The sequence below is a fragment of the Tenacibaculum pelagium genome (assembly GCF_014062345.1).
In the GTDB taxonomy this organism is placed as follows: domain Bacteria; phylum Bacteroidota; class Bacteroidia; order Flavobacteriales; family Flavobacteriaceae; genus Polaribacter; species Polaribacter pelagius.
The window spans coordinates 57,672-115,342 of record NZ_JACGLS010000003.1 but is presented as its reverse complement, the minus strand read 5'-3'; the positions used below and the strand labels follow the sequence as shown (position 1 = coordinate 115,342).

Sequence of the window (57,671 nt, the reverse complement as noted above, 5' to 3'; positions counted from 1 at the left end):
GATAAGCTGTTTTCAAATATTGCTGTATTTGGTGATTTAGGATATGCTACTTCTTTATTTTTTGTTTTAGGCTTAATAGCTGCAGCTTATTCAAGTGCAGATAGCGCTTTAACTTCCTTAACTACTTCGTTTAGTATCGATATTTTAGAAATAGATAAAAAAGACAATGAGCAAGAAAAAGAAAAAACACGAAAAAAAATACACGTGTTATTTTCATTCGTTTTAATAGCAACAATATTATTTTTTAAATATGTTATTGCAGATGATAGTGTAATATCGAATATTTTTAGAGCTGCAAGTTATACTTACGGGCCATTATTAGGCCTCTATGCTTTTGGGTTATTCACCAAATTCAATGTAAAAGACAAATTGGTTCCAATTATCTGTTTGATTTCTCCATTTTTAGCATTTAGCATAAATTATTTAACGAATACTCTTTGGAGTTTTGATTTCGAATTCTTTGTCTTAATCTTAAACGGATTGATAACTTTCATAGGTTTATTAGCCATAAAAACATCTAAAAATGCCTAAAAAGGGAAAAGGAAAAGCAAAAAACACGGTGAATAAAGCGAAACATACTCGCTTGATGAAACAGAAAGAAAACAAACTCCGTTTAGAAAAGCTGCGTAACAAAGAGCGTTTAAAAGCACTCGTAAAAAAAATGAACGAACAAAAGGAAAATGACAGCGAAACAGATAATAGCTAAATTCAATTTAACTGAACACCCTGAAGGCGGTTACTACAAAGAAACTTATAGAAGTAACGGAATCATACAAAATGAACATTTATCTCCAGAATTTGTAGGAGATAGAAATTATGCTACTTGCATTTATTTTTTATTGACTTCTAATAAGTTTTCAGCATTTCATAAAATCAATCAAGATGAAATTTGGCATTTTTATAAAGGAAGCTCCTTAAAATTACATATGATTTCACCAGAAGGAGACTATTCTTTGGTTATAATTGGAAACAATTTAGAACAAGACGAACAACCACAATTTGTAGTGCCTGCTGGTTTTTGGTTTGCAGCAGAAATTTTAAAAGAAAACTCTTATACTTTTACAGGTTGTACCGTAGCTCCTGGGTTCGATTTTAAAGATTTTGTATTACCTAAAAGAAAAGAGTTAATTCAATTATTCCCACAGCATTCAAAAATTATTACGAAGCTTACGCATCATTAAATTCATGTAAATTTAGTTTGATTCTTAATCTAAAAACAAATATCTTTCGCTAACGTTGAATATAAATCATTAAAACGAATTCATATTCTTATCCATTGTAGGCAATATAACGCTCACATTAAAAATTTTAACTAACTTTAAAAAACGGTAAATTATGAAAAAGGAAACAATCAAAAAATTATTTAAAAGTGTATTCATTCTCCTCTTTATATTAGGCTGTCAAACTGACAATGGAAAAGAAATTGAACCTGATACTACTGGAATATGGAAAACAAACACCTACTCAGAAAGAGTTACTTTTAAACAACTCCAAAAAGATAATACTTATCTAACTTTAGCTAAAAACTTTAAAACAAACTTAAATAATCAATATTTTAAAAGTGCGAATAATCATGATTTTACAGTAAATAACGATTTTGCTCATAAAATTGAAAAAGAGAACTATACTTCCTATACTTTTAAAGTTAACAGAAGAACAAACGATATAAATACCCAAGAAAACCTCATACTTGAAACCAAAAACGGAATTGAAACTGCCTTTATCTTAAAATATCAATTTCTAGAAAATAGTCTTCAAAATATTGCTGATAAAAATAACGGTGAGGTAAAAGCCAAAGTTTGGATAGAATACTTAGAAAATTATTCTTTAAATAATAAAAGCTTACAGTCTAGAACACAAAATTGCAGATGGGAAACAATAAGTCTAGCTTATTATTGTCATTGTGAAGGACATTCTCCTTGGGAGTCTTGCCAATGTAATCCCCCAGCTGGTTATACGTTACAAAGTGTACAAGTTTGTCAAGATAACACAAGTGGTTCTGATGTAATTTTTTCTCAAAATGACGATGGTGGATTCAATGATGGAGGTGGTGGTAGTGGAGGAAATCCTAGTGGAGCTGGTCCAAATGACGGAGATTCTACCTTAATGACCGAAGATGCTAGTGAATTTCAAAACTATATGTTTAATGAACAAGTTTTTATTGACCAAGATTTTAAAGACAACCCTTGCTTAAAATCCGTATACGATAAAATGGGTAAAGCAACTACCTTCAATAATTATATTAAAAACTTTAATTCAGATATGTCCGTTGCTAATTTAAGATTCACAACAGATAATAATTTTAGTGGAAATGAAGATGCTGATTACCATAATGCAATGGCTATTACGAAACCTCCTTTAGCTAACAATGAAATAAAAATTAAATTTAATACAGACCCTAATACTTCTGGAAACGTCTTAAACAAACCAGATGTATTTAAAGCAGTATCTATGATACATGAATTGATTCATGCTGAAATGTATCGTAAAATGTTAGACACTATGATAACAGCACAAGGAGCTGGAACTACTTTAGATTGGACAGATTTAACCTATACTGAATTTAATCAATATTTAGAAACTTTACAAAACAAGTATTTTGGAATTTGGGATTATTATGTAAGATATGATAATAATGACGATACTCCTGACAACGGACAACATCAAGCGATGGCACAACACTATAGAGAAATCATCAAACAAGCATTAACAAGTTATGACTCAACATTAACAAATACACAAAAAGAAGCCCTTTCTTGGATTGGATTAAACGAAGCTAATATTAAAGCTTGGCAAAACTTAACACAACCACAAAGAGATGCTATCAATCAAACAATTACTCAAATTAAAAATACTTTCCCTAATGGATGCTAAAATTTTTATACTTATTCTTTTTTTCCCAATATTCTGTTTTGGACAAAAAACTAAATATCCCAAGGATACTATCTATATTAAATTTAAAGATACAGTTTTTAATAATCCAAAGATGAAATCAAAATCATCTCATAGTTTTCAAGGAAATAGTGGAATTAAATTTTGGTGGAATAGAAAATGGTTATTTCATAGCTCTCAAAAAAACTCTGACACTTTATGTTATAAACATTTAAAAGAGTATCAATTTTTAAATTTAAAGGAAATAGAGAGTAAAGAGAAAAAATATTATAAAAAGAGATTTGGAGGGAATCCTTGGATTAAAAATAAAAATGGGGTGTTTCATACTTTTTTAATTGAAGTTATTTCAAAGGAAAAATTTGTAATTTACCCTGTAATTTGGAGAAATGAAGGAGTAATCAATTAACATAAAATACTGCCTACAACACGGTATATAAAAAATAGCAGTTAAGAGCTAAACTTAAAGCTTTATTCTTTTCTACTATCTTTCATTTACAAACTGAAAGTAATAGTATTTTCACCCTGCAACTTTCCATATACAAACCCGTTAGCGAAAAAATTTAATTTTAAACATTAAAAAATCCTAATTGAAAACTTTGATTTTTTATCTTTATAAAGTAGCTAACACTGAGTTGATAATTTTTTGATTATAGTCATTTATTTTTCGATGTGTAGGCATCCAGCCCAGTAAAAAACGCATAAAATCGGTACAAGCTATAGGATATAATTTTCTCCACTCTTTTTCTAATTCTAGAAAATCTAAAGAGAATTGATTTGAATCAAATGCTTTATGTAATTCAGAAAAATAATAATCTAATAATTCGGTTTCATAGGTTTCCAGTTCATCGTTTGACAAACAGCTACCTAAGAAATAAGCCACATCTTTTATTCCACAGCCACCACCTACATATTGGAAATCTACCGCTGCTACTTTTCTTCCATCTTCAGAAAAACAAAAGTTTGCCAATTTTGCATCGCCATGTACAATGGTTTGGTATTTACAATTGTTCAATTTAGTATCTATTTCATGTGCTTTTTCTTTAAGTAGAGACGCTTGCATTTGTTGTAACTCATCAGGTCTGGTTTCTAAATTCCAATAAGTTCCAACTTCCCATAATCCGTTGGGCTCTATATTTAAAAATTGAATATGGAAATTTGCTAACCACTCCAAACAGACTTTTACCCCATCTAAAGTAATTTGTGTTTTACGTAGAGGATAATTTGTATTCAGATCTTCTAAGACAATCCATTGTCTATTTCCTTCCGTAAAAGCACCTATTAATTTCGGGACTTTACAAGCCTCCGTACATTGTTCACTCCACAGTTGGTACCAATTCGTCTCTACTTGGTAAGATTTCACTTTGCGTTGGTGTGAAAAATTGGTATTCCAACCTCTTGGGTGATTGGTCGCTTTATTCAAATCAATAAACTTTACCACGACTGTTTTTAATGAAGAATTTTCCAATTCAAACCGAGAAATTCTACCATAACCACTCCATAACAATTGAATTACCTCAATCTCTGTACATGCAGTAGCATTAGTAACTTTTAAAAGGTAATCGATAAAATTAGGATTCATAAATATCAAATAAATGCGTTACGGAAATAATTAAAAGGAATAGTTGAAAGCATCAAAATAAACATAAATAAAAAATCCCAAGCTTAAAAAGCTTAGGATTTCTTTTAAAAATTTTGAAAAACTATTGGTCTATAGAACCTAAAACACGTTTCATAAAATTATTTAACGCTTCTTTTTTAGGTGTACCTTCTTTTATCATTTTGTTTACTTCAATAGCTCCGTACATATTTGATATCAACTCACCTATCACATCTAATTCCTCATCTTTTAAAGAAGGAACCTCTGTTAAGGCTTCTAAAGTTTCTATCGTTTCTAATACGTAGTCTTGATCGTTTTCTTCAATAAAAGAAGTTAAGTGTTTAATAACTGGTAATTTCATATTTATACAACTTCGTTTACCAAGTCTTTCAATACATAAAACTTGTTGGTTTGTACCTGATTAACAAATTTACCATCAACAAAAGTTGCGAAAGTTGGTAAATTACTCACATCTGCTAACTGACGACTTTCTGGAAATTTTTCAGCATCTACTATAACAAAAACCATATTCTCATTTTCAGAAGATAACTTCTTAAACTTAGGTTTCATAATACGACAGTTACCACACCAAGTAGCAGAATATTGCACTACCACTTTTTGATTTCCATTAACTAATTCAGCTAAATTATCTTGACTTAATTCTTGTACCATAGTTTATATTCTTTTCGAAAGGAGCTCGTGCTCGACCCCTTCAATTGCCTCACACGAACTTATACCCTTTCTTAATTTTATTCTTAGTTTACCGCTAAATACTCAGCAGTAGCTTTTGCATTAGGTTGCATTGCAGTTTTACCTTCTTCCCAGTTTGCAGGACAAACTTCTCCGTTTGTTTGTACGTGAGCATAAGCATCAATTAAACGTAAAAATTCGTTTACGTTACGACCAACTGGCATATGGTTAATTCCTTCATGGAATACTGTACCTTCTTCATCAATTAAATAAGTAGCTCTATAAGTTACATTATCTCCTTCAACTTGAATAGTTTGAGTTGCTTCATCAAAAGTTTCGTTAGCAATATCTAAAATACCTAAGATTGAAGATAAATTACGGTTGCTATCTGCTAATAAAGGATAAGTTACTCCTTCAATTCCACCATTATCTTTAGATTGGTTTAACCAAGCAAAGTGCACTTCAGGAGTATCACATGAAGCTCCAATTACCATAGTGTTTCTTTTTTCAAACTCACCTAAAGCTGCTTGAAAAGCATGTAATTCAGTAGGACAAACGAAAGTAAAATCTTTTGGGTACCAAAACAATAATACTTTTTTGTTATTGTTTGCTGCTTCTTCTAATACATTTACTTTAAATGTATCTCCCATTTCGTTCATTGCGTCAACGCTTAAATTTGGAAATTTCTTACCAACTAATGTAGCCATCTTATATTTTTTATTAATTAATATTTTTTCAGCTGCAAATGTATCTTGTTTATTACTTCTAGAAATACAAAAACAAAAATATTTTCTTATCCTGTAATAGAAAATACCAATACTCCCAGATATTAATCATAACCACAGCAAACACATCAAAACAACACACTCATAATCAAATAAATAAACATAAATACGGAATCACACATAATAAAAAACTATATCAAAATAAAAAATATAGATAAAAATTATTGATTGATTTGTTGTAAATTTGAGGAGCAACAACCTAAAAAACAACAAATTATGGATAACACAAATGCACACGCATCAGGAGATGTTTCTAAGTGCCCTTTTATGGGAGGAACTCAAAAAGAAGCTGCTGGCGGAGGAACTAGAAATAGAGATTGGTGGCCAAACGAACTAAAACTAAATATTCTTAGACAAAATGCTATAAAATCAGACCCTATGGGAAGTGATTTTAATTATGCTGAAGCTTTTAACAGTATTAATTATAAAGAGCTAAAAAAAGACCTAGTTAATTTAATGACTGACTCACAAGATTGGTGGCCTGCAGACTATGGTCATTACGGCGGATTAATGATTCGTATGGCTTGGCATAGTGCAGGAACTTATCGTGTTGGTGATGGACGTGGAGGTGCAGGAACAGGAACGCATCGATTTGCTCCTTTAAATAGTTGGCCTGATAATGGTAATTTAGATAAAGCTCGTTTATTATTATGGCCGATTAAAAAGAAATATGGAAACAAAATTTCTTGGGCAGATTTAATGATTCTTGCTGGTAACTGTGCTTTAGAATCTATGGGATTCAAAACCTTTGGTTTTGCTGGAGGTCGTGAAGATGTGTGGGAACCAGAACAAGATATATATTGGGGAAGTGAATCAGAGTGGTTAGGAAATGAAGAGCGTTATGAAGATGGAAATTTAGAAAGTGATTTAGGTGCTGTACACATGGGACTTATTTATGTAAATCCAGAGGGTCCGAATGGTAATCCAGATCCATTGGCTTCTGGACATGATATTAGAGAAACCTTTGGTCGTATGGCAATGAATGATGAAGAGACTGTGGCTTTAGTTGCTGGTGGGCATACTTTTGGAAAAGCTCACGGAGCTGCTAATCCAGATACTTATGTGGGTATAGAACCTGCTGGGGCTTCAATTGAAGAAATGAGTACAGGGTGGAAGAACACTTATAAATCTGGAGTTTTAGATGATGCTATTACAAGTGGTATTGAAGGAGCTTGGACTCCAAACCCAACGCAATGGGATCACGATTATTTTGATGTATTATTGGATTACGACTGGGAATTAACTAAAAGTCCAGCCGGTGCACATCAATGGACTCCAACTGCTGCTTCCAATGCACGAATGGCTCCTAAAGCTGGAGATCCTAACGGAAAACAAGCGTTAATGATGACCACTGCAGATATGGCTTTAAAAATGGATCCAGCTTATTTAGAAATCTCAAAACGTTTTCACAAAGATCATAAAGCTTTTGAAGATGCTTTTGCAAGAGCATGGTATAAATTAACACATCGTGACATGGGACCTGTTGCTTTGTATTTAGGACCAGAAGTTCCTAATGAAGAGCAAATTTGGCAGGATCCTATTCCAAAAGGAAATACACTTTCTGATGCAGAAGTAGCAACCTTAAAAACGAACATTCAAAATTCAGGATTAAGCATTTCACAACTAGTAACAACTGCTTGGGCATCTGCTTCTACTTTTAGGGGTTCAGACAAGCGTGGTGGTGCTAATGGGGGACGTATTCGATTAGCTCCTCAAAAAAATTGGGAGGTAAACAATCCTAATGAATTAGCTAAAGTTTTAAACGTTTATAATGGTATTCAAAAAGATTTTAGCGGCAATGTTTCTATCGCCGACCTAATTGTATTAGGTGGTTCTGTTGGTATTGAAGAAGCTGCAAAAAATGCAGGGCATACCCTAATTGTTCCTTTTACCTCTGGTAGAGGCGATGCTTCTCAAGAACAAACTGATATTACATCTTTTAACTATTTAACACCTAGAGCAGATGGGTTTAGAAATTTCTTAAAAGAAGACTTAAATGTTGCTGCTGAAGAATTATTAGTAGACAAAGCAAACTTATTAACGCTTTCTATTCCAGAAATGACTGTTTTAGTTGGAGGACTTAGAGTTTTAGGAGCAAACTACGATGATTCAAACAATGGAGTTTTTACAGAAAGTGTAGGTACACTTTCAAATGATTTCTTCACGAATATTCTTGATTTTTCAATTACATGGAAAGTAGCTTCATCTAGCGATAAAGAATTTATTGGTAGAGACCGAAAAACAGGAGCCATGAAATTTTCTGCTACAAGAGCCGATCTTATTTTTGGCTCTAATACTGAATTAAGAGCGATTGCAGAAGTATACGGTGCAGATGACGCTAAAGAAAAATTTGTGAATGACTTTATTGCTGCATGGACAAAAGTAATGAACTTAGATAGGTTTGATTTAAAATAGAGTTTTATTTATTCTACATAAAAAAGGTGATCATATCTGATCACCTTTTCTTTTTATCAAGTCTTATATTTACTTACTTGCAAATAACTTTACATCATTTTCAGAAACTTCTTTTTCTCCTAAAATAATTAATCGTTCCACAACATTACGTAGTTCACGAATATTCCCTGTCCAATCATACTCTTGTAGTAATTTAATTGCCTTATCAGAAAATTCTTTTTTAGGCATTCCTTGCTCTTTCGAAATTTTATCAGCAAAGAAACTTACTAATAACGGAATGTCTTCTCGTCTATCATTCAACGCAGGAACTTTAATTAAAATAACTGCTAAACGATGGTATAAATCTTCACGGAAACGACCTTCAGCTATTTCCTTTTTTAAATCTTTATTTGTAGCCGCAACTACACGAACATTTACTTTAATATCTTTATCAGATCCTACTCGTTGAATACGATTTTCTTGTAATGCACGTAACACTTTTGCTTGAGCTGACAAACTCATATCTCCGATTTCATCCAAGAAAATAGTTCCACCATTAGCAGCCTCAAATTTACCAGCACGGTCTTTATTTGCCCCAGTAAACGAACCTTTAACATGACCAAACAATTCACTCTCAATCAATTCTGCAGGAATAGCCGCACAGTTAACTTCAATCATTTGTCCTTTAGAACGATCAGATTTTTCATGTAACCAATGTGCTACTAATTCTTTTCCTGTTCCGTTTGGTCCAGTTATTAAAACGCGAGCATCTGTTGCGGCAACTTTTTCGATGATTTCTTTAATGTGCGTAATCGCATCACTCTCACCAATCATCTCATAATTTTTGCTAACCTTCTTTTTTAAGCGCTTGTTTTCTACAACCAACTCTTTACGGTCTAACGCGTTACGAACTGTATTTAATAAACGATTTAAATCTGGTGGTTTTGATATATAATCAAACGCACCTAGGCGCATTGTATTCACAGCAGTATCTAGATCTCCGTGACCAGAAATCATGACCATTGGAGTTTCAGGCTTTATTTTCTTAGCTTTTTCTAATACCTCAACACCATCCATCTTTGGCATCTTAATATCACAAAGTACTAAATCGTAATCTTTATCTTTTATCATTTCAATTCCTGCCAATCCATCTTCTGCCTCTTCAACTTCGTAAGAACTGTTTTCTTCTGAAATAATTTTTTTTAAAACTCTACGGATAGCCGCTTCGTCTTCTATAATTAATATTTTTGACATTCTTTTCTAAATTTATTTTCTAAAGATAAACAATAACCGTTCCATCAAAACTTATTCTTTAATAATACGCATATCTCTTTGAGGAAATGGAATTGTTATATCATACTCTCTAAATAGTTCGTCTATTTTAAATCTAATTTCACTTTGTGGTATTAATGCTTGAAAACTGTCATTTAAAGTAAAAATTAACTTGAATTCTAAAGCACTATCTCCAAAGTTTTCAAAAATTACCAAAGGTGCAGGATGTTGAAAAACTTTTGGATGTTCATTCGCTGCTTTTAACAACAAACTCTTTACCAATTGCACATCGCTACCATAAGCAACACCAACACTCACACTTTCGCGAGTTGTAGTTCCATTCTGCGTCCAATTATATAAACTGTTAGATAAATATTTATGATTTGGTATTACCAGTACTTTATTATCTATCGTTACAGCACGAGTAGTTCGTAACTTTATTTCTTCTACCCTACCTACTTTTCCATCTAACTCTATAATATCACCAACATGAACACTCTGATCAACAATAATAAAAATACCCGATATTATATCTTGAAAAAAGGTTTGCAAAGCCAAACCAACACCAATTAACAAAGCTGCGGATGCTGCAAATATTGCAGTTACATTAACTCCTGAAGAATTTAATGTTGTTAAAAATATGATTATATAGATTAACCATCTAGAAAAAGAAAACACCGTATCAAACTTGTTTTTATCTTCTTTCTCTAATCGTTTTACCACTAATCTTTTAAAAAGATTCAATAAAACGGAAGCAAGAATCAATACAATGATTAAAACCAAAACAGCTTTAACACTTATACCAATATCTTTATTAAAATGAAATGTATAATTAAGTATTTTATTGAGTTTTTCCACAAAAATATATTTATGGTAAATATATAGTTTTACTAAAAAAAAGCAGCTATCTTTTTATGATAACTGCTTTTTAAAATTTTAATTTTTATCCGTTATAACGAATCCATTTCCATAAATCTTTATAAGTTGGTTTTTTACCATACATTAAAATACCTACTCTATAAATCTTCGCAGCCAACCAAACAATCACAACAAATGTAGCTACTAACAATAGCATAGAAATTGCAATTTCCCACCAAGCTACTCCAAAAGGAATACGCATTAGCATTACTATAGGCGACGTAAATGGTATATATGAAAAGATTACTGATACTGGTCCATGAGGGTCGTTAATTACTGTTGCAAAACCAACATATACTCCCAAAATTAATGGTAACATAACCGGAAGCATAAATTGCTGTGTATCGGTTTCATTGTCAACTGCAGCACCAACTGCGGCAAATAGTGAACTGTACAACATATAACCTCCTAAGAAGTAAAATATAAACAATAAGAACATTTTTAACAACGGTAATCTAAAGATTTCTTGTAAAATCATTTCACCTTTACTACCTGCTGCTTGTTGCATCGCTTCCATTTGCTCTGGAGATACTTTTGCTGATTGCATTTCCATCATATCAATTCCAAATATTGATGAAGCAATTAAACTAAACACAAAGAATAAAATTCCCCAAATAAAGAATTGTAATAATCCTGCAGATGCATTACCAATAATTTTACCTAACATTAACTGGAAAGGTTTTACTGACGATACAATTACTTCAATAATTCTACTGGTTTTCTCTTCAATAACACTTCTCATCACAGAATTCCCATAAATCATTACAAACATCATTAACAAATATCCTGCTAATAATCCTATTCCTATTTTTAAAGCATTAATTAATTTTGACGTTTTTTCTCCTGAGAAATTATACATTTTAATATCAGAAGATATTTTTGATGCTTTAATATGTGCTAAATCAATTCCGAATTTTGTTAGCTTTTCATTTCGTAATTTTTTCTCAATTTTGTTTTCTAAACTTCCCATAACTGATAAGCTTGGAGAATCTTTTGAGAAAAATTCAATTGAGTTTGCTAATACTTCTAAGCTATCTTGCTTTGGGATAAATAAAGCCCCGTAATAATCTCCTTCTTCTACTTTCTTTTTAGAGTCTTCAATCCCTAAAGCTGTAAAGTCTTCATATTTCACTGTTTTTGAATCTTTAAAAACATCTTTAGAAAACATTCCAGATTCATCAACATATACTATTTTCTTTACCTTTTCATCGTTCTTTTTCATTAAGAAAAAAACCAATGCTCCCATACCAATCATTAACAGCGGACTTAAAAAAGTCATTACTATAAACGATTTATTTCTAACCTTAGCAATAAACTCGCGCTCTATAATTAATTTTAATCTGCTCATCGCTTAACTGTTTTTATTTACTGCCTGAATAAAAATATCGTTGGCACTTGGTATTAATTCTACAAAATGTTGTACTTGCCCTTGACTGGTTAAAAATGATAATAAATCATTTGCTGTATTACCTTCTGTTAATTTTACGTTTAACTTCAAACCTTCATTTAACAATCTAAAATCTGCTGGTAATACCTTAAAATTCTCTTTTAACTTTGCTTCAACCTCTTTTCCATTAGAAGTATTTAAACCAACTTGAAAAGTATTTGTTCTAAATTCTTTTTTAATATCATCTAATTTTCCATCTAATATTTTATTAGATTTATCAATTAAAGCGATGTAGTCACACATTTCTTCTACAGACTCCATACGATGTGTAGAAAAAATAATCGTAGCTCCTTCGTCTCTTAATTGTAATATTTCTTTTGCAATTAATTGTGCGTTTATTGGATCAAAACCAGAAAAAGGCTCATCAAAAATTAATAATTTAGGCTGATGCAATACAGTAACAATAAATTGCACTTTTTGTGCCATTCCTTTAGAAAGCTCTTCAATTTTCTTTCCCCACCAAGCACCTATATCAAATTTATCAAACCAATATTTTAATCTTTTTTTAGCCTCAGACTTACTTAAACCTTTTAACTGCGCTAAGTATAAAGCTTGCTCACCTACCTTCATTGATTTATACAATCCTCGCTCTTCTGGTAAATACCCAATATGCTCTATATGGTGTGGTGCTAACTTTTCTCCATCTAAAATTATCTCACCTGCATCAGGCATTGTAATTTGATTGATTATTCTAATAAGCGAAGTTTTTCCTGCACCGTTAGGACCTAACAAACCAAAAACACTTCCTTTTGGTATATGCATCGAAACATTATTTAATGCAGTATAATCGCCATAACGCTTAACTACATTATTAATTTCTAATAAATTATTCATAGATTTTATAGTTGATTAATTGCCGTTTGTCAAAAATCAGCAATGACAAACTTACATATTTTTATATTTATTAGTACATAGTTCATACTAAACGTTACAGTTTAATTTTAAGTTAAATTTACTATGCACGCATAACTTTTTTGCAAAATACTATGCACGCATAATAAATTTTTATATCTTTGGCATCAGATGGATAAAAACAAATCAATAGATCATCAATTAAGAGCCACTTGGCAGGCTGTTGCTAAAATGTACAACGAACAAGCTGCAAAGCATGATAGTACTATGGCAACTGCATTTGTATTATTGAATATCGATTTTGAAAATGGAACTCCTTCAACTGCTTTAGGTCCTTTAATGGGAATGGAACCTACAAGTCTTTCTCGCTTATTAAAAACAATGGAAGACAAAGGTGTAATATGTAGAGAGAAGAACCCAAATGATGGTAGAAGTGTAATTATAAAATTGACTGACTATGGTAAAGAGATGCGTGAAGTATCGAAAGGTCATGTGTATCAATTCAATAATAAAGTAAGAAATTATATTACTGAAGAAGAATTAGAAACCTTCTTTAAAGTAACCACAACAATAAACAAACTTATTGCAGATAAGTTGGTATACGATGATGATATCAACAAAGAAGCTGTATAAAACAAATCAACAAACAAATGACAAGAAGAATTAAAAAAGTAGCAATTATTGGTTCTGGTATTATGGGATCTGGTATTGCATGTCATTTTGCTAACATTGGCGTTGAAGTTTTGCTTTTGGACATCGTTCCAAGAGAATTAAACGACAAAGAGAAAGCAAAAGGATTAACGTTAGAAGACAAAGCTGTTCGTAATCGTTTGGTTAATGATGCACTTACTGCTTCTTTAAAATCGAAACCATCACCTATCTACAAAAAAGAGTTCGCTAATAGAATTACTACTGGTAACTTAGAAGATGATATTGCTAAAGTAACCGATGTAGATTGGATTATGGAAGTTGTTGTAGAACGATTAGATATTAAAAAAATCGTTTTCGAAAAATTAGAGAAATACCGTACTCCTGGTACTATTATTTCTTCTAACACTTCTGGTATTCCTATCAAATTTATGAACGAAGGAAGAAGTGAAGATTTCCAAAAGCACTTTGCGGTAACTCACTTTTTTAACCCACCTCGTTACTTAAAATTATTTGAAGTTGTTCCTGGACCAAACTGTAAGCAAGAAGTAACTGACTTCTTAATGGATTACGGTTCTAAATTCTTAGGAAAAACTTCAGTATTAGCAAAAGATACTCCTGCTTTTATTGGGAATAGAATTGGAATCTTTGGAATTCAGTCATTATTCCACCAAGTAAAAGAATTAGGTTTAACTATTGAAGAAGTAGATAAATTAACAGGTCCAGTAATTGGCCGTCCTAAATCGGCAACTTTCCGTACGGTAGATGTTGTAGGATTAGATACTTTAGTACACGTTGCTAACGGTATTTACGAAAACTGTCCTAACGACGAAGCACACGATTTATTCAAATTACCAGATTTCATCAACACTATGATGGAAAACAAATGGTTAGGTAGTAAAACAAAGCAAGGATTCTACAAGAAATCAGTAAACACTGAAGGAAAGAAAGAAATCTTATCGTTAGATTTAGACACGATGGAATATCGTACTAAAAAACGTGCTAAGTTTGCTACATTAGAGTTAACAAAAACTATTGACAAACCAATTGATCGTTTTAAAGTATTAGTTGGTGGAAAAGATAAAGCGGGAGAATTCTACCGTAAAAACTTCGCAGCAATGTTTGCGTATGTTCAAAATAGAATTCCAGAAATTTCTGACGATTTATATAAAATTGATGATGCCATGAAAGCTGGTTTCGGATGGGAAAATGGACCTTTCGAAATTTGGGATGCTGTAGGTGTAGAAAAGGGTATCGAATTAATGAAAGCTGAAGGAAAAGAACCAGCTGCTTGGGTTACTGAAATGCTAGCAAAAGGATCTAAATCTTTCTATTCTGTTAAAGACGGAGCAACCTATTATTATGATGTTCCAGCAAAAGCACAAACAAAAAAACCAGGTCAAGATTCATTTATCATCTTAGATAATATTCGTAAAACTACTGAGGTATTTAAAAACTCTGGAGTTGTTATTGAAGATTTAGGTGATGGAATCTTAAACTGTGAATTCCAATCTAAAATGAACACTATTGGTGGCGATGTTTTAGCGGGATTAAATAAAGCAGTTGATTTAGCTGAAAAAGATTTCCAAGGATTAGTAATTGGTAACCAAGGAGCAAACTTCTCGGTTGGTGCTAATATCGGAATGATTTTTATGATGGCTGTAGAGCAAGAATATGACGAGTTAAACATGGCTATCAAGTATTTCCAAGATACAATGATGCGTATGCGTTACTCTGCAATTCCTACAGTTGCTGCTCCTCATGGAATGGCTTTAGGTGGTGGATGTGAATTATCATTACACTCAGATAAAGTTGTTGCTGCTGCTGAAACTTATATGGGATTAGTAGAATTTGGAGTTGGAGTTATCCCTGGTGGAGGTGGTTCTAAAGAAATGGCATTACGTGCTTCTGATACTTTCCGTAAAGGAGATGTTCAATTAAACGTATTGCAAGAATACTTCTTAACTATTGGTATGGCTAAAGTTGGTACTTCTGCTTACGAAGCTTTCGACTTAGGTTTATTAGAAAAAGGTAAAGATGTAGTTGTTGTAAACAGAGAACGTCAAATTGCTGAAGCTAAGAAACACGCATTGTTAATGGCAGAAGCTGGTTATACACAACCTGCTACTCGTAAAGACGATGTATTAGTTCTTGGTAAACAAGCTTTAGGTGCGTTTATGGTAGCAACCGATTCTATGCACGCGAGTAGATTTATTTCTGAACACGATCAGAAAATTGCAAACAAATTAGCCTATGTAATGGCTGGTGGAGATTTATCAGAACCAACAAAAGTTTCTGAACAGTATTTATTAAACCTTGAGCGTGAAGCATTCTTAAGCTTAGCTACAGAACGTAAAACGTTAGAGCGTATTCAGCACATGTTAAAAACTGGTAAACCATTAAGAAACTAAAAGATGAAAACAGCATATATAGTAAAAGGATATAGAACTGCCGTAGCAAAGTCTAAAAGAGGTGCGTTCAGATTTAAAAGAGCTGATGAGTTAGCTGCCGAAACTATCGCATACATGATGGAGCAGTTACCAGAGTTCGACAAAAGTCGTATTGACGATGTAATCGTTGGTAATGCAATGCCAGAAGGATCTCAAGGATTAAATATGGCACGTTTAATCTCTTTAATGGGATTAAAAACCGAAGATGTACCTGGTGTAACGGTTAACCGTTTTTGTTCTTCAGGAATAGAAACTTTAAGTATGGCAGTTGCTAAAATTCAATCAGGAATGGCTGAATGTATTATTGCAGGTGGAGCTGAGAGTATGAGTTCTGTACCAATGACAGGATTTAAACCAGAATTAAACTACGATACAGTTGCTGCTGGTCATGCAGATTATTACTGGGGAATGGGAAATACAGCTGAGGAAGTTGCTCAGAAATACAACATTTCTCGTGAAGATCAAGATGAGTTTGCATTACAATCGCATTTAAAAGCTTTAAAAGCTTTAGAAGAAAATCGTTTTCAAGATCAAATAGTACCTATTAAAGTTGAAGAAACTTATGTAGATGCTAAAGGAAAACGTGCAACAAGAGAATATACAGTTACAAAAGATGAAGGGCCTCGTAAAGGATCTAACATTGCAGGTTTACAACGTTTAAAACCAGTATTTGCTGCTGGTGGTAGTGTTACTGCTGGTAACTCATCGCAAACAAGTGATGGTGCTGCGTTTTTAATGGTAATGAGCGAAGATATGGTTAAGGAATTAAACATTAAACCAATTGCTCGTATGGTAAGTTATGCTGCTGCTGGTGTTCCGCCTAGAATTATGGGAATCGGACCTGTAGCTGCTATCCCAAAAGCATTAAAACAAGCAGGATTAAAACAAGAAGATATTAGCTTAATTGAATTGAATGAAGCATTTGCTTCTCAATCATTAGCTGTAATTAGAGAATTAGGATTAGATGCTGATATCATTAACGTAAATGGTGGAGCAATTGCATTAGGACACCCGCTAGGATGTACTGGAGCTAAATTATCAGTTCAGTTATTCGACGAAATGCGCAAGCGCAATATGCAAGGAAAATACGGTATGGTAACCATGTGTGTAGGTACAGGTCAAGGTGCTGCAGGTATTTTCGAATTCTTAAACTAACAAAAAAATAACAAAATGGCAGATTTATTAAGAGGAGGTCAATTCCTTGTAAAAGAAACAAAGTGTGAAGATGTTTTTACTCCAGAAGATTTTTCTGAAGAGCAAAATATGATGAAGGATGCGGTTATGGAATTTAACGACCGTGAAATCATTCCTCATAAAGAACGTTTTGAAAAGAAAGATTATGCTTTAACTGAAGAAACGATGCGTAAAGCTGGTGAATTAGGTTTCTTAGGTGTTTCAGTTCCTGAAGCTTATGGTGGATTAGGAATGGGATTCGTTTCTACCATGTTAACTTGTGATTATATTTCAAGCGGAACAGGTTCTTTTAGTACTGCTTTCGGTGCGCATACAGGTATTGGTACTATGCCAATTACTTTATACGGTACCGAAGAACAAAAACAAAAATTCGTTCCTGCTTTAGCCATGGGTGAACGTTTTGGAGCATACTGTTTAACAGAGCCAGGAGCTGGATCGGATGCAAATTCTGGTAAAACCACTGCTGAATTAACTGAAGACGGAAAGCATTATAAAATTAACGGACAAAAAATGTGGATTTCGAATGCAGGTTTTGCTGAAATCTTTATCGTTTTTGCTCGTATTGGTGATGATAAAAACATTACTGGATTCATTTTAGAATACGATAAAAACAACCCTAACGGAGTAACTTTAGGCGAAGAAGAACACAAATTAGGTATTCGTGCATCATCTACGCGTCAGGTATTCTTTAGCGATACTTTAGTACCAGTAGAAAATATGTTATCTGTTCGTGGTGGTGGATTTAAAATCGCTATGAATGCATTAAACGTAGGTCGTATTAAATTAGCTGCTGCTTGTTTAGATTCTCAAAGAAGAGTTATTTCTTACGCTACACAATACGCAACAGAGCGTAAGCAATTTAAAACTCCTATTGCTGAGTTTGGTGCTATTAAAATGAAATTAGCTGAAATGGCTACCAATGCGTATGTAGGTGAATCTGCATCGTATAGAGCGGCTAAAAATATTGAAGATCGTATTGCTATTCGTGAATCTGAAGGAAGTTCTCATCAAGATGCTGAATTAAAAGGTGTTGAAGAATATGCTATCGAATGTTCTATCTTAAAAGTTGCTGTTTCTGAAGACGTACAATCTTGTGCTGATGAAGGAATCCAAATTTTTGGAGGAATGGGATTCTCTGAAGAAACTCCAATGGAGTCTGCTTGGAGAGATGCTCGTATTGCTCGTATTTACGAAGGAACTAACGAAATTAACCGTTTATTATCGGTTGGTATGTTAGTTAAGAAAGCAATGAAAGGTCACGTTGATTTATTAAACCCTGCTATGGCAGTTGGTGAAGAATTAATGGGAATTCCTTCTTTCGACACTCCAGATTATTCTGAGTTATTTGCTGAAGAAAAAGAGATTATTGGAAAATTAAAGAAAGTATTCTTAATGGTAGCTGGTGCCGCTATTCAAAAATTCGGAACAGAATTAGAGCAACACCAACAATTATTAACGGCTGCATCTAACATATTAATTGAAACATATATGGCAGAATCTGCTATTTTAAGAACTGAAAAGAACGCAAAGCGTTTTGGTGAAGATTCTCAAAAAGAACAGATTGCTATGGCGAAATTATACTTATACAACGCTGTTGAAATTATTACCAAAAACGGTAGAGAAGGAATTATTTCTTTCGCCGAAGGTGATGAGCAACGTATGATGTTAATGGGGCTTAAACGTTTTACAAAATACGCAAACTACCCTAATGTAGTTGAGTTACGTAATACTATTGCAGAGAAATTAAAAGCAGAAAATAAATACTGCTTCTAATCCTCTTAGAGGAATTAAGTAAAATATAGTTTGTGATTAACTAATGATAAAAGTTAATTACTGATTTAAAATCTTCTATAAACTTTATAGGTTTTAGAATTTAGTTGTTTGTTTAAAAGATCGTCAAATTAGTTTTTGGCGGTCTTTTTTCTTTACTAATTATTAAACAACTAATTCTTATATATTAAAATTACCTATTTATAGGTATGCACCCAACCTGAATCTACAATTAATTTAGTAACAATAAAAAACACTAATAAGTTACTTAAAACTTATCGACGTATTATTATATCGTTATAATACTAATATAGAAGTATAAAAACGTAAAACATTTGTATATAAACAAGTTAGCTGTAATTAAAACACCTACTAATGGGTATAAAATCGAAAAAAATCAACTTATACCTTTATAATCGTAAAAACAATTTATAACCTTAAAACTATTTAAAATGTCAAACAGAGTAACATTTATGAAAAATGGCAGAAGTTGTACTATAACGATAGCCAACGAAAGTCCAGACCAATTTTGTACAACTGATTACACAATTCGTGTTTACGATAAGGATGACGAAAGATGGGAACATCACGCAAGAACTTCGATAAGAGTTGCACCAAATACAGTTCATACCCAAGGATATCATAAATGGTCAGCAACTGACTGGCAACATACTGTTTTAGGTAATTATTGTCAGAGGAAAGAAGATAAAGCTATTGAATTAAATACAATTGACACCCCTAAAGGGAAAGCTATAATTGACTTTTTTGATAATGAAGAAATTAATGAAGAATCTTTAACCAATGTTAGATGTAGTGGAAGTGCCTGTTCCAAAATCCAAACAAGATTTAAAAATTATCAAAACAGACTGAATTGGGAATTTGAAGTTACGAATACAAGTGACAAGCAAGTTGATGTCAAAATAGTTTGGGTTGATTTTTTAGGTGGCACAGGTCAAAGTAGGAATATTACCTTAAACCCTTTTGAAAGTCAAACACATAAACCAACTCAACCGAATAGACATATAATTAGTGTAATGAGAATCGAAGCTAACTACTAAAAATAACTACAGCTAACACCGTTGGCAATAATTATGAAATTAACTTACAAAATAATATTAATCTTATTTATTTTTCATTTTTTTTCATGCTCGGCTATGAAATATAATTTTAAAAGAAAATCTGATTTAATATCAATTAGTATTCTAAATTCAATAAAAAATAAAGAAAAATGGGAAAATAATTTTTTAAAGCAACTTTTTGAAAATTGTGAAATCAAAAGAACAAACCCTTATCCTTATCTTGTTAGAAAACATGATTTTAAAAAGTATTTTTCAGTTTTTTTAATCCCTGCAAACAAAATAGCTTATAATGACTTATTCTCCGTATTAGAAAGACATAATTATAATTGCTGGAAAAATGATAACAATGAGTTTAAAACTAACTTAAAAAAAATTACAAATGAAAAATCAAAAATAAGGATAAACACGTTGATTCCTGAAAAATTTAACGAATTTAATTTGAAATTAACTAATATTTTAGGTAAACCAAATAAAACTGTTTATCATAACTTTTCTAAATATGATGTTTGGTTTTTTAATGGTTATAAAATTGAAATAAGCCAGTTAAGAACAACTTTTTATATAACACTAAAAAATAATTGAGATAAGAAACCTTTAATAAATAAACTAGATAATTATGAAAAAAGTAAGTGAAATGGTAATTGATGACGTGAAAGTTATTTTAAACATTGATGGAAAAGAGGTGGAAGCAATTCCTGCAACAGAAGAAGAATTAAGAGAATTAGAGACAGAAGGGATTGCCGCTGGTTGTAACTGTGGTGTACAGGTATGTCATAGAGGTTATGTTTGGGTTTGTCGATTTAGAAGACCAAATTGCTATTGGTATAAGACTAGAGTTAGATGTAATGGATAATTAACTACCGTCAACACCATATAAAAATATTGCTAGTATAAGCCAATTTACGAAAGTTCTTACGGATTTTCAGTTTGGTGTGTACTTGCGAAGTTAGGTGCTAAACCACAAAACTAATCATACCACTAAAACGTTAAAAACAAAAAGCTCCCTTTTGGGAGCTTTTTATATATAATTTATAGCATTATTGCTGTCTATTCTATAGCTCCTAAATAACGTTCAGCATCTAAAGCTGCCATACACCCTGTACCTGCTGCTGTAACTGCTTGACGGTATTCTTTATCTTGAATATCTCCAGCTGCAAAAACCCCTGGCAAATTAGTTTTAGTAGACTTTCCTTTTGTAATTAAATATCCAACTTCGTCCATATCTAAAACACCTTTAAATAAATCTGAATTTGGTTTATGCCCAATCGCGATAAAAGCACCAGTAACGGCGATTTCTTTTTTATCACCAGATTGATTATTTACTACACGTACTCCCTCAACTACATTTTCTCCTAAAACCTCATCTAATTCAGTATTATACAACACTTCAATATTTTCAGTTTTATTTACACGGTGTTGCATTGCTTTTGAAGCACGCATGTAATCTTTACGTACTAACATTGTAACTTTATTACAAATATTTGCTAAGTATGTAGCTTCTTCTGCAGCTGTATCACCTGCACCAACAACGATAACATCTTGTCCTTTATAGAAAAAACCGTCACAAGTAGCACAAGCCGAAACTCCACCACCAATTAAGCGTTGTTCGCTCTCTAAGCCTAAATATTTAGCCGTTGCTCCGGTAGAAATAATTACCGTTTCAGCCTCAATTTCTACAGACTCGTCAACTATTATTTTATGAATACCACCTACTTCAGTACTTAAATCAACTTTAGTAACCATTCCAAAACGCACATCTGTACCAAAACGTTCAGCTTGTTTTTGTAAATCGTTCATCATTGCAGTTCCATCAGTTCCGTTTGGATACCCCGGATAGTTATCAACCTCAGTTGTTGTTGTTAACTGCCCTCCCATTTGCATTCCTGTATACATAACTGGTTTCATATCAGCTCTTGCTGCATAAATTGCTGCAGTATATCCTGCTGGTCCTGAACCAATAATCAAACATTTAATTTTTTCTGCCATTGTCTAAAATTTTGAAGTTACAAATGTAATTTTTTTTTATCTCTATTACATTTTTTTGACATTTATTTTGATTATTAGACGATAAGGAATAATTATCTTACGACCTGTTTATTTTTTTTCTCTTTTTTGTTTGCAGATTGAGTATTTTTTATACATTTGCAGTCCGGTAATTATTCGGGGTGTAGCGTAGCCCGGTTATCGCGCCGCGTTTGGGACGCGGAGGTCGCAGGTTCGAATCCTGCCACCCCGACTAAAAAGACTTAAGAGCAATCTTAAGTCTTTTTTATTTTTACAAACTCTTAGCTTTTTTACTCTTTAATATTTTATGTAAATTCGTATTTATGGAATTACTTTTTTTAGGTTTAGCAGGTGGAGCAGTAATCTCTTACTTCGTTTTTCAAAAATTTTCTTCAGTAAGTAAAAAGAGTTTAACCGAAAAACAGTCGGTTGTATTATTAGATAAAATTAAAAAAGTATCTAAATTAATTACTGTTGAAGGTGAGTTTGCTGAAATTTATCATCATGAAAACACCAAAGAAAAATTTTTAGGTTTAGTTACCAGTAAAAAGAAAGCTATTATTTTAATTAATGCTAAAGTGCATATTGGTTTCGATTTTAGAAAAATTAAAATGGAAGCTAATTCTAAAAACAAAACTTTAGTACTATCTGAATTTCCAAAGCCAGAAGTTTTTTCCGTAGAACCAAACTTGCGTTTTTACGACATCCAAAACGGATTATTAAATAAGTTTAGTTCTGAAGATTTAACAGAGGTTAATAAAGAAGCTAAGGAACATATTTTACAGAAAATCCCAGAAAGTAACTTAATGCAAACTGCAAACAAGGAAGCTATAGAAGCAATTACTTTGATGCAAAACTTAGTGGAAACCATTGGATGGAAATTAGATTTCTCCGCTTTAGAATTACCTACAACAACTTCAAACTTATTGAATGAATGATACATATATCAACCGATAAATCGAAACTACAAATAGAGGTCATACATTCATTTTTAACCAAATCGTATTGGGCGAAAGGAAGAACTATCACAGAAGTAGAAAATACAATTAAAAACTGCTTATGTTTTGGAGTTTATAAAAATAATGTTCAAATAGGTTTTGGAAGAGTTGCTACCGATTACACTGTCTTTGCTTACCTTATGGATATCTTTATTGTACCAGAGCAACGTGGTAATAGATATTCTAAACAATTAATAAATACCATAATAAACCATAAAGAACTACAAAAATGTACTACTTGGATGTTAAAAACTAATGATGCTCACGGTTTATACAAACAATATGGTTTTTCTGAATTGAAACACCCAGAAAAAGTTATGGAACGAATTTTAAAGTAATTTAGTTATGCATATTGAACAACTAAGAGATTATTGTATTTCAAAAAAAGGAGTTACAGAACATTTTCCTTTTGATGACAATACGTTAGTTTTTAAAGTGATGAACAAAATGTTTGCGTTAACTGGTATAGATAGCTGGGAAAAAGACGAGGCAAAAGTCAACTTAAAGTGTGACCCTGAAAGAGCTTTAGAGTTGAGAGGAGAATACGAAAGTATTAATCCTGGTTGGCATATGAACAAAAAACACTGGAACACCGTTACTTTAAACAACGATGTTTCTGACGAATTTGCTTTTGAGTTAATTGATCATTCTTATGATTTAATTGTAAAAAGCTTAACTAAAAAATTACGCGAAGAGCTTCTTAACTTATAATATATGATAAAGAAAGAACTTCGTAAATTATATAAACAAAAAAGAAAAGAATTAACAGATACTGAGATTGAAAAACTTCAACAAAGTATCTACGCTCAAGTTTTTAAAACTGATTTTTCTAACTCAGAAAACATTCACATTTTCCTTCCTATAGAAAAACAAAAAGAAATTGACACCTACCCTATTATCAATTTTCTAAAATCAATTAACAAAACTATCATCATAAGTAAAAGTGATTTTTCAACCAATACCCTACAACATTTTATTTTTGATGAATCAACAAAATTAGAAACTAATAGTTATGGAATTCCTGAGCCAATAAATGCTACACTAATAGATACAAAAGAAATCGACTTAGTATTTGTTCCCTTATTAATTTCCGACAAAAAAAACTACAGAGTTGGATATGGAAAAGGCTTTTATGATCGTTTTTTATCAGAATGCAAAACCAATATAAAAACCATTGGGCTTAATTTTTTCATACCAATTAATTTAATTAAAGACACCAATGAATTTGATATTCCATTAGATAAAATTATCTATCCAAAATAAAAAATCCCACTTAGTAGCGGGATTTTTTTATTTATGTAAATTCTATAAACTATCCATTCATAGAAATTAAAAACTCATCGTTATTTTTAGACGTTCTAATTCTATCATTAATAAAACTCATTGCTTCAACAGGATTCATATCTGCTAAATATTTACGTAATACCCACATACGCTGTACTGTTTTATCATCTAATAATAAATCATCACGACGTGTACTAGATTTAATTAAATCGATTGCTGGGTAAATTCTACGGTTAGATATATTACGATCTAATTGTAATTCCATGTTACCAGTACCTTTGAATTCCTCAAAGATTACCTCATCCATTTTAGAACCTGTTTCAGTTAACGCTGTTGCAATGATTGTTAACGACCCTCCGTTTTCAATATTACGAGCAGCACCAAAGAAACGCTTCGGTTTATGTAATGCATTTGCATCAATACCACCCGATAAAATTTTACCTGAAGCAGGTGCAACTGTGTTATATGCTCTTGCCAAACGCGTAATAGAATCTAAAAGAATTACAACATCATGACCACATTCTACCAAACGCTTTGCTTTCTCTAAAACAATGTTTGCAACACGTACATGTTTATCTGCTGGCTCATCAAAAGTAGAGGCAACTACTTCTCCACGCACATTACGCTTCATATCAGTAACCTCCTCAGGACGCTCATCAATTAATAAAACAATTTGATACACTTCAGGATGATTCGCTGCAATTGCATTAGCAACATCCTTTAATAACATTGTTTTACCCGTTTTAGGCTGTGCTACAATCATACCACGTTGCCCTTTTCCTATCGGAGAAAAAATATCAATAATTCTGGTTGATAAAGAACTACCTCTTTCTGCTAAATTGAATTTTTCTTCAGCAAATAAAGGTGTTAAGTGCTCAAAAGAAACACGATCGCGAACAATATTTGGGCTTAATCCATTTATTTTTGACACTCTAATTAAAGGAAAATATTTCTCACCTTCTTTTGGTGGACGAACATTACCTAAAACTGTATCTCCAGTTTTTAAACCAAATAACTTTATTTGAGATTGTGATACATAAATATCATCTGGTGATGATAAATAGTTATAATCAGAAGAACGTAAGAAACCATATCCATCAGGCATCATTTCTAATACTCCTTCACTTTCAATAATACCGTCAAACTCAAAATCAGGATCGCGATATTTATTACTACTCTTATTACCTTTACCTACGTTTTGGTTCTTATGCTGAGGCTTATTCCCTCTATTATTTTGATTTTTATTATGCTGTGGCTTCTTAGGTCCAAGTTGCTCCTTTTTTGCCTCAGGTTTTCTATCAACAGGATTTTTATCTTCCGTTTTATGCTCTTCAGATTTATTTTCTACTGGCTTTCTCTCAACTCTTTTTCTGTCAACTGGCTTTCTATCTGTAGGTTTTCTATCCTCGATTTTATTTTCTGCCGATTTTCTCTCTACATTTTTCTTTTCTTCTCTTACAGCTTCTTCTTTCTTTACTGGCTGAGGAGCTTTAGTTACTTCAGTTGTTTCAGTTTTAGAAATTCTTTTTCTTTTTGACTTTTCTGCTTTAGGCTTAGCTTCAGCTTTACTAGCACTAGCTTCAGCTTGTGCATCTAATATTTTATAAACTAAATCAAGTTTTTTTAACTGACTCGTTTTTTGTAACCCTATGCTTTTAGCGATAGTTTGTAAATCAGTTAATTTTTTAGCTTTTAACTCCGAAATTTCGAACATTCGTAATATAATTAAGTTATCTTATTCTTAATAGTGAAGAATATAATTGTATTAAGTTTAATTTTGATGTATTGTTAATTAGGGTATAAATAACAATTCTTAGTGCGGGTACTTATACGACAAATATATACAAATAATTTAACTTGTAATATTTCTTATTAAAAAAAGAAATATTACATTTGCTACCCAGTAAAAAATATGATACAAAGAATACAATCTATATATTTATTAATTGCAGCAGTTATTTCTGGTGGTTTAACATTTATTGTTAGCCTTTGGACGAATGCAAAAGCAACTACTATCTTTAGTATGGATTTATTTTCTGGAGTTTCTATGTTTGAAAAAATGACTCCAATTTTATTTTTTATTTCAGCTCTATTATCATTGGTAACTATATTTTTATTTAAAAATCGTCAGTTACAATTTGTTTTAGGGCGCTTAAACATATTGATAAACCTTTTTTTATTAGTATTGTTGATATATCTATCACAAACATTATCTGGAGAAGCTTTAGTTTCTGAGAAAGGTATTGGGATGTTCTTCCCTATCATTGTTATTTTGCTACTAGTTATAGCAAATAAAGCCATTAAGAAGGACGAAGATCTTGTAAAATCTGTAGATAGATTACGATAAGCCTAACATCTTAGTATATTTAGTGCGAAAAAACCGAGATATTTATCTCGGTTTTTTATTTTTGTTCACATTCGTTTTTCACTTCTCTTCTTTTAAAATGTTAAAGAAATGTTAACGAAATTAGGGTTAACCCTAATTTACTAGGGATAACCCTTAGAGCACGATTAGGGTTATTGGGTATTGTACACAATCCTTTTATACTATAGATTTGTAAATGTAACAACTATGAATTACAAGATTAAAGTTCACATAGCGGATGACCACAAAATCTTAATAGATGGAGTTATCGCTTTATTAAATACTGAAGATGACATTGAAGTTGAAGGTTATTCTTTAACTGGTAGGCAAGTAGTTGACTGGTCTAAAAAAAACAAAGCTGATGTTTTAGTTTTAGACATTAACATGCCAGAGATGGACGGCATTGAAGTTTTAAAAACGTTTAAGCAACGTAATACAAACATTAAAACAATTATACTATCTAGCTTAAGCGATCCTAAATTAGTACAAGAAATGGTATTACTAGGCGCTTCTGGATTTGTCGATAAAAGCTGTGCTAGCGATCATATTATTGATGCAGTTAAATCAGTTCATAATGGTGTACAGTATTTTAGTGATGATGTTAAGAGTAGGCTTTTAGATTTATATGTTACAGAATCTAAAGTTGACGAGCCAGAATTAACACATGGAGACCTAACTGAAAGAGAAGTAGAAGTTTTAAAGCAAATTGCTTTAGAAAAAAGCTCTTCAGAGATTGCAGAATATCTGCTAGTAAGTATTAAAACGGTTGAAACATACCGAAGAAGTTTATATAAAAAATTAAAAGTAAAAAATGTAGTAGGTTTAGCGATGTACGCTGTGAAAAACAATATAGTATAGCAATCCCTTCAAGTAGTTTTCTTTAATCCCCCGTGCGAAGAAAAAGGTCCCCCGAAAGTCTATACAATATAAAGTACATCGCTATTTCTTATTAAACACATAAAAAAGTAGGTTTAGCGGTGTACGCGTTAATATTAACATAGAATAGAAAAACCCTTCATTTTGTTTTCTTTATCCCCTATAATGAGAACGCATCTCATTAAAAGTCTATCCTATAGTACATCGCTATTATACCTAAACTAAATTTTAAACCTATAACAATTCAAACAATAAATCATGAAAAAATTAGCTCCTTATTTCCTAGTTTTCAGTATAATTTTCACTTCATGTTCATCAAACGAAAATGAAGTTTTAGAAGATACACAAGAGAAATTATTACAATCATATACTCTTAAAAGAGATGCCAACGGTGCATATTCTATTGATTTTAATACCACAAACAATACAGATGTAACTGCGATAAAAAATACAGATAACTCTAACGAGATTATTTTATCTGAAGTAAACCATAAAACTGCAGTTAAACACTCTAACGATTTTAACATCGAAAACGACTATTTAAAAATTGGTTTTTTAGAAGCTAACCAAGGTAAAAGAACAAAAATATCTATTGAAGATGAAAACCCTACTTTTGCTAAAGGAGTAACTGAGTTTTTAAATTCATATAGCATCACAAAAAACACAGATGGTACATTTCAACTAAAATTTAAAGTAAACGACAATGTTAATACAGATTTTGTTTACAATGAAGATATCGAAACATACGAAGTTCACTTATCAACAGGAGACTCGAAACAAAAAGATTTTTCAAGAACTATAAATCTTTCATCTGACGATTTATTAAAAATTGATTTTGTAAACCACAAATATTCAGGAAAATCAACGGAAGAAACTGCTGAAAGAAAACCAAAATTAGAGATTGGTAATGGAAACGATATTATTTAATGAGTTAGTTAAAAAATAACCTGCTTGATTTTTTTAAAAAACATAAAAAAAATTACATTTTTCGTACTACTAATTTTAATTAGTACAAAAACTCACTCTAATATTAAAAAGCCAAAAGATTTTTTTAAAAAATCTTTTGGCTATACTTTGATTAATAAAGATTCTATCTATAAAAAGAAATTCGAAAAAGCTTATAAAAAATTTAAAAGAAAAAACTATGTTGAAGCTTTAAAAAAGAGCTTGGAAATTTATGAATATAGCAAAGAAGGAAACGAAAATAAATTAGCTCATTTATCTGCTACTTTAATAGCTGACATATATGACAAAACTCATGACTATAAAAAATCTTTAGCTTACTATAAAATATCACTAGGCTATCTAAAAAAAAGTCACCCTCAAAATCTAGATGAAATTCAAAAAAAATCTGAAAATTATTATGGTAAAATTTATCTTAGGATAGGAGGTGCTTATCAGAAACTATATAGAAATATTAATATTTCTACTGATACATTAAATCATATTCAAAAGTTAAAAGATAGCGCGATTTATTTTTACAATAAACTAGAAAACCTAAATTCAATTAATAATGATTTAAAACAATATAAAGCTATTTCCTATAATAACCTTTCTAGTATATACCAAATGGATTCGCTTTTTACAAAAGCAAAAATTTATGCTAAAAAAGCTATTAATATTCATATTGAAACTGGCGATAAGATCAATCAAGCTAGATCACAAAACAACCTAGGCAGCGTATATTTATCACTTGGAGATTATAATAAAGCGAAAACTATTTATTTAAATGGTATTGAATTAATCAAAAATAATAATAGTCAAAAGGCAGTAAAATATAAAGCTAATTTATATTACAATTTGGCATGGGCAATGAGAAACTTAAAAGATTATAAAGCTTATGACTTCCAAGAACGGTACTATGAAATTGAAGATAATCTAAGAGATAATGAAGTTAGAGGTATAATTCAAGAAATTACAGCAAAACATAAAGAGAATTTAGAGCAACAAAAAATAGAACGCGTAAAAGAACAACGTAAATTATTTGAAGCACAAGAAAGTAAAACTAATATTTTATTTGGCGCATTAACTTTGCTTATACTTATTGTATCTGGTGTTGTTATATATAACTACAAACTTCGCCAGAAAAACCTACAATTAAAACTGTCTGAAAGTAACTTACTACAACAACAAAGTATTGAAAAACTTAAATCTGAGGCACATACAAAAATTTTAAATGCAGCCATTGACGGTAAAGAATCTGAAAGAAAAGAAATTGCTGAGATATTACACGATAATGTAAGTGCATTATTATCGTCAGCTAACATGCATTTGAGTGCTACAAAAAAACAGCTTCATAATAACACTCCTTCTGAGATAGAGAAAACACAAGCTATTATACTTGAAGCATCACAAAAAGTAAGAGATTTATCTCACAACTTAGTATCTTCTATTCTATTAAAATTTGGTTTAGAATATGCTATAAAAGATGTTGCTAAGAAATACTCAAATAGCGAATTAAAATTTGATGTTTCTGCAAATAATATTCACAGATATAATCAAGAATTTGAGATCAAAATATTTAATGTTATTCAAGAATTAATCAATAACATTATAAAACACAGTAAAGCTAATAATGCTGAAATTATTATAAAGGAAGAGAAGAGTCAACTAACCATTCTCGTTAAAGATGATGGGGTAGGATTTTCTACCTCATCTTCTTCTTTAAATGATGGTATTGGCTTAAATCAAATTGAAGCTCGAGTAAAAATGATGAATGGTAAATTAACTATCAATTCAGAAATTAATAATGGTGCTTCTATATTTATCTCAGTTCCTATTCAGCAACAAAAACGAGCTAGTAAGCTTTCATCGGTGAGCTAACTCAATAACTTCAAGTTTTTTTACAGCACCATTATCTAACTCAAAGCGTAACATAGTTCTTATTTTATGAAAACCATGTTTACCAGCTGCCCCAGGATTTAAATGTAATAATTTAAATTTCTCATCATATTGTACTTTTAAAATATGCGAGTGCCCACAAATAAACAGTTTAGGAATATTGCTTTTAAACTCTTCTTTTATTCTTGGCTTGTAGGCATTCGGATACCCCCCAATATGAGTTATCCACACAGATACACCTTCAACAGTAAATTTATTATCTAAAGGAAATTCAGCTCTAGCATCTTTATCATCAATATTACCGTAAACAGCTCTTAAAGGTTTATGTTTTTGTATAGTATCAGTAACATTTAAATCACCAATATCACCAGCGTGCCAAACCTCATCTGCCTGTTTTACAAATTTTAATATTTGATCATCAATAAAGCTATGCGTATCTGAAAGGAGTAGTATTTTTTTCATTAGCACAAAGCTAATCAATACTATTAAAACAATAAACCCACAACATTACATTGTGGGTTCATCTGGGGAATTATAATAAAAGGGGACTCTTATTATCTGTTTTTGAGCCGGCAAATATATAACAGATTACATACCTGCATCTTAACCTATGTTTATATTTTTAATCTTATGATTTATTTAACAAAAATTAAGAGACTTATTTAAAACTCTACTAGAGTAAACTCACAGTAAAATTTCATAATTTTGTCTTTTAAATCCCAATATCTTTTTGAAGTATTTTATAGAGTTAGCTTACAACGGAAAAAATTATCATGGTTGGCAAATACAACCTGATGCAGTTTCTGTACAAGAAAAAATTAACAAAGCTATTAGCACGGTTTTAAGAGAAGAAATTATTGTTGTTGGCGCTGGTAGAACAGACACTGGTGTGCATGCTTCGCAAATGTTTGCTCATTTTGAAACAGACAAAAACTTAGACAATAATCTTGCTTATAAATTAAATGCTATCTTACCACATGATATAGTAATTTTCAACATCAAATTAGTTCATGATGATGCTCATACTAGGTTTGATGCATTAAGTAGAAGTTATGAATATAAAATTTGGCTAGGACGTAATCCTTTTTTATTAGAAACCTCTTTGCAATTACATCATCAAAAATTAAATATTGATTTGATGAATGAAGCGGCAGCCATCTTATATGAATATGAAGATTTCGAGTGTTTTTCGAAAGTAAAAACTGATGTACATACCTTTAATTGCAACGTAACAAATGCCAAATGGGTTCTAAACAAAAACGAATTAACTTTTCATATTAGTGCCAATCGTTTTTTAAGAAATATGGTAAGAGCAATAGTAGGTACTTTAATTGATGTTGGAAAAGAGAAAATTTCTGTAGAAGATTTCAGAGCTGTTATCGAGAGTAAAAACAGAAGTAACGCAGGTACATCTGTACCCGCAAAAGGATTATTTTTAACAAAAGTAGAATACGATTATATATAGTGAGTAACGCGACAGGAAAAGCATTTGATTTTAAAATTTTTGCAAGACTTATGAGTTTTGCAAAAAAATATCGCACTAGATTTATTTTAGCAACGGTTTCTACAATTTTACTAGCGGGGTTTTCAGTACTAATTCCAGTTATTTTAATGACTGCTATTGAAGATTTCACTACCACTAAAGATGCTACAAGGCTACTCTACTTTACCATTGCAATGTTAGTAGCATTACTTATTCAAGTACTCTTTCAGTTTACCTTCATCTACTATGCTAACTGGGTGGGGCAACATATCATTAGAGATATTAGAGCCAAAACCTTCCGTAAAATCGTAGAATTTAAAATGGGTTATTTCGATAACTCATCGGTAGGTAAATTAGTTACCCGAGTAGTTTCTGATATAGAAACTATTGCTAATTTTTTTACTCAAGGGGTTTTTATGATTGTAAGTGACATCTTAAAAATGATTGTTGTTATTTTTGTGATGCTATATACAAATTGGAAGTTAGCATTAATTGCTTTAGCAATGCTACCTGTATTAATTTATGCTACAAAACTTTTTCAAATAGCTATTAAATCTACTTTTCAAGATGTTAGAAACCAAGTAGCTAATCTTAACGGATTTGTACAAGAAAGAGTAACAGGAATGAAAATCGTACAACTCTTTAATCGTGAAAAAATTGAATTTCAAAATTTTGTTGAAATAAATGATAAACATGCAAAAGCACATATTAAAACTGTGTGGTACTACTCTATCTTTTTTCCAATTGCAGAAATCTTATCATCTATAGCTATTGGTTTAATTGTTTGGTATGGTGGACTACAAGTTGTAGAGGGAGAAGCCACAAATATTGCTGTTATTATTGGTTTTATTAAAATGGCACAAATGCTATTTAGACCACTACGTCAAATCGCAGACAAATTCAACCAATTACAAATGGGAATTGTTGCTGGAGAGCGTGTTTTTGATGTTATAGATACTGAAAGCTCTATTAAAAAAACAGGTACAAAAACCACCGAAAACCTTCAAGGAAATATCAGTTTTAAAAATGTTCGCTTTAGCTATATTAAAAATGAAGAAGTTTTAAAAGGTATCAGCTTTGATGTTAATAAAGGACAGACAGTTGCTATAGTTGGAGCAACCGGAGCAGGTAAATCAACTATCATCAACCTTATAAATCGTTTTTATGAAATTGACAGTGGAGTAATTTGTGTAGATAACATTTCTGTTGAAGAATATGATATTGTTTATCTACGCAAACAAATAGGAATTGTATTACAAGATGTTTTTCTTTTTTCCGATACTATTTTAAACAACATCACCTTAAAAAACGAAGATATTACTCTTGCTCAAGTTCAAGAAGCAGCAAAACAAATAGGTATTCATGATTTTATAATGACACTCCCTAACGATTATCATTACAATGTAAAAGAAAGAGGTGCGATGTTATCTTCTGGTCAACGTCAATTAATTGCATTTCTACGTGCTTATGTTAGCAATCCAAAAGTTTTAATTTTAGATGAAGCAACATCATCAGTAGACACACATTCAGAACAAATGATTCAATATGCTACAGATAAAATCACAAAAGACAGAACTTCTATTGTAATTGCACATCGTTTAGCAACTATTAAAAAAGCTGACATGATTATTGTTATGGATAAAGGACTAATTGTTGAGCAAGGGACTCACGCTCAGCTACTACAAAAAAGTGAAGGTTATTACAGAAACTTGTATGATAAGCAATTTAGTACTGAAATTGTGTCGTAAATAATTTGTTTACAACATTCAAAATAATACATTTGTTAATTATCAATCTAAAAACTAAAAATCATAAAACGATGAAAAAAGTAATTTTATCTGTACTTGTTGTTGGAGCTTTATTAGCTACATCATGTAAAAAGGAAAAAGAAGCGACAAAAGATGCTGCTAAAGATGTGGTAGAAGCTGCTGACAAAGCTGTTGACGCTACTAAAGATGCTGCAACAAAAGTTGTAACTGATGCAGAAGCTGCTGTTGACAAAGCTGTAGATGCTGTAAAATCAGCAATCGAAGGTGTAACTATTCCTGAGTTTAAAGATCCTAAAGTTGGTGAGTATTTACAAACTTACTCTACTTATGCTAAAGATTATATCGAGGCTAAAGGTGATGTATTAAAAAATGCTGAATTAGCTAAAAAAGGTGTTGAGTTAGCTGCTAAAGGAAAAGAAATAGTTTCTACTTTAGATGCAGAAGGAGTTAAGAAATTCAACTCTGTAATGAGCGCTTTACAATCTAAAATGGCTCCTGCTAAATAATTTTAGATTTTATATAAAATAAAAAGCTCGCAATTAATTGCGAGCTTTTTTAGTTTTGACCTCTAGCTATTCTCATTAACTCAACAGACTTAATAATACTTATTTTTTCAGCCTCTAATAAATTCAAAGGATCATCTTTAAATTTATTAAGCTCTATATTCTTAGCAAAATAAGAAAACCTTTTTTCATGATGCAACTCTAAAATTAATCCAGGCAAACCACCATAACCAGCAGGCCCATAAGGAACTTTAACTTCTGGAGTAAACCACGTAACAAAATTCATATACTTACCTGAACGCTTATTAAACTCTTTTCTAGTAGCTTTTATACATTCGTAACCTTTTATTTTTTTCTTTTCTTCGGTAATCAGCCAATCATTCATTTTTTTATTATGATTGATTTGATATGTATCCCAATCTATTGTTTGTATTATAGTAGAATTCCCCTCAGCATCTTGATGACAAATATTAAAATAGCCAATTAAAATTTCAGTCATTTCAGATTTTTTTCGCTTTCTAACTAATTCCTCGTTCAACAAGCCTAAATACTCTATTTCAAAAGAAGATCTTTCCTCATTAAAAAGTAAATTAAACTTCATGTTTTCAGCATTTTCAACAATCTCTAGAATCATTGGCTTAGCGCTATTCTTAGGATTATGCAAAACAACGCTATATTCTATTTTACTTGTTTGAGAATACATTGTTAGTGAAAAAACAAAAAGTAATAGTAATATTTTTTTCATAGCTGCAATATTATTTTTATGCTGTCAAATCTTTTTGAAGCTTTTTAAATAACTCTTCTGGTGTTTTATACAATACAAACTCACCATTATTTATATACGATATTTCACCCGTTTCTTCTGATACTAATAAACAAACAGCATCTGTTTTTTCAGTAACTCCAATCGCAGCTCTATGTCGTAAACCAAATCGCGCAGGAATCTTCGTACTGTTAGAAACTGGTAACACAACACGAGTGGCAATAATATAGTTATCTCGTATTACAGTTGCCCCGTCATGTAACGGACTGTTTTTATAAAAAATGCTTTCTATAATTGCTTCGGTTACTAATGCATTCATTTTATCTCCCGAACCTACTAAAAAATCAAGGTTATTTGTTTTTTCTATAACCAACAACGCTCCTGTACGAGTTTTAGACATACTCGTACATGCTTTTAAAATCGTTTCGATATCAATTTCTGAATTGATCTCAGATTGCAAAAACTTAATTTGATTTAAAAAACCTCTTTTCGATGAAAAGTTGGTCGTTCCAATCATTAATAAAAATTTCCTGATTTCTTGTTGAAATACAATAATCAAGGCGATAACTCCACCTGATAAAAGATATCCTAAAATACCACTTAGCATTTCCATATGAAGTGCTTGCGTTATTTTCCAAATTAAAAAAATTAGTGCAATTCCAATAACAATATTAATAGCTACCGTTCCTTTTAACAACTTGTATATATAATATAGTAAAACAGCAACTAAAATAATATCAAGTACATCGAGAAAAGTAAAATTGATAAAATCTAAATTCATTAAATCTTTGAAGTTTTAGTAAATGTAATCATTTTTAAAATAATTGATTCACAATAGTAACTGCCTCAACTGCTTCTTTTACATCATGTACTCTTAAAATATTTGTTCCGTTTAACAGAGCAATTGTATTTGCAACTGTAGTAGCATTTAAAGCTTCTTTTGCTGAAATGCCTAAAACATTATACAACATCGATTTTCTAGAAACTCCAGTTAATATTGGAACATCTAAGCTTTTAAACAATTGTAATTTATTCAACAATTCGTAATTGTGTTCAGTAGTTTTTCCAAAGCCAAAACCTACATCAATAATTACATCGTTTACTTTTAAGACTCTAAGTTTAAAAATTTGATCCGCAAAAAAAGAAATTACTTCTTTAGTTACATCTTTATAAACTGGATTCTTTTGCATGTTTTGAGGAGTTCCTTGCATATGCATCATAATATATGGCACTTGTAATTTCGCAACAATATTAAACATTGCTTCATCCATTGTACCACCTGAAATATCATTAACTATGGCTGCTCCATGATTTATTGTTTCTTCCACTACTCTACTTCGAAAACTATCAACAGAAATCAATATTTCTGGAAACTTATTCATCAACAAATCAATTACTGGAACAATTCGTTGCAACTCTTCTTCTTCTGAAATATGCTTTGCACCAGGACGAGACGAATACGCTCCTACATCAATAAAAGTTGCTCCTTCTTTTAGCATCTTTTCTGTTTGATTTAAAATATCAGTTGCATCTTTATATTTCCCTCCATCAAAAAAAGAATCTGGGGTTATATTTAAAATCCCCATAACTTTAGGAGTTGCGAGGTCTATTAAGCTTCCTTTACAATTAATCGTCATTATAATAAATTTCCAAGTAAAAATAAACGAAAAGCTTTTAATATTTACTATTTTTGGTCGATTACTTTTAAATAAAAAAGATGCAAAACACATCCAAACAATACGATGCAGTAGTAGTAGAATGTAGAAGTTTGTTTATTAAAAAAATGAGTGACTATGGTAGTGCATGGAGAATTTTAAGGCTTCCATCATTAACAGATCAAATATTTATAAAAGCGCAACGCATACGTCAATTACAAGAAAACACTGAACGTAAAGTTGATGAAGGAGATAAATCAGAGTTTATTGGTATTATCAACTATTCTATCATGGCTTTAATTCAACTAGAATTAGGCGTAGTAGAACAGCCAGATTTAAATACTGATGAAGCTACTTTACTATACGATAAGCATTCAAAAATCACCAAAGAGTTAATGAAAAACAAAAACCATGACTATGGTGAAGCGTGGAGAGACATGAGAATTTCGTCTTTAACCGATTTAATTCTTCAAAAATTACTTCGTGTTAAACAAATTGAAGATAATCAAGGAAAAACAATCGTTTCAGAAGGAATAGATGCAAATTATCAAGATATGATTAATTATGCTATTTTTGCTCTGATTCATCATTCAGAATTAGACAGTTAACCTAAAACCCCTAAAAGATTATGTTGAAAATATTAACCCACATATCGAGAGTACTAGTAGGTCTTTTATTTATCTACTCAGGATTTGTAAAATTAGTAGACCCTATTGGTTCTCAGTACAAGTTTCAAGAATATTTTAGCGAAGGTGTATTAAATATGGAATTTCTAATTCCTTATACTTTACCATTTGCTATTCTATTGATTGTTTCGGAATTAGTTTTAGGCGTAATGCTTTTAGTAGGTTTTAAACCAAAATTTACAGTTTGGAGTTTGTTTAGCTTAAACTTAATATTCTTATTCTTAACGTGGTATTCTTACACCTATAACAAAGTAACCGATTGTGGTTGTTTTGGAGACGCATTAAAATTAACACCTAAAGAAACATTTTACAAGAATGTAGTATTTATGGTATTTATTATCATTTTAATTTTAGGATTAAAATATATTAAACCTTTAATTTCTGACAAAGTAGCTTCATTAAGTACATACGTGTCAATATTTTTATCATTATTGGTTACCTATTATGTTTTACAACATTTACCAATTATTGATTTTAGAGCGTACTCAATAGGTACAAATATTGCTGAAGGAATGGCATATCAAGAAGGGAGCGACGAAGTTCCTCCAATTCACGATTTCATGATTGAAACTGATGATGGAGATAAATTAGAGGACATGTTAACAAAAGATAAAGCAATGCTTATCATGCTTTATAACTTTGAAAAAATGGATAAAGATGGCTTACCAGCAGTTACTAAAGTAGCTGCAGATGCTAAAGCAAAAGGATATGAAGTATATGTTTTAACAGCTTCTTACATTGAAGACTTAACTGCAACTCAAAAAGAGTTTAACCTACCATACACTTTTGGTTTTTGTGATGAAACAGCATTAAAAACAGCTATTAGAGCTAATCCTGGAATTATGACCGTAGAAAAAGGAACTATTGTTGGAAAATGGAATTGGACGGACGCAGATGATGTTATTTTAAAATAACATCTTTTTAAACATAAAAAATCCCTGATAAATTAATTTATCAGGGATTTTTGTTTTCAACCAATAAATTTAAAATCTGTATTTTTACAATACAACCAAATTAACCAAATCATGAAATTCATTAAATATTTATTACTAATAATAGTTGCTTTAATTATTATCGGTCTTATATACGTAAGTACGTATTCTAGCAATTACGATGTTAAACGAAGTAAAATAATTAACACTCCAATAGCACATGCTTTCAACACTGTAAACGATTTAAAGACTTGGGAGAAATGGGGTCCTTGGCATGATGAAGACAGTACAATTGTAGTAACATATGGCGACAAAACAGTAGGTGTTGGTGCTTCTGATAGCTGGACTAGTAAAGATGGACCAGGTAAAATGGAAACTGTCGATGTGGTAGAAAATAAATCTATAGCTCAAAAAATATCTTTTATGGATAATGAACCTGGAGATATTTATTGGAACTTTGAAGAAGTACCAGAAGGAACTAAAGTAACTTGGGGTATGAAAGCAGATAATTCTCCTTTTATGTTTAAAATGTTCGCTGCTATGTCCGGTGGATGGGACAATATGCTAGGACCTATGGAAGAACAAGGTCTTAACAATTTAGAAAGAGTGCTTTTAGAAACAGCTCCAAAAACACCAAAATTTACTTTAGGAGATATTTCAACTAAAGAACTGCCAGCAAAAACATTTATTGGTTACCCACATAAAATTAAAATAGACCACGAAGAAATGACCCGTTTATTTATGAAAGACATGCCTAAAGCTGGAATGTATGCTATGAAAAGTGGCTTAAAGAAAGGAGACTTTACTCCTGGATCTGTTTATTCAAAATACGATGAAACTTCTGGTGAAACAGAGTTTTACATTGGTCTTTTATTAAATAAGGACATTACTCCAGATAAAGCTATGGAGGTGATTAAATTACCAGCTAGTAATAGTGTTATGATTTCAAAGTTCGGAAATTATGGAGATGGAGATTATGACGCTCATATGAAAATTGCTACTTATTTAGAAGAAAACAAGCTAACTCAAAAATGGCCAATTTGGGAGTTATATGTTAATGACCCCACAAAAGTAAAACCAGAAGAAATTCAAACTGACATTTATTATCCAATAAACTAAACACAAAACTATATATTTTAAAACCTCACACTATTCGTGAGGTTTTATTATTTTAGCATATCTATGAAACAATTACTACTCGTTTTTATTGGTGGTGGAACTGGAAGCATCTTACGATACCTCGTCGGTAAATTCTTAAACAATTCTGAAACAGGAATTCCTTACGGAACATTTACTGCCAATATTTTAGGTAGTTTGCTTATTGGAATTATTTTAGGGTTAGCTGCTAAAAACGAAAATTTAACCCAAGATCACACATTATTATTGGCTACAGGGTTTTGTGGAGGTTTCACTACTTTTTCAACATTCGCTTACGAAAATCATATCTTTTTAAAATCAGGAGATTTTACTTCTTTCGCTTTTTACACAATTGCTAGTTTCATCTTTGGTTTTTTAGCTGTTTTCGCAGGAATCTATCTTATTAAATTTATTTAAAACATGAACGAATTAATTCAATATACCTCAACAGACATTTACGCAATCATTACAATTAATAACGGAAAAGCAAATGCTATTTCTCATGAAGTAGTTGACGCTTTAAACGAAGCTTTCAACAAGGCTGAACAAGAACAAAAAGTGGTAATATTAACTGGACAACCAGGAATATTCTCTGCTGGATACGATTTAAAAAGCATGACCGCATCTGCTGAATCTGCTTTAGAATTAGTTACTAAAGGATCTAAATTATCACACAGAATGTTATCTTTTCCATATCCTATAGTTGTAGCTTGTACTGGGCACGCTATTGCAAAAGGCGCATTTTTATTACTTTCTGCTGATTATAGACTAGGTACAGAAGGTGAATTTAAAATTGGATTAAACGAAGTTATGATTGGAATGACGATGCACAATGCTGGAATTGAAATTGCAAAAAGTCGCTTATCTCCCGTATATTTTGAACGCAGTGTAAATAACTCAGAAATATATAATCCTAAAGATGCTGTAACTGCTGGGTTTTTAGATAAAATTGTTCCTGAAACTCATTTATTACCAACTGCAATTAAAATAGCTGAAATGTTTTCGAAACTGAACAAGAAAGCACACGCCGAAACCAAATTAAAAGTTAGAAAACCATATTTAGATGCCTTATCAAAAGCTATAGAATCAGATATAAAAGAGGGATTAAATCCTCCATCATAAAATAAAAATCCTGCAAATGCAGGATTTTTATTTTTTGTAAGCCATTACCCCTGCTTTAATTTCGGTATCTAAATAATTATCTCTTGGAGTAATTGGACAAGAATACCGATCGCTATACGCACAATATGGATTGTACGCTTTATTAAAATCTATCGTGATTGTTCCGTCCTCATTTTCATCAGTAGTTAACACATCAATAAATCTTCCGCCGCTATAAGATGTTTTTCCATTTGTATTATCTAAAAAAGGCAAAAATAAATTATCAATATATTGAGGTTTCGGGTTCTCATCTTGATAAATAGCTAATTCAAATTCTTTTCCATCAATCGTAAAAGATACCATTCCATATTTTTTATAAACAGCAATTCTATCTGTTGTTGTTGGAAAATTAAATGTTGGTGCATCTGGTGTTTTAACCAACTTAGCTTTTACTTTAAACTTATTATTTATAGGAAAGAAATCCAATCCTCTAAATTTCTTTAGCCCTTTTTTGGTTAATGGTGATTTAGAAGCATCTTTAAATTTTGTATTCATTTCAATCTGAAAATCAGACTCACCTATTATTGCTTTCTTTTTTTGTCCTTCACAAGATTGCAATATTAATATTAGTGCTAATAAAATCAACTTTCTCATACAACTTCTATATTTTTTTATAGGATTCAAAAATACTGTATTCTCAGTAATTTCCTATTAATAGGTGAAAATTCAACAACAAAACCAACTCTAAATGTTAATATTCTACTAATAAATTTGATATCATAATAAAAAATCTATATATTTAAACTATAGATTAAGTCTATAATTGGCTGAAAAAGTAAAAATTAGCTTTCAAAAGTACCATATAATTAAAATTTATAAATAAATAAAACAATTTGATTGATTTATTATAGGTTAAATGAAAGATTAATATATATTTGTCGCCCCAATTAATTTATAGGGTGTAGATCTTTTTAATCAGAATCAATTACCAGACTCAATTAAAAAAGACAATTAATTAAAAATAGTGATATTTTATGAGTGCAGAATTAATTAGTAAAGCAGACGAATTTGAAAACAGAAAATTCAAATTTGTTACTACTAGTGATAGAATATTAGCCTCTAGAGAAGTGAAAGCTTTAATATTAGAGATAAACGAAGTGTATAAAGAAACGAAAGATAGCGCTTTAATGGACGCTATGAAACGTTTAACAGTTGTTAAACAAAGAATTGAAAAGCGTTTAAAAGGAAAACCTTTAACCGCTTAAGTATACTAAACGCAATTATATTTCGTTTAAAAACCAACAAGAGTAATTTTTTCATCAACTATTATTCTTTATAATATTTATTCTTGATAAAAGTTCTAGGAAAAACCTAGAACTTTTTCTTTTTTAAAAACAATATTAAAGAACCTGTTTTCACAAAAAATATCATTTTAGAACATTAACAAACCTAAATCAGCACTCTTTAATTAACTATTTTCAAAAAAAATAAATTTTATTTAACCGAATAAACCATTGTAATATTTTATATTTCAAACACTTAAAAAAACACTCAAAATCCAACCTTAAAAAAAATTAAAAAAGTTTTTGGCAATTTTAAAAAACATTATATATTTGCCACGCTTTAAAAGCAAAGGCCGATGTAGCTCAGCTGGCTAGAGCAGCTGATTTGTAATCAGCAGGTCGGAGGTTCGAGTCCTCTCATCGGCTCAAAATAAAAAGCGCTAACTTAAGTTAGCGCTTTTTTTGTGCACTTATTTTCCTAAATTTGTCAAACATTATTTCTTACTTACAACTTAATGAAAAATATATTTGTTATCGGTATTGCCGGAGGAACTGGAAGCGGAAAAACAACCGTGGTTAACCAAATAATTAACGAACTTCCTCAAGACGAAGTATGTGTTATTTCACAAGACTCATATTATAGTGAAACGAACGACTTAAGTTACGACGAACGTACTAAGATAAACTTCGACCATCCGAGAGCTATCGATTTCGATTTGTTGGTTAAACATTTAACCGAATTAAAAAACGGTAATATAATTGAGCAACCCGTATATTCTTTCGTTGCACATAACAGAACCAAAGACACGATAAAAACACACCCTCGTAAAGTTATTATTATCGAAGGTATTTTAATATTTAACAGTAAAGAATTAAGAAACCTTTGCGACATTAAAGTTTTTGTACATGCTGATGCAGATGAACGATTAATAAGACGTGTGCGTAGAGATATTAAAGAACGTGGTAGAGATATTGATGAAGTTTTAAGCCGCTACCAAAGCACTCTAAAACCAATGCATCAACAATTTATTGAACCAACTAAAAATTACGCAGATATTATTATCCCTAACGATCGATACAATACGGTAGCTATCGATATTGTTAGAACAGTAATTAACGATCGTTTATAAAATGAATTTAAAATCAATAAAAAATAAGCCTTCTTTTAAAATAGCAACAAACATTTATGTTATTATCTTAACGGTATTTGTTGTTTGGATGCTTTTTTTTGATGAAAATTCTTATCTTACTCATAGAGAGTTTAACAAAGAAATAAACGAACTAGAAACTTGGATCGATTATCATAAAGAAAAAATAAAGACTGATAAAGAAACCATACAAAAACTTCAAGACTCTTTGCAATTAGAACGTTATGCACGTGAAAAATACTTGATGAAAAAAGAGAACGAAGATATTTATATTATCGAATTTGATACCATTAAAAAGTAATGAGCAATTTTTTATTTGATGAATTCAACAAAGTAAGTGCTGCAGCATGGAAACAAAAAATCCAAGTAGATCTTAAAGGCGCTGATTACAACGACACTTTACTTTGGAAAACCGACGAAGGTATTACCGTTAAACCTTTTTACACTAAAGAAGATAAAACGAATACAAAAGTAAATACTCCTAAAAAAGGATTCAACATCTGTCAATCTATTTTTGTTGAAGAGGAAGAAAAAGCAAACTCATTTGCTATAGACTCTTTAAATAGAGGTGCCAAATCGATAGAATTTAAAGCTAAAAACAAATTCAATTACCAAGTTCTTTTAAAAAATATAGATACCAAAAACATTATACTATATTTTAATTTCAAATTTTTAGACGCTAGTTTTATTATTGAACTATCAAAATTTATCAATTCTAAAAATTGTTATTTTAATATTGATATCATCGGGAATTTAGCTAGAACAGGAAATTGGTATTCAAGCTTAAAAGAAGACCATAACGCTTTAGAAAAAATAGTAGATGATGTTGACAATTCAGTTTGTATCAACACCTCTATTTATCAAAATGCTGGAGCCAACATTACACAACAACTAGCTTACACACTTGCTCACGCTAATGAATATCTTAATCACTTCGGTAAAAAAGCAGCCAGTAAAATACACTTCAACTTTTCTGCAGGGGGTAATTACTTTTTTGAAATAGCAAAACTAAGAGCTTTCAGAATCTTATGGAGCGCTCTTTTAAGTGAATATGACACAAAAAATCAAGCTGTACATATTTTCACGCAACCTAGCTCAAGAAACAAAACATTATACGATTATAATGTAAACATGCTTCGTACAACATCAGAATGTATGAGTGCAATTTTAGGGGGGTCAGATACTGTAAGCAATCTTTCTTATGACGATATTTTCCATCACTCAAATGAGTTTGGAGAGCGAATTTCAAGAAATCAACTATTAATTCTACAACAAGAAAGCGAATTAGCAGAAGCGCAAAATTTTGCGGATGGCTCATATTATATAGAAGCAATCACACAACAATTAGCGCAAAATTCCCTAACTATTTTTAAACAAATAGAAAAAGGAGGTGGTTATTTAAATCAACTTAAGGAAGGCGTTATTCAGCGAAAAATTAAAGAATCTGCCGACAAAGAACAAGCTAAGTTTGATACAGGTGAAATCGTCTTATTAGGAACTAATTCGATTCAAAACGAAAATGACTCCATGAAGAACGACTTAGAGTTGTTTCCTTTCTTCAAACCAAGAAACGAACAAACTTTTGTGCTTCCAATCATTCAAAAACGTCTAGCTGAAAAGTTAGAGCAAGAACGACTAGAAAATGAGTAGAAAAGATATATCCAATATTAAGTTAGGTACTACCAGTCAAGAATCATCAGAAAAAAAGCATGAGGATTTTGTTGCAGGAATTGCTCCAAACCTACGTGGACCCTACTCTACCATGTATGTCCGTAGACCTTGGACCATTCGTCAATACGCAGGATTTTCAACAGCAGAAGAGAGTAATGCTTTTTATAGAAGAAATTTAGCTGCAGGACAAAAAGGTCTTTCTGTCGCCTTTGATTTAGCAACACATCGTGGTTACGATTCAGACCATGAACGCGTACAAGGTGATGTTGGTAAAGCGGGAGTTGCCATAGACTCAGTAGAAGACATGAAGGTATTATTCAATCAAATACCACTAGATAAAATGTCAGTTTCTATGACAATGAATGGAGCTGTTTTACCAATTCTAGCATTCTATATTGTTGCTGCTGAAGAGCAAGGAGTGGACCCAAAGTTATTAGCTGGAACAATTCAGAATGATATTCTTAAGGAGTTTATGGTGCGTAATACATACATTTACCCACCTACCCCATCTATGAAAATTATTGCGGATATTTTCAAATACACTTCTGAAAACATGCCGAAATTCAATTCAATTTCTATCTCAGGATATCACATGCAAGAAGCTGGTGCTACTGCAGAAATTGAATTAGCCTATACACTTGCTGATGGATTAGAATACATTAAAAAAGGGCTAGAAGCTGGAATGGATATTGACACATTCGCTCCTCGCCTTTCTTTTTTCTGGGCAATTGGAATGAATCATTTTATGGAAATCGCAAAAATGCGTGCTGGTAGAATGTTATGGGCTAAATTGGTAAAACAATTCAACCCTAAAAATCCAAAATCATTAGCTTTACGTACACACTGTCAAACCAGTGGTTGGTCTTTAACAGAACAAGATCCTTTTAACAACGTAGCTCGCACAACTATTGAAGCCATGGCTGCCGCTTTTGGGGGTACACAAAGTTTACACACCAATGCTTTAGATGAAGCGATTGCATTACCAACAGATTTCTCAGCTCGTATTGCTCGTAACACTCAGATATATCTACAACAGGAAACTCATATTACCAAAACAGTAGACCCTTGGGCTGGTAGTTACCATGTAGAACAGCTAACAGAAGATATTACCAATAAAGCTTGGAAGCTAATTAAAGAAGTAGAAGAATTAGGAGGAATGACCAAAGCTATTGAAAAGGGAATTCCTAAAATGCGTATTGAAGAAGCTGCTGCAAAAAAACAAGCGAAGATTGATAGTGGTCAAGATGTAATTGTAGGTGTTAATAAATATCAACTAGAACAAGAAGACCCATTACATATTTTAGAAGTTGACAATGAAGCTGTGCGTCAATCACAAATAGATCGATTAAACGATTTAAAATCAAAAAGAAATCAAGACATTGTTTTTAAATCTTTAGAAGATTTAACCAATTTTGCAAAATCGGGTGAAGGAAATTTATTAGATTTAGCTGTAAAAGCAGCAAGAAACAGAGCTACTTTAGGTGAAATTTCTGACGCTTTAGAAACTGTTTTTGGAAGACATAAAGCTGTTCATAAAACCATATCTGGCGTGTATAGTAAAGAAATAAAAGACGATAAATTATTTAAAAAAGCTACTGAATTAGCAGATAAATTTGCTGATCTAGAAGGACGTCGACCACGTATTATGATTGCCAAACTCGGGCAAGACGGTCATGATCGTGGTGCTAAAGTTGTAGCAACAGGTTATGCAGACTTAGGTTTTGATGTAGATATAGGTCCTTTATTTCAAACACCAATTGAAGCAACAAAACAAGCTATTGAAAATGATGTCCATATTTTAGGAATATCGTCTTTGGCAGCCGGTCACAAAACACTAGTTCCTCAAGTAATTGCTGAATTAAAAAAGTACGGGCGTGAAGACATTATGGTTATTGTTGGAGGTGTAATTCCTGCACAAGATTACCAGTTTTTATTTGACGCTGGTGCAGTAGGTGTTTTTGGTCCAGGAACTAAGATTGCCCAAGCAGCCATTGACATGTTAACTATTTTAATTGATAGCACTGAAGAATAGTAACTATGCAAATACAATTTATAGATAGAAAATCAGGAAAGAAAATTACTGAAACTCCTCCCGGAGAAGGTTTCTTAAAATTCCTATATCATAATCCTTTTGGAAAAATGGCTATTTTACCAATAGCGAAACGTAAATTTTTGTCAGCTTGGTATGGTAAAAAAATGGACAACCCAAGTTCCATCAACAAAATAGAAGGTTTTGTAAAAGAATTAGGCATCAATATGGATGAAGCAGAAAAATCAATTAAAGACTACACTTCTTTTAATGATTTTTTCTACAGAAAATTAAAACCAACTGCTCGCCCTATTGAAGATGGATTTGCATCTCCTGGAGATGGTAAAATGCTAGCTTTTAAAAATATAGCCGACATTCATAATTTCTTTGTAAAAGGAAGAAAATTTACTTTAAAAGAGTTTTTAGGAAATGGTGAATTAGCTGAAAAGCATAAAAATTCATCTTTAATCATCTTACGATTAGCACCAAATGATTATCATAGATATCATTTCCCATACAATGGAACACCATCAAAAATGACTAAAATAAAAGGAGACTACTTTTCAGTCTCTCCTTATGCCCTAGCTTCTAACTTTACAAAAGTCTTTTGCGAAAATAAAAGAGAATATTGTACGCTAACCACCAAAGATAAAGGAGACATTGTAATTGCTCCTGTAGGAGCAACTATGGTTGGTAGTATCATTGAAACTTTCAAGCCGAATTTAGAAATAAAGAAAGGAGATGAAATGGGGTATTTTGCTTTTGGAGGCTCTACGATTGTACTATTAATCGACAAAGATAAAATCTCAATCGATCAAGATATTTTAGACAACACAAAGAATCGAATTGAAACTTTTGTAAAAATGGGAGAGAAAATAGGCGAATAACTTATTATTTTTTAACATTTCAGTCCATTTAAAAATGATTGAAATCATAATTCTATTCCCGCATTAATCCGTAAATTTGCGAAGTTTTACACTTAGCAGATTTACTGATGAAAAAAATCTTAAATATCCTCTACTCAACCCGCTTAATGGCTGTGTTATTTTTCTTATTCGCAATAGCCATGGGAATAGCTACTTTTATAGAAAATGATTACGGAACTCAAACTTCAAAAGCATTAATTTACAACACATGGTGGTTTGAATTAATCATGGTGTTTTTTGTAATTAATTTTTTTGGTAACATTTTCAGATATCGTTTATACAAAAAAGAAAAATGGTCTGTACTTTTATTTCATGTATCGTTTTTATTAATTTTAATAGGAGCAGGAATTACGAGATACATAAGTTATGAAGGCTTAATGATTATTGATGAAGGTGAAACTACCAACACTTTTTTATCTGACACTAACTACTTAAACGTTGTTATTGATAACAATGAATTTCAAAAAGAAACCAATAATAAACTTTTACTATCTGCTTGGGGAACAAATTCAGCAAACTTTACAGAATATTTTCAACCTAATAAAGACAGTAAAAATCATAAAATAGATTTCAAACTTGTTGATTACATTCCTTGGGTTGAAGAAAAATTTATTGAAGACGATAATGCAACTGAACACATTTTATTTGTTGAAAGTTCAAGCGGAACTAGGCACGAACATTATATTAAGCGAGGTGAAATTGAAAACGTTCATAATATTTTAGTCGGTTTTGATGTAAATGACGGAAGCCCAAATATTAATATTTTTAAACAAAATGATTCTTTAAAAATAATTACAAAAGTTGCAGGTAATTTTCAAGTAATGGCGACTCAAGAAAAAGGCTTAGTAAAACAAGATACTGTTCAAGACTTTAAATTGCGTTCGCTTTATAATGTATCTGGTTTACCTTTTGTTGTACCAAATTACCCTACTAAAGGAGAAGTAAGAACAGTTCGCGGAAAAAAAGACCCAAAAAAATACGACATGGTTGTTTTTGATGTTACCACAGCTGGAAAAACGGAACGTGTAGAATTAACTGGTGGACAATTTAATGTTGACGGAGCTAAACAATTTAGTGTTGGCGATTTAAACTTTAGAGCTTGGTATGGTGCTAAACAACGTAAAACACCTTTTAGTATTAAACTAAACGATTTTCAATTAGAAAAATATCCTGGTTCAGAAAACGCAGCTTCATTTGCTAGTGAAGTAACTGTAATTGACAAAGATGAAACTTTTGATTTTAGAATCTTTATGAACAATATCTTAGACTATAAAGGATATCGCTTGTTTCAATCAAGTTATGATGATTCAAAAGAAATTGAACAAACACATCTTTCAATAAATCATGATTTCTGGGGAACAACAGTAACTTACATTGGTTATTTCTTATTGTTCTTTGGTTTAATAGCCTCTTTATTTGTAAAGAATACTCGTTTTTATGATTTAAAGAAATCTTTAAATAAAATAAGAGCTAAAAAGGCAACATTATCAATTGCACTTTTATTAATTAGCTCTTTAAGTTTTTCTCAACATCAAACACATCAGCCAAAACAATTATCTGAAACTCAAATCGATTCTGTTTTACAGAAGTCGGTGGTTGATAAAAAACATGCTGATTTATTTAGCGAATTAGTAATACAAGATGCTGGTGGACGTATGAAGCCTGCACATACATTTGCTTCTGAATTAGTAAGGAAAGTAGCACATACTGAAAATTTCAGAGGACTTACTCCTAGTCAAATCTTAGTATCGATTACTGAAGCCCCTATGTTTTGGTTAAATGTTCCTTTTATTTATCTTGAAAAAGGAAACACTCAAATACGTGAGGTGTTAGGATTACCTAAAGATGCTAAATATGCTCGTTTTATCGATTTATATAATCCTGACGGAAGTTCAAAAATTAGTGATTTAGTTGTTAAAGCTCAGAAAAAACGTATTCAAAATAAATTTGAGCAAGATGCTATAAAAATAGAACGTAGAGCTTGGTTATTATCTCAAGCTCTTGGTGGTGGTATTTTAAGAATTTACCCGATTCCTAATAATGAAGAAAACAAATGGGTATCTCAACCAGAAACTTCTCATGCAAATTTTAAAGGAACAGATTCCGTTTTTGTTCGTCAATCATTACCTGTATATTTTCAGTTATTACAAACATCAAAAAAATCGGGTGATTATACAGAAACAAATAAAATTTTAGATGGAATTAAAAAATTTCAAAGAAAATTTGGTTCTGAAGTAATTCCTACAAAAGACAAAATTCAGGTAGAGATTGCTTACAACAAGGCCAACATCTTTGTAAAACTATCAAAATACTATGGGTTTGTGAGTTTATTAATGATTCTCTTTGTTTTCTTTCAAATATTCAACAATAAAAAATGGATTAAATATGTTATAAAGGCTTTTATTGCAATAATAATAGTTTTATTTATTACACATGTTTTTGGACTAGCTATGCGTTGGTACATTAGTGGTAATGCTCCATGGAGTAATGCTTATGAAGTAATTCTATTTGTTGGCTTAACTACAATGTTTTTTGGTTTACTTCTAGGAAGGAATTCATCACTGACTATTGCAGCTACAACCTTTTTAGTTTCAATTACTTTATTTTTCGCACATTTAAACTGGCTTGATCCAGAAATTGCGAACTTAGTTCCTGTATTAAATTCTTGGTGGCTATATGTTCATGTTTCTATAATTGTTGCTGCTTACGGTCCTTTTGCTTTAGGTATGATTTTAGGAATCTTTTCTTTATTCTTAATTGTTTTCACTAATAAAAAGAACAAAAAGAAAATGAACTTACACTTAAAAGAATTGACTGTAATAAACGAGATGGCTGTCACTGTTGGCTTAGTAATGTTTACAATTGGGAACTTTTTAGGAGGAATGTGGGCTAATGAAAGCTGGGGTCGTTACTGGGGCTGGGACCCAAAAGAAACCTGGGCCTTAATATCTATAATGGTATATGCTTTTGTTTTACACATGCGTTTAATTCCAGGGTTAAGAGGAAGGTTTACTTTTAATTTATGGTCTATTATATCTTTTTATTCCATTATGATGACATTTGCCGGAGTAAATTTTTATTTATCTGGATTACATTCGTATGCGAGTGGAGATAAAGTTATTACACCATCATCTGTATATTATTCAATTGCTTTTGTTGTAATATTAGGTTCACTAGCTTGGTATAAACACAAGAAGTTCTACAAAAAATAATTAAAAATTAAGTATAAAAACGTACTTTTGCACGTTCTTTAAAAAGAAATTATGTTCAATAAAAATATAAAATTAGTTTTAGCAGGTTTAATAACAATATGGTCTGTGTATGAATTTACGCAAGGTCATATCATGAATGGAATTTCTATTCTTTTATTAGCTGGTATTTTCATTCTATTCTATTTTAAAAATGAATTCATATTACTTGCTTTCTTGCAATTACGTAAACAAAATTTTGAAGGAGCAAAAAAATGGTTAGGGTATATTAAAAACCCATCTTCTGCTTTAATTCAGAAACAAGAAGGTTATTACAATTACCTTCATGGTATTATGTTATCTCAAACAAACATTACTCAAGCCGAAAAATTCTTAAAAAAAGCAGTAAAACTTGGCTTAGCAATGGATCATGATTTAGCGATGGCAAAATTACAATTAGCCGGTATTGCTATGACTAAACGTAGAAAACGTGAAGCAACTAATTTAATGGCAGAAGCAAAGAAGTTAGATAAACATGGAATGTTAAAAGAACAAATGCAAATGATGAAGCAACAAATGAAGAAAATTTAAGCTTCTTTTTATTTTTTGTAATTTTAACATTTAACAAAGCTCTTCAATGATTAAGAAACTAGTTTTAAAAGCACTAGACAAATATGCTTCACGGTGGTTAGTTTTAATCATCGACATTTTTCTTGTATGCGTTTCGTTTGTCTTAGCATATACTGTTCGCTTTAATGCTAGCTTAAATTTTAATGTTGAAGATTTATACTATCAAATTCCTACCATTGCTTCAATAGCTCTAATTAGCTTTCTTGTAGTTGGATCTTACAAAGGAATTATTAGACATACTGGCACAAGAGATGCTTTTAATGTTTTTGTTGGAACTACACTGCTTTCAATTATAACTATTACTGTTGTTCTATTTAATAGTTTTTTTAATATAATACCTGATTTTACTATACCCAAAACAATAATTATAATTCATTACTTAATTACTGTTTTAGTTTTAGTAGTAAGTAGATATATCTTTAAAGCTTTTTATGAAATAATCTCAACTGAATTAGATTCTATTACAAACGTTCTTATTTATGGAGCTGGAGATTCAGGATTAATAACATATGGGGCCTTGAATAGGGATACAAAAAACAAATATGAAGTTATTGGTTTTATTGATGATAATTTAAAGAAAATTGATAAAAAAATAGATAGAATTAGAATCTATAATGGTAAAAAAATAGACAGAAATTTTATTCAAAATAAAAAAATTGATGAAATAATAATTTCTATTCAAAACATCAAGTCTGAAAAACTTCTCTATCTTACAGATAACTTGTTAACTTTAGGAGTAAAGATAAAAATAGTACCTCCTTTATCTAAATGGATTGACGGAGATTTAGAAGCAAATCAGATTAAAAGTGTCAAAATTGAAGATTTACTAGATAGAAAACCAATCTCAATAGATAACCCAATTGTACAAAGAGACGTAAATAATAAAGTAATTTTAGTTACTGGAGCAGCAGGATCTATTGGTTCTGAAATCTCAAGACAATTAAGTAATTATAAACACAAACATTTGGTTTTAGTAGATCAAGCAGAATCAGCTTTATATGATCTTCAACAAGAATTAGTTCAAAAAGACAAAGAAAATTTCACTTCTATTGTAGCTGATGTTAGGGATAAAAAAAGAATGTCTCTAATATTTGAACAATACAAGCCTCAAAAGGTTTTTCATGCAGCAGCCTATAAACATGTTCCTTTAATGGAGATGAGTCCATATGAAGCTGTAAAAATTAATATTGGAGGAACAAAAACAATAGCAGATTTATCGATAGAAAATAATATCGAACGTTTTGTTATGGTTTCTACTGATAAAGCAGTAAACCCCACAAACGTAATGGGGGCTACCAAAAGAGTTGCCGAAATGTACATTAGCTGCTTAAGCAACAATAAAAATCATAATACAAAGTTTACGACTACACGTTTTGGAAATGTATTAGGGTCTAACGGATCAGTCATTCCACTTTTTAAACGTCAAATTGAAAATGGCGGACCATTAACCGTTACCCATAAAGATATAACCAGGTACTTCATGACTATCCCCGAAGCTTGCCGATTAGTTTTAGAAGCTGGAACCATGGGAAATGGTGGTGAAATTTATATTTTTGACATGGGGAAATCTGTTAAAATATATAACATTGCTAAAAGGATGATTCATTTATCTGGATTAAATTTTCCAGATGACATTGATATTAAAATAACTGGTTTACGCCCTGGAGAAAAACTTTATGAAGAACTTTTAGCAAATGGTGAAAACACAACTCCTACTTATCATGAGAAAATAATGATCGCTAAAAATCAACAAATTCATTATGATTATATAAGTGATAAAATATTAGATCTATGTAATGCTAATAAAGATCATAATAATCAAAAAACAGTACAGCTTATTAAACAGATTGTTCCTGAATATAAATCGAACAATTCAATCTACGAAAAATTAGATATTGTTTCAAAAAATTAAATTAGTAATTTCGCAAAAAAAATCAACAATGCAAAGAGTAGCAAAAATTGCTTTAGCACTAATAATAGTGCTAACCATTACCTCATGTGTTTCTAAAAAAGAAATTGTTTATTTTCAAAATGATGAAATAAATCAATCATTAGAGAACAATAATTATAAAATCATTTTCAAACCTAATGATCTAGTTCAAATTACAGTTTCAGCAGTAGATATTGAAGCGGTAAAACCATTTAACTTACCCGCTGTCACCTATGCTACTACCACAAATAGTGTAATAGGAACTCCTAAACAACAATCATACCTTGTAGATAATGAAGGTTATATAGAGTTTCCTCTATTAGGAAAAATTAAACTAGGTGGGTTAACAAGAATAGAGGCCATTTCTATGTTAAAAGGTAAACTAGATCCTGACTACATTAAAAATCCAACGATTAATATTAAAATTTCAAATTTTTCTATTACTGTTCTAGGAGATGTAAAAACTCCTGGTAAATTTATAATTCCTAATGAAAGAGTTTCAGTTATAGATGCAATTGGTTTAGCTGGAGATTTAAATATTTCTGGAATAAGAAATATTGAAGTAAAAAGGGAAGAAAATAATAAAGTAGTCACTTATAATTTAGATTTACGTTCTAATAAAGTTTTTACTTCACCTGCATATTATTTACAGCAAAACGATATAGTTTATGTAAAGCCAAATAAGGCAAGATCTCAATCTGCCTCATACAATCAGAATACTGGCTTGTACCTTTCTATTACTTCTATTTTAATAACTATAGCTACTTTAATTGCTAAATAAAATTCATCATGAATAACGAAAAATATTCTCCTCAATTCCAAGATAATGATACTATTAATATTAGAGCTGAATTAGAAAAATATTTAATTCACTGGAAATGGTTTATTTTGGGTGTTTTGATCGCTATAGTAGCTGCTTTTTTTTACTTACGTTATAGCTCTCCAAAATATAATGCATCTGCAACTATTTTAATTAAAAACGATAAAAAAGGCGGAATATCTGATGAACTAGCAGCTTTTGAAGACCTAGGAATTGTTGGTGGATCAAGTAAAAACATTGATAATGAAATTGAAATCATTAAATCTAGAAAATTAATAACTGATGTTATTAATAAGTTAAATTTAAATATCAAGTACATTACTGAAGGTAGAGTTAAAGATTCTGAAATTTATGTAAACAAACCTTTTTCTTTCATTAGTTTAGACTCTATTAATAACCTTAATAAATTAGACACTCTTTTTACTGTTCAAATATTATCCGATTCGAAATTCAACCTATTAGATTTAAATAGCAATATAACTTCCGAAAATCTATTTGACCAGGTAATTAATGACCCTAACTTAGGGAGGTTTAAAATATCTAAAAATGATTATTTTAATAATAAGTCTTTAGAACAAAAAATAAAAATATCTATAAACTCTATAGATAAAGTTATTGACTCTTATAAAAGAGGAATTAATGTTTCCCCTATTAATAAAAAATCTAGTGTTTTAAAAATTACGCTTCAATCTGCTATTAAACAAAAAGCTGAAGATATTATTGATGAGTTAATTGCTCAATATAATATAGATGCTATTGACGATAAAAAGGAAGTTTCTAAAAAAACAAATGATTTTATAACTGAACGTTTAAAAAACATTGGTGCAGAACTTGGTAAAATTGATGGTAACGTTGAAACATTCAAACATAAAAACAACATCACTGATATCCAATCAGAAGTGCAACTTACACTAGAAACAAATTCAGAAAATCGTAAAAATTTAATTCAAGCATCCACTGAATTAAATCTTGCAAAATCTTTAAAAGAAGAATTAAATAATTCAGATTATTTACCTGCTAACTTAGGTCTATCAGATCCAAACATTGGTAAATCAATTACTGAACACAATCAATTAATTGCTCAATTAAAACGCTTAGAGAAAAGTGCTGGTGTAAAAAACACGATTCTTATAGAGGTTCAAGAAAATATATTAAGTTTAAAAAAATCTCTAGAACGAAGTTTAAACAATACTGTAAAATCTTTACAAACTAAAGTAAATGCATTGCAGCGTGAGTCTGGTAGATTCAATTCTAAAATCTCATCAATTCCAAGTAAAGAAAGACAATTTTTAGATATTGCTCGCCAACAAGAAATTATAGCTGGTCTATATTCTTACTTATTAAAGAAAAAAGAAGAAACAGCTATTTCTCTAACGGCAACAGCTGTACCTAATGCTAAAATTATTGACAAAGCATATAGTTCTGGTATACCTGTGAGTCCTAAAAGAAAAATCATATACTTAGCCTCATTATTATTGGGTCTAATAGTACCTTTTATTTTTATCTATTTAAGGGATCTTTTAGACACCAAAGTTCACACTAAAAGAGACCTTGAGGAATTAACAACAATTCCTTTTTTAGGTGACATTCCTCATTCTGAAACAAAAGAAAAAATTGTAATAAATTCTGGAGCGAGATCAAGTACAGCAGAAGCATTTAGACTAATTAGAACTAACTTAGATTTCATGCTTCCTAAAAAAACTGATGGAAAAGGAAAAATAATTTTTGTTACTTCCACGACTAGTGGTGAAGGAAAATCTTTTACATCAATAAATTTAGCTGCTTCTCTTTCTTTATCTGGAAAAAAAGTAGTTCTAGCTGGTTTGGACTTGAGAGCTCCTAAGATTACTGAATATCTAGAAATAACTGACAGAAAAGGAGTTACAAATTTTATAACAAACGACAATATCTCTTTAGATTCTTTAAAGTTTTCAATTGATGAAATTCCTAATTTAGATATTATAGCATCTGGTGCTATACCTCCTAACCCAGCTGAATTATTAATGAATGAAAGAGTTACTTCTATTTTTAAAGAGTTAGAAAACGACTATGATTATGTAATTATAGATACTGCTCCTGTAAATTTAGTAACAGATACTTTATTAATCTCAAAGTATGCTGATATGGTAATGTATGTAACTAGAGCAAACTATCTTGACAAACGTATGCTAGTTGTTCCACAAACATTATACAAAGACAAAAAACTACCTAACTTAGCTATTGTTTTAAACGATACAGATTTAAAACGAGGTTATGGTTATGGTTATGGTTATGGTTATGGTTATGGGTACGGAGTTGCTGAAGAAAACAACGCTCCTTGGTATAAAAAAATATTTAGTTAATAACCAACCATTGCTTATAATAAAAAAGGAAGCTAGTTAGCTTCCTTTTTTATTATCTAAATTTCTTGTTTTTATCTAACAAATGAATAATTTGTTTTTTTGTTTTAACTGTTCCAATCTTATTTAGTAATTTTAAATGATTATGATGATGGGTATCAGTACCTACAAAATCATATAAATTTTCTTTTAATAATTTTTGAGCTGTTTTTTGAACTCCTTTTCCGTATTGTTCTGTTAACGATAATAGATTTAATTGAAAAACACAACCTGCCTTTTTAAGCTTATAAAAATTCTCAAAATCATTATGGTAAAAAGCATAGCGCTCAGGATGTGCTAATACCGGTTTATACCCTTTTAACTGTATTTCAAATAAAATATCGTATAAGTTATATGGAGCATTGAAATATGACATTTCCACTAAAATATAATTATCTTTAAGTGTTAGAATATCATCTTGTTTAAGCCTCACTAAAAATTGCTCATCCATCATATATTCTGCAGCAGCATTAATCTTTATATCATTAAAACCTTGCTCTTTTAAAGCTTTCTGGACTTCGCTTAACTTACTTTTAATAGTTTCTGTTGAATTAGGGTATACATCACCCAAAACATGAGGTGTAGTTATAAAATTTTTAATTCCATAAGAATACATTTTAGAAATTAAAGAAATCGTATTTTCTAAATCCTTAGCTCCATCATCAATACCAGGTAACAAATGAGAATGAATATCAACAAAACCCTCTGGAAAAACCTCTTTTAAAGGAATCTCTTTTTTCTTAAAAAAAAGCATACTTTATAATAAATTAATATTTGCAAATTTAACTTAATAACAAATTATCTAACACAAAATCCATTCCTTTTTTAAACATGACTTCAATATAGTTAAGATTATTGTACATATAAGCTTCATGGTATATCTTTGATTTATTAAAACACACTAAAAAATGATTTTAATTGCTGATGGAGGATCAACAAAGGTTGATTGGATATTATTAAATAGTAAAAGAAAAGAAGTTTCTAGAGTAAAAACTTATGGATTAAATCCATCAGTAATTGAGAAAAAAGAGCTCCTCAATATAATATTAGGGGCCAATCAACTTATAGAGATAAAAAAAGAGGTAAGCGAAGTTCATTTCTACGGAGCTGGGTGTGGGACTAAAAAACCAGTTCAAATTTTAAGAGACGTAATGAAATCTGTTTTTGTGAATGCTGGCATTAACATCTCAGAAGATATGCTAGGTGCAGTATATGCAAGTTCACGAAAAAAACCAGCTATCGTTTGTATTTTAGGTACCGGTTCGAATAGCTGTTATTTTGAT

Annotated in this window: 57 protein-coding genes and 2 tRNA genes (2 of these 59 cut by a window edge); 43 read left to right on the top strand and 16 right to left on the bottom strand. The window is 31.0% G+C overall.

All coding sequences use genetic code 11. The features are described 5' to 3' along the window. The 5 genes from H3Z83_RS07565 to H3Z83_RS07545 form a co-directional block, all read left to right on the top strand. Window positions 1-531 carry the 3' portion of a sodium:solute symporter gene (locus tag H3Z83_RS07565; protein ID WP_182124875.1) on the top strand. 912 nt of this gene lie to the left of the window's left edge, so only the last 531 of its 1,443 coding nucleotides appear in the window; the start codon falls outside the window, past its left edge; its stop codon occupies window positions 529-531. Further along, window positions 524-706 carry a hypothetical protein gene (locus H3Z83_RS07560; protein ID WP_182124874.1) on the top strand — a complete coding sequence of 61 codons (183 nt, stop codon included), beginning with the start codon at window positions 524-526 and terminating at the stop codon, window positions 704-706. Before H3Z83_RS07565 ends, H3Z83_RS07560 begins: the two co-directional genes overlap by 8 nt. Continuing rightward, complete coding sequence (locus H3Z83_RS07555) at window positions 681-1,181, top strand: cupin domain-containing protein (RefSeq protein ID WP_182124873.1); 501 nt, start codon at window positions 681-683, stop codon at window positions 1,179-1,181. The genes H3Z83_RS07560 and H3Z83_RS07555 overlap by 26 nt, the downstream gene beginning before the upstream one ends. Before the next feature lie 154 nt (window positions 1,182-1,335). Beyond that, the gene (locus tag H3Z83_RS07550; RefSeq protein ID WP_182124872.1) at window positions 1,336-2,874 is read left to right on the top strand and encodes a hypothetical protein; all 1,539 of its coding nucleotides are present in this window, start codon (window positions 1,336-1,338) and stop codon (window positions 2,872-2,874) included. 112 nt (window positions 2,875-2,986) lie between these two features. After that, window positions 2,987-3,298, top strand: coding sequence for a hypothetical protein (locus H3Z83_RS07545; protein ID WP_182124871.1), 312 nt, complete (start codon window positions 2,987-2,989; stop codon window positions 3,296-3,298). A 204-nt stretch (window positions 3,299-3,502) separates the two neighbouring features. Here the strand turns inward: H3Z83_RS07545 and H3Z83_RS07540 are convergent, their stop codons facing one another. The 4 genes from H3Z83_RS07540 to H3Z83_RS07525 all read right to left on the bottom strand — a co-directional run bounded on the left by H3Z83_RS07540 (window position 3,503) and on the right by H3Z83_RS07525 (window position 5,886). Then, window positions 3,503-4,471 (bottom strand): oxidoreductase family protein, encoded by a 969-nt coding sequence (locus tag H3Z83_RS07540; protein WP_182124870.1) that lies wholly within the window; start codon window positions 4,469-4,471, stop codon window positions 3,503-3,505. A 121-nt stretch (window positions 4,472-4,592) separates the two neighbouring features. After that, entirely contained in the window at window positions 4,593-4,850 is a 258-nt protein-coding gene (locus tag H3Z83_RS07535; RefSeq protein ID WP_182124869.1) for a DUF6952 family protein, read from the bottom strand. Window positions 4,851-4,852: 2 nt separating this feature from the next. After that, complete coding sequence (locus H3Z83_RS07530) at window positions 4,853-5,161, bottom strand: thioredoxin family protein (protein WP_182124868.1); 309 nt, start codon at window positions 5,159-5,161, stop codon at window positions 4,853-4,855. A gap of 83 nt (window positions 5,162-5,244) precedes the next feature. Beyond that, a complete protein-coding gene (locus H3Z83_RS07525) occupies window positions 5,245-5,886 on the bottom strand; it encodes a peroxiredoxin (RefSeq protein WP_182124867.1) in 642 nt (213 codons plus the stop codon). Window positions 5,887-6,180: 294 nt separating this feature from the next. Here H3Z83_RS07525 and katG point away from each other — a divergent pair, with 294 nt between their 5' ends. Beyond that, window positions 6,181-8,379: a catalase/peroxidase HPI gene (gene katG / locus H3Z83_RS07520; RefSeq protein WP_182124866.1), complete on the top strand. Its 2,199-nt coding sequence runs from the start codon at window positions 6,181-6,183 to the stop codon at window positions 8,377-8,379. A 69-nt stretch (window positions 8,380-8,448) separates the two neighbouring features. Here katG and H3Z83_RS07515 read toward each other — a convergent pair whose 3' ends face one another. The 4 genes from H3Z83_RS07515 to H3Z83_RS07500 form a co-directional block, all read right to left on the bottom strand. Beyond that, window positions 8,449-9,612: a sigma-54-dependent transcriptional regulator gene (locus tag H3Z83_RS07515; protein ID WP_182124865.1), complete on the bottom strand. Its 1,164-nt coding sequence runs from the start codon at window positions 9,610-9,612 to the stop codon at window positions 8,449-8,451. 51 nt (window positions 9,613-9,663) lie between these two features. Further along, the gene (locus H3Z83_RS07510) at window positions 9,664-10,488 is read right to left on the bottom strand and encodes a mechanosensitive ion channel family protein (RefSeq protein ID WP_317167221.1); all 825 of its coding nucleotides are present in this window, start codon (window positions 10,486-10,488) and stop codon (window positions 9,664-9,666) included. 85 nt (window positions 10,489-10,573) lie between these two features. Then, the gene (locus tag H3Z83_RS07505; RefSeq protein ID WP_182124864.1) at window positions 10,574-11,896 is read right to left on the bottom strand and encodes an ABC transporter permease; all 1,323 of its coding nucleotides are present in this window, start codon (window positions 11,894-11,896) and stop codon (window positions 10,574-10,576) included. A 3-nt stretch (window positions 11,897-11,899) separates the two neighbouring features. After that, entirely contained in the window at window positions 11,900-12,829 is a 930-nt protein-coding gene (locus H3Z83_RS07500) for an ABC transporter ATP-binding protein (protein WP_182124863.1), read from the bottom strand. Window positions 12,830-13,018: 189 nt separating this feature from the next. Here H3Z83_RS07500 and H3Z83_RS07495 point away from each other — a divergent pair, with 189 nt between their 5' ends. The 7 genes from H3Z83_RS07495 (at window position 13,019) to H3Z83_RS07465 (ending at window position 20,841) form a co-directional block, all read left to right on the top strand. After that, entirely contained in the window at window positions 13,019-13,480 is a 462-nt protein-coding gene (locus H3Z83_RS07495; RefSeq protein ID WP_182124862.1) for a MarR family winged helix-turn-helix transcriptional regulator, read from the top strand. Window positions 13,481-13,497: 17 nt separating this feature from the next. Then, complete coding sequence (locus H3Z83_RS07490; RefSeq protein WP_182124861.1) at window positions 13,498-15,906, top strand: 3-hydroxyacyl-CoA dehydrogenase/enoyl-CoA hydratase family protein; 2,409 nt, start codon at window positions 13,498-13,500, stop codon at window positions 15,904-15,906. Window positions 15,907-15,909: 3 nt separating this feature from the next. Next, window positions 15,910-17,100, top strand: coding sequence for an acetyl-CoA C-acyltransferase (locus H3Z83_RS07485; RefSeq protein WP_182124860.1), 1,191 nt, complete (start codon window positions 15,910-15,912; stop codon window positions 17,098-17,100). Between the two features lie 15 nt (window positions 17,101-17,115). Further along, window positions 17,116-18,912 (top strand): acyl-CoA dehydrogenase family protein, encoded by a 1,797-nt coding sequence (locus tag H3Z83_RS07480; RefSeq protein ID WP_182124859.1) that lies wholly within the window; start codon window positions 17,116-17,118, stop codon window positions 18,910-18,912. A 449-nt stretch (window positions 18,913-19,361) separates the two neighbouring features. After that, entirely contained in the window at window positions 19,362-19,967 is a 606-nt protein-coding gene (locus tag H3Z83_RS07475) for a hypothetical protein (RefSeq protein WP_182124858.1), read from the top strand. A 96-nt stretch (window positions 19,968-20,063) separates the two neighbouring features. Beyond that, window positions 20,064-20,570 (top strand): hypothetical protein, encoded by a 507-nt coding sequence (locus H3Z83_RS07470; RefSeq protein ID WP_182124857.1) that lies wholly within the window; start codon window positions 20,064-20,066, stop codon window positions 20,568-20,570. A gap of 34 nt (window positions 20,571-20,604) precedes the next feature. Further along, window positions 20,605-20,841, top strand: coding sequence for a hypothetical protein (locus H3Z83_RS07465; protein ID WP_182124856.1), 237 nt, complete (start codon window positions 20,605-20,607; stop codon window positions 20,839-20,841). A 194-nt stretch (window positions 20,842-21,035) separates the two neighbouring features. Here the strand turns inward: H3Z83_RS07465 and trxB are convergent, their stop codons facing one another. Continuing rightward, window positions 21,036-21,974, bottom strand: coding sequence for a thioredoxin-disulfide reductase (trxB, locus tag H3Z83_RS07460; protein ID WP_182124855.1), 939 nt, complete (start codon window positions 21,972-21,974; stop codon window positions 21,036-21,038). A gap of 175 nt (window positions 21,975-22,149) precedes the next feature. Between trxB and H3Z83_RS07455 the strand changes: the two genes are divergently transcribed. The 5 genes from H3Z83_RS07455 to H3Z83_RS07435 all read left to right on the top strand — a co-directional run bounded on the left by H3Z83_RS07455 (window position 22,150) and on the right by H3Z83_RS07435 (window position 24,253). Continuing rightward, window positions 22,150-22,224: transfer RNA gene (locus H3Z83_RS07455), tRNA-Pro, on the top strand. A 91-nt stretch (window positions 22,225-22,315) separates the two neighbouring features. After that, window positions 22,316-22,930: a DUF4230 domain-containing protein gene (locus H3Z83_RS07450; RefSeq protein ID WP_182124854.1), complete on the top strand. Its 615-nt coding sequence runs from the start codon at window positions 22,316-22,318 to the stop codon at window positions 22,928-22,930. Next, window positions 22,927-23,328 (top strand): GNAT family N-acetyltransferase, encoded by a 402-nt coding sequence (locus H3Z83_RS07445; protein ID WP_182124853.1) that lies wholly within the window; start codon window positions 22,927-22,929, stop codon window positions 23,326-23,328. The genes H3Z83_RS07450 and H3Z83_RS07445 overlap by 4 nt, the downstream gene beginning before the upstream one ends. A 7-nt stretch (window positions 23,329-23,335) precedes the next feature. Beyond that, window positions 23,336-23,701 (top strand): MmcQ/YjbR family DNA-binding protein, encoded by a 366-nt coding sequence (locus H3Z83_RS07440; RefSeq protein ID WP_182124852.1) that lies wholly within the window; start codon window positions 23,336-23,338, stop codon window positions 23,699-23,701. Window positions 23,702-23,704: 3 nt separating this feature from the next. Beyond that, window positions 23,705-24,253, top strand: a complete 549-nt coding sequence (locus tag H3Z83_RS07435; protein WP_182124851.1) for a 5-formyltetrahydrofolate cyclo-ligase — start codon at window positions 23,705-23,707, stop codon at window positions 24,251-24,253. 49 nt (window positions 24,254-24,302) lie between these two features. Here the strand turns inward: H3Z83_RS07435 and rho are convergent, their stop codons facing one another. Next, window positions 24,303-25,988, bottom strand: a complete 1,686-nt coding sequence (rho, locus tag H3Z83_RS07430) for a transcription termination factor Rho (protein WP_182124850.1) — start codon at window positions 25,986-25,988, stop codon at window positions 24,303-24,305. 198 nt (window positions 25,989-26,186) lie between these two features. On the opposite strand from rho, the gene H3Z83_RS07425 reads away from it, so the two are divergent. The 4 genes from H3Z83_RS07425 (at window position 26,187) to H3Z83_RS07410 (ending at window position 30,338) form a co-directional block, all read left to right on the top strand. Next, window positions 26,187-26,621 (top strand): DUF4293 domain-containing protein, encoded by a 435-nt coding sequence (locus H3Z83_RS07425; RefSeq protein WP_182124849.1) that lies wholly within the window; start codon window positions 26,187-26,189, stop codon window positions 26,619-26,621. Window positions 26,622-26,846: 225 nt separating this feature from the next. Continuing rightward, window positions 26,847-27,497 (top strand): response regulator transcription factor, encoded by a 651-nt coding sequence (locus tag H3Z83_RS07420; RefSeq protein WP_182124848.1) that lies wholly within the window; start codon window positions 26,847-26,849, stop codon window positions 27,495-27,497. A gap of 276 nt (window positions 27,498-27,773) precedes the next feature. Next, window positions 27,774-28,442: a hypothetical protein gene (locus H3Z83_RS07415; RefSeq protein WP_182124847.1), complete on the top strand. Its 669-nt coding sequence runs from the start codon at window positions 27,774-27,776 to the stop codon at window positions 28,440-28,442. Between the two features lie 24 nt (window positions 28,443-28,466). Further along, window positions 28,467-30,338, top strand: a complete 1,872-nt coding sequence (locus H3Z83_RS07410; protein ID WP_182124846.1) for a tetratricopeptide repeat-containing sensor histidine kinase — start codon at window positions 28,467-28,469, stop codon at window positions 30,336-30,338. On the opposite strand, the gene H3Z83_RS07405 is transcribed toward H3Z83_RS07410, so the two are convergent. Beyond that, entirely contained in the window at window positions 30,324-30,818 is a 495-nt protein-coding gene (locus H3Z83_RS07405) for a metallophosphoesterase family protein (protein WP_182124845.1), read from the bottom strand. The two genes, H3Z83_RS07410 and H3Z83_RS07405, sit on opposite strands and share 15 nt — an antisense overlap. A 268-nt stretch (window positions 30,819-31,086) precedes the next feature. On the opposite strand from H3Z83_RS07405, the gene truA reads away from it, so the two are divergent. The 3 genes from truA to H3Z83_RS07390 all read left to right on the top strand — a co-directional run bounded on the left by truA (window position 31,087) and on the right by H3Z83_RS07390 (window position 34,114). After that, entirely contained in the window at window positions 31,087-31,821 is a 735-nt protein-coding gene (truA, locus tag H3Z83_RS07400) for a tRNA pseudouridine(38-40) synthase TruA (RefSeq protein WP_182124844.1), read from the top strand. A 50-nt stretch (window positions 31,822-31,871) separates the two neighbouring features. Further along, complete coding sequence (locus tag H3Z83_RS07395; protein WP_220455455.1) at window positions 31,872-33,587, top strand: ABC transporter ATP-binding protein; 1,716 nt, start codon at window positions 31,872-31,874, stop codon at window positions 33,585-33,587. A 71-nt stretch (window positions 33,588-33,658) separates the two neighbouring features. Then, window positions 33,659-34,114 carry a hypothetical protein gene (locus H3Z83_RS07390; RefSeq protein WP_182124842.1) on the top strand — a complete coding sequence of 152 codons (456 nt, stop codon included), beginning with the start codon at window positions 33,659-33,661 and terminating at the stop codon, window positions 34,112-34,114. A 49-nt stretch (window positions 34,115-34,163) separates the two neighbouring features. Here H3Z83_RS07390 and H3Z83_RS07385 read toward each other — a convergent pair whose 3' ends face one another. From H3Z83_RS07385 to folP, 3 genes are read right to left on the bottom strand one after another with little or no spacing between them, the layout of a single operon-like run. After that, the gene (locus H3Z83_RS07385) at window positions 34,164-34,856 is read right to left on the bottom strand and encodes a GLPGLI family protein (RefSeq protein WP_182124841.1); all 693 of its coding nucleotides are present in this window, start codon (window positions 34,854-34,856) and stop codon (window positions 34,164-34,166) included. A 16-nt stretch (window positions 34,857-34,872) separates the two neighbouring features. After that, a complete protein-coding gene (gene cdaA, locus H3Z83_RS07380; protein WP_182124840.1) occupies window positions 34,873-35,655 on the bottom strand; it encodes a diadenylate cyclase CdaA in 783 nt (260 codons plus the stop codon). A 34-nt stretch (window positions 35,656-35,689) separates the two neighbouring features. Beyond that, window positions 35,690-36,511, bottom strand: a complete 822-nt coding sequence (gene folP / locus H3Z83_RS07375) for a dihydropteroate synthase (RefSeq protein ID WP_182124839.1) — start codon at window positions 36,509-36,511, stop codon at window positions 35,690-35,692. Between the two features lie 80 nt (window positions 36,512-36,591). Here folP and H3Z83_RS07370 point away from each other — a divergent pair, with 80 nt between their 5' ends. The 5 genes from H3Z83_RS07370 (at window position 36,592) to H3Z83_RS07350 (ending at window position 40,406) form a co-directional block, all read left to right on the top strand. Beyond that, on the top strand, window positions 36,592-37,137 hold the full coding sequence (locus tag H3Z83_RS07370) for a DUF1599 domain-containing protein (RefSeq protein ID WP_182124838.1): 546 nt from the start codon (window positions 36,592-36,594) through the stop codon (window positions 37,135-37,137). Between the two features lie 20 nt (window positions 37,138-37,157). After that, complete coding sequence (locus tag H3Z83_RS07365; RefSeq protein ID WP_182124837.1) at window positions 37,158-38,129, top strand: DoxX family protein; 972 nt, start codon at window positions 37,158-37,160, stop codon at window positions 38,127-38,129. A gap of 111 nt (window positions 38,130-38,240) precedes the next feature. Beyond that, window positions 38,241-39,266: a GyrI-like domain-containing protein gene (locus tag H3Z83_RS07360; protein ID WP_182124836.1), complete on the top strand. Its 1,026-nt coding sequence runs from the start codon at window positions 38,241-38,243 to the stop codon at window positions 39,264-39,266. A 63-nt stretch (window positions 39,267-39,329) separates the two neighbouring features. After that, window positions 39,330-39,701, top strand: coding sequence for a fluoride efflux transporter CrcB (crcB, locus tag H3Z83_RS07355; RefSeq protein ID WP_182124835.1), 372 nt, complete (start codon window positions 39,330-39,332; stop codon window positions 39,699-39,701). Between the two features lie 3 nt (window positions 39,702-39,704). Continuing rightward, a complete protein-coding gene (locus H3Z83_RS07350; protein ID WP_182124834.1) occupies window positions 39,705-40,406 on the top strand; it encodes a crotonase/enoyl-CoA hydratase family protein in 702 nt (233 codons plus the stop codon). Window positions 40,407-40,433: 27 nt separating this feature from the next. On the opposite strand, the gene H3Z83_RS07345 is transcribed toward H3Z83_RS07350, so the two are convergent. Further along, window positions 40,434-41,039, bottom strand: coding sequence for a DUF1684 domain-containing protein (locus tag H3Z83_RS07345; RefSeq protein ID WP_182124833.1), 606 nt, complete (start codon window positions 41,037-41,039; stop codon window positions 40,434-40,436). A 380-nt stretch (window positions 41,040-41,419) separates the two neighbouring features. On the opposite strand from H3Z83_RS07345, the gene H3Z83_RS07340 reads away from it, so the two are divergent. From H3Z83_RS07340 to H3Z83_RS07285, 12 genes are all read left to right on the top strand, one after another. Further along, on the top strand, window positions 41,420-41,650 hold the full coding sequence (locus H3Z83_RS07340) for a hypothetical protein (protein WP_182124832.1): 231 nt from the start codon (window positions 41,420-41,422) through the stop codon (window positions 41,648-41,650). 370 nt (window positions 41,651-42,020) lie between these two features. Continuing rightward, a tRNA-Thr gene (locus H3Z83_RS07335) sits at window positions 42,021-42,094 on the top strand. A 98-nt stretch (window positions 42,095-42,192) separates the two neighbouring features. Next, a complete protein-coding gene (udk, locus tag H3Z83_RS07330) occupies window positions 42,193-42,798 on the top strand; it encodes a uridine kinase (RefSeq protein ID WP_182125158.1) in 606 nt (201 codons plus the stop codon). 1 nt (window position 42,799) lies between these two features. After that, window positions 42,800-43,117 (top strand): FtsB family cell division protein, encoded by a 318-nt coding sequence (locus H3Z83_RS07325; RefSeq protein ID WP_182124831.1) that lies wholly within the window; start codon window positions 42,800-42,802, stop codon window positions 43,115-43,117. Further along, complete coding sequence (locus H3Z83_RS07320) at window positions 43,117-44,466, top strand: methylmalonyl-CoA mutase subunit beta (RefSeq protein WP_182124830.1); 1,350 nt, start codon at window positions 43,117-43,119, stop codon at window positions 44,464-44,466. Before H3Z83_RS07325 ends, H3Z83_RS07320 begins: the two co-directional genes overlap by 1 nt. Then, the gene (gene scpA, locus H3Z83_RS07315; protein WP_182124829.1) at window positions 44,459-46,519 is read left to right on the top strand and encodes a methylmalonyl-CoA mutase; all 2,061 of its coding nucleotides are present in this window, start codon (window positions 44,459-44,461) and stop codon (window positions 46,517-46,519) included. Before H3Z83_RS07320 ends, scpA begins: the two co-directional genes overlap by 8 nt. A gap of 5 nt (window positions 46,520-46,524) precedes the next feature. After that, window positions 46,525-47,403, top strand: a complete 879-nt coding sequence (gene asd, locus H3Z83_RS07310; RefSeq protein ID WP_220455453.1) for an archaetidylserine decarboxylase — start codon at window positions 46,525-46,527, stop codon at window positions 47,401-47,403. 107 nt (window positions 47,404-47,510) lie between these two features. Next, window positions 47,511-50,654: a cytochrome c biogenesis protein CcsA gene (ccsA, locus tag H3Z83_RS07305; RefSeq protein ID WP_182124828.1), complete on the top strand. Its 3,144-nt coding sequence runs from the start codon at window positions 47,511-47,513 to the stop codon at window positions 50,652-50,654. Between the two features lie 51 nt (window positions 50,655-50,705). Continuing rightward, window positions 50,706-51,221 (top strand): DUF2892 domain-containing protein, encoded by a 516-nt coding sequence (locus tag H3Z83_RS07300; protein ID WP_182124827.1) that lies wholly within the window; start codon window positions 50,706-50,708, stop codon window positions 51,219-51,221. Window positions 51,222-51,267: 46 nt separating this feature from the next. Beyond that, a complete protein-coding gene (locus H3Z83_RS07295; protein ID WP_182124826.1) occupies window positions 51,268-53,172 on the top strand; it encodes a polysaccharide biosynthesis protein in 1,905 nt (634 codons plus the stop codon). Between the two features lie 28 nt (window positions 53,173-53,200). Next, window positions 53,201-53,971, top strand: a complete 771-nt coding sequence (locus H3Z83_RS07290) for a polysaccharide biosynthesis/export family protein (protein ID WP_182124825.1) — start codon at window positions 53,201-53,203, stop codon at window positions 53,969-53,971. Window positions 53,972-53,979: 8 nt separating this feature from the next. After that, on the top strand, window positions 53,980-56,352 hold the full coding sequence (locus H3Z83_RS07285; protein ID WP_182124824.1) for a GumC family protein: 2,373 nt from the start codon (window positions 53,980-53,982) through the stop codon (window positions 56,350-56,352). Between the two features lie 52 nt (window positions 56,353-56,404). On the opposite strand, the gene H3Z83_RS07280 is transcribed toward H3Z83_RS07285, so the two are convergent. Further along, the gene (locus tag H3Z83_RS07280; RefSeq protein WP_182124823.1) at window positions 56,405-57,142 is read right to left on the bottom strand and encodes a tyrosine-protein phosphatase; all 738 of its coding nucleotides are present in this window, start codon (window positions 57,140-57,142) and stop codon (window positions 56,405-56,407) included. 154 nt (window positions 57,143-57,296) lie between these two features. On the opposite strand from H3Z83_RS07280, the gene H3Z83_RS07275 reads away from it, so the two are divergent. Then, window positions 57,297-57,671, top strand: partial view of an N-acetylglucosamine kinase gene (locus H3Z83_RS07275; protein WP_182124822.1) — the start only. 474 nt of this gene lie beyond the right edge of the window; only the first 375 of its 849 coding nucleotides appear in the window; it begins with the start codon at window positions 57,297-57,299; its stop codon lies off the right edge, out of view.

Excerpts from the sequence above, each read along its gene's own strand:
- H3Z83_RS07475 (WP_182124858.1), top strand. The coding sequence starts at position 19,362 with ATGTCAAACAGAGTAACATTTATGAAAAATGGCAGAAGTTGTACTATA.
- H3Z83_RS07280 (WP_182124823.1), bottom strand. The coding sequence starts at position 57,142 with ATGCTTTTTTTTAAGAAAAAAGAGATTCCTTTAAAAGAGGTTTTTCCA.
- asd (WP_220455453.1), top strand. The coding sequence starts at position 46,525 with ATGCAAATACAATTTATAGATAGAAAATCAGGAAAGAAAATTACTGAA.
- H3Z83_RS07480 (WP_182124859.1), top strand. The coding sequence starts at position 17,116 with ATGGCAGATTTATTAAGAGGAGGTCAATTCCTTGTAAAAGAAACAAAG.
- H3Z83_RS07405 (WP_182124845.1), bottom strand. The coding sequence starts at position 30,818 with ATGAAAAAAATACTACTCCTTTCAGATACGCATAGCTTTATTGATGAT.
- H3Z83_RS07365 (WP_182124837.1), top strand. The coding sequence starts at position 37,158 with ATGTTGAAAATATTAACCCACATATCGAGAGTACTAGTAGGTCTTTTA.
- H3Z83_RS07285 (WP_182124824.1), top strand. The coding sequence starts at position 53,980 with ATGAATAACGAAAAATATTCTCCTCAATTCCAAGATAATGATACTATT.
- H3Z83_RS07545 (WP_182124871.1), top strand. The coding sequence starts at position 2,987 with ATGAAATCAAAATCATCTCATAGTTTTCAAGGAAATAGTGGAATTAAA.
- H3Z83_RS07290 (WP_182124825.1), top strand. The coding sequence starts at position 53,201 with ATGCAAAGAGTAGCAAAAATTGCTTTAGCACTAATAATAGTGCTAACC.
- H3Z83_RS07530 (WP_182124868.1), bottom strand. The coding sequence starts at position 5,161 with ATGGTACAAGAATTAAGTCAAGATAATTTAGCTGAATTAGTTAATGGA.
- H3Z83_RS07485 (WP_182124860.1), top strand. The coding sequence starts at position 15,910 with ATGAAAACAGCATATATAGTAAAAGGATATAGAACTGCCGTAGCAAAG.
- H3Z83_RS07525 (WP_182124867.1), bottom strand. The coding sequence starts at position 5,886 with ATGGCTACATTAGTTGGTAAGAAATTTCCAAATTTAAGCGTTGACGCA.
- H3Z83_RS07295 (WP_182124826.1), top strand. The coding sequence starts at position 51,268 with ATGATTAAGAAACTAGTTTTAAAAGCACTAGACAAATATGCTTCACGG.
- H3Z83_RS07350 (WP_182124834.1), top strand. The coding sequence starts at position 39,705 with ATGAACGAATTAATTCAATATACCTCAACAGACATTTACGCAATCATT.
- H3Z83_RS07425 (WP_182124849.1), top strand. The coding sequence starts at position 26,187 with ATGATACAAAGAATACAATCTATATATTTATTAATTGCAGCAGTTATT.
- H3Z83_RS07300 (WP_182124827.1), top strand. The coding sequence starts at position 50,706 with ATGTTCAATAAAAATATAAAATTAGTTTTAGCAGGTTTAATAACAATA.
- H3Z83_RS07450 (WP_182124854.1), top strand. The coding sequence starts at position 22,316 with ATGGAATTACTTTTTTTAGGTTTAGCAGGTGGAGCAGTAATCTCTTAC.
- H3Z83_RS07345 (WP_182124833.1), bottom strand. The coding sequence starts at position 41,039 with ATGAGAAAGTTGATTTTATTAGCACTAATATTAATATTGCAATCTTGT.
- H3Z83_RS07560 (WP_182124874.1), top strand. The coding sequence starts at position 524 with ATGCCTAAAAAGGGAAAAGGAAAAGCAAAAAACACGGTGAATAAAGCG.
- H3Z83_RS07360 (WP_182124836.1), top strand. The coding sequence starts at position 38,241 with ATGAAATTCATTAAATATTTATTACTAATAATAGTTGCTTTAATTATT.
- katG (WP_182124866.1), top strand. The coding sequence starts at position 6,181 with ATGGATAACACAAATGCACACGCATCAGGAGATGTTTCTAAGTGCCCT.
- crcB (WP_182124835.1), top strand. The coding sequence starts at position 39,330 with ATGAAACAATTACTACTCGTTTTTATTGGTGGTGGAACTGGAAGCATC.
- H3Z83_RS07540 (WP_182124870.1), bottom strand. The coding sequence starts at position 4,471 with ATGAATCCTAATTTTATCGATTACCTTTTAAAAGTTACTAATGCTACT.
- scpA (WP_182124829.1), top strand. The coding sequence starts at position 44,459 with ATGAGTAGAAAAGATATATCCAATATTAAGTTAGGTACTACCAGTCAA.
- H3Z83_RS07555 (WP_182124873.1), top strand. The coding sequence starts at position 681 with ATGACAGCGAAACAGATAATAGCTAAATTCAATTTAACTGAACACCCT.
- H3Z83_RS07320 (WP_182124830.1), top strand. The coding sequence starts at position 43,117 with ATGAGCAATTTTTTATTTGATGAATTCAACAAAGTAAGTGCTGCAGCA.
- rho (WP_182124850.1), bottom strand. The coding sequence starts at position 25,988 with ATGTTCGAAATTTCGGAGTTAAAAGCTAAAAAATTAACTGATTTACAA.
- trxB (WP_182124855.1), bottom strand. The coding sequence starts at position 21,974 with ATGGCAGAAAAAATTAAATGTTTGATTATTGGTTCAGGACCAGCAGGA.
- H3Z83_RS07415 (WP_182124847.1), top strand. The coding sequence starts at position 27,774 with ATGAAAAAATTAGCTCCTTATTTCCTAGTTTTCAGTATAATTTTCACT.
- H3Z83_RS07505 (WP_182124864.1), bottom strand. The coding sequence starts at position 11,896 with ATGAGCAGATTAAAATTAATTATAGAGCGCGAGTTTATTGCTAAGGTT.
- H3Z83_RS07495 (WP_182124862.1), top strand. The coding sequence starts at position 13,019 with ATGGATAAAAACAAATCAATAGATCATCAATTAAGAGCCACTTGGCAG.
- H3Z83_RS07515 (WP_182124865.1), bottom strand. The coding sequence starts at position 9,612 with ATGTCAAAAATATTAATTATAGAAGACGAAGCGGCTATCCGTAGAGTT.
- H3Z83_RS07340 (WP_182124832.1), top strand. The coding sequence starts at position 41,420 with ATGAGTGCAGAATTAATTAGTAAAGCAGACGAATTTGAAAACAGAAAA.
- folP (WP_182124839.1), bottom strand. The coding sequence starts at position 36,511 with ATGACGATTAATTGTAAAGGAAGCTTAATAGACCTCGCAACTCCTAAA.
- H3Z83_RS07420 (WP_182124848.1), top strand. The coding sequence starts at position 26,847 with ATGAATTACAAGATTAAAGTTCACATAGCGGATGACCACAAAATCTTA.
- H3Z83_RS07465 (WP_182124856.1), top strand. The coding sequence starts at position 20,605 with ATGAAAAAAGTAAGTGAAATGGTAATTGATGACGTGAAAGTTATTTTA.
- H3Z83_RS07370 (WP_182124838.1), top strand. The coding sequence starts at position 36,592 with ATGCAAAACACATCCAAACAATACGATGCAGTAGTAGTAGAATGTAGA.
- H3Z83_RS07500 (WP_182124863.1), bottom strand. The coding sequence starts at position 12,829 with ATGAATAATTTATTAGAAATTAATAATGTAGTTAAGCGTTATGGCGAT.
- H3Z83_RS07440 (WP_182124852.1), top strand. The coding sequence starts at position 23,336 with ATGCATATTGAACAACTAAGAGATTATTGTATTTCAAAAAAAGGAGTT.
- H3Z83_RS07390 (WP_182124842.1), top strand. The coding sequence starts at position 33,659 with ATGAAAAAAGTAATTTTATCTGTACTTGTTGTTGGAGCTTTATTAGCT.
- H3Z83_RS07385 (WP_182124841.1), bottom strand. The coding sequence starts at position 34,856 with ATGAAAAAAATATTACTATTACTTTTTGTTTTTTCACTAACAATGTAT.
- H3Z83_RS07550 (WP_182124872.1), top strand. The coding sequence starts at position 1,336 with ATGAAAAAGGAAACAATCAAAAAATTATTTAAAAGTGTATTCATTCTC.
- H3Z83_RS07325 (WP_182124831.1), top strand. The coding sequence starts at position 42,800 with ATGAATTTAAAATCAATAAAAAATAAGCCTTCTTTTAAAATAGCAACA.
- H3Z83_RS07470 (WP_182124857.1), top strand. The coding sequence starts at position 20,064 with ATGAAATATAATTTTAAAAGAAAATCTGATTTAATATCAATTAGTATT.
- H3Z83_RS07435 (WP_182124851.1), top strand. The coding sequence starts at position 23,705 with ATGATAAAGAAAGAACTTCGTAAATTATATAAACAAAAAAGAAAAGAA.
- H3Z83_RS07535 (WP_182124869.1), bottom strand. The coding sequence starts at position 4,850 with ATGAAATTACCAGTTATTAAACACTTAACTTCTTTTATTGAAGAAAAC.
- H3Z83_RS07395 (WP_220455455.1), top strand. The coding sequence starts at position 31,872 with ATGAGTTTTGCAAAAAAATATCGCACTAGATTTATTTTAGCAACGGTT.
- H3Z83_RS07490 (WP_182124861.1), top strand. The coding sequence starts at position 13,498 with ATGACAAGAAGAATTAAAAAAGTAGCAATTATTGGTTCTGGTATTATG.
- H3Z83_RS07445 (WP_182124853.1), top strand. The coding sequence starts at position 22,927 with ATGATACATATATCAACCGATAAATCGAAACTACAAATAGAGGTCATA.
- cdaA (WP_182124840.1), bottom strand. The coding sequence starts at position 35,655 with ATGAATTTAGATTTTATCAATTTTACTTTTCTCGATGTACTTGATATT.
- ccsA (WP_182124828.1), top strand. The coding sequence starts at position 47,511 with ATGAAAAAAATCTTAAATATCCTCTACTCAACCCGCTTAATGGCTGTG.